The 42,791-nt window shown below is 68.1% G+C and carries 42 protein-coding genes and 2 riboswitches (1 of these 44 only partly in view); of the genes, 28 read left to right on the forward strand and 14 right to left on the reverse strand.

Translation table 11 applies throughout. The annotated features are described in order from the left end of the window. On the forward strand, nt 1–762 hold the 3' portion of the coding sequence (locus ACSYDW_RS16850) for an ROK family protein (RefSeq protein WP_438339889.1). The gene continues 192 nt to the left of window position 1, outside the view; only the last 762 of its 954 coding nucleotides appear in the window; its start codon lies off the left edge, out of view; it ends in the stop codon at nt 760–762. A gap of 130 nt (nt 763–892) precedes the next feature. Here the strand turns inward: ACSYDW_RS16850 and ACSYDW_RS16855 are convergent, their stop codons facing one another. Together ACSYDW_RS16855 and ACSYDW_RS16860 are read right to left on the reverse strand one after the other, a co-directional pair. Further along, nucleotides 893–1,996: a VIT1/CCC1 transporter family protein gene (locus tag ACSYDW_RS16855; RefSeq protein ID WP_438339890.1), complete on the reverse strand. Its 1,104-nt coding sequence runs from the start codon at nt 1,994–1,996 to the stop codon at nt 893–895. Nucleotides 1,997–2,517: 521 nt separating this feature from the next. After that, a riboswitch (SAM riboswitch) is annotated at nt 2,518–2,627 on the reverse strand. 12 nt (nt 2,628–2,639) lie between these two features. After that, the gene (locus ACSYDW_RS16860) at nt 2,640–3,218 is read right to left on the reverse strand and encodes a DinB family protein (protein WP_438339891.1); all 579 of its coding nucleotides are present in this window, start codon (nt 3,216–3,218) and stop codon (nt 2,640–2,642) included. Nucleotides 3,219–3,649: 431 nt separating this feature from the next. Between ACSYDW_RS16860 and ACSYDW_RS16865 the strand changes: the two genes are divergently transcribed. The 7 genes from ACSYDW_RS16865 to ACSYDW_RS16895 all read left to right on the forward strand — a co-directional run bounded on the left by ACSYDW_RS16865 (nt 3,650) and on the right by ACSYDW_RS16895 (nt 10,860). Then, nucleotides 3,650–5,176, forward strand: coding sequence for an ABC transporter substrate-binding protein (locus ACSYDW_RS16865; protein WP_438339892.1), 1,527 nt, complete (start codon nt 3,650–3,652; stop codon nt 5,174–5,176). A 3-nt stretch (nt 5,177–5,179) separates the two neighbouring features. Then, nucleotides 5,180–6,124, forward strand: a complete 945-nt coding sequence (locus tag ACSYDW_RS16870) for an ABC transporter permease (protein ID WP_438339893.1) — start codon at nt 5,180–5,182, stop codon at nt 6,122–6,124. After that, nucleotides 6,121–6,984 carry an ABC transporter permease gene (locus ACSYDW_RS16875; RefSeq protein WP_438339894.1) on the forward strand — a complete coding sequence of 288 codons (864 nt, stop codon included), beginning with the start codon at nt 6,121–6,123 and terminating at the stop codon, nt 6,982–6,984. Before ACSYDW_RS16870 ends, ACSYDW_RS16875 begins: the two co-directional genes overlap by 4 nt. Next, nucleotides 6,969–7,955, forward strand: coding sequence for an ABC transporter ATP-binding protein (locus ACSYDW_RS16880; RefSeq protein ID WP_438339895.1), 987 nt, complete (start codon nt 6,969–6,971; stop codon nt 7,953–7,955). Before ACSYDW_RS16875 ends, ACSYDW_RS16880 begins: the two co-directional genes overlap by 16 nt. Beyond that, the gene (locus ACSYDW_RS16885) at nt 7,952–8,998 is read left to right on the forward strand and encodes an oligopeptide/dipeptide ABC transporter ATP-binding protein (RefSeq protein WP_438339896.1); all 1,047 of its coding nucleotides are present in this window, start codon (nt 7,952–7,954) and stop codon (nt 8,996–8,998) included. Before ACSYDW_RS16880 ends, ACSYDW_RS16885 begins: the two co-directional genes overlap by 4 nt. Further along, nucleotides 8,995–9,615, forward strand: coding sequence for a TetR/AcrR family transcriptional regulator (locus ACSYDW_RS16890; RefSeq protein ID WP_438339897.1), 621 nt, complete (start codon nt 8,995–8,997; stop codon nt 9,613–9,615). Before ACSYDW_RS16885 ends, ACSYDW_RS16890 begins: the two co-directional genes overlap by 4 nt. Nucleotides 9,616–9,831: 216 nt before the next feature. After that, nucleotides 9,832–10,860 (forward strand): agmatine deiminase family protein, encoded by a 1,029-nt coding sequence (locus ACSYDW_RS16895; protein ID WP_438339898.1) that lies wholly within the window; start codon nt 9,832–9,834, stop codon nt 10,858–10,860. 111 nt (nt 10,861–10,971) lie between these two features. Here ACSYDW_RS16895 and ACSYDW_RS16900 read toward each other — a convergent pair whose 3' ends face one another. Beyond that, nucleotides 10,972–12,495 (reverse strand): sodium:solute symporter family protein, encoded by a 1,524-nt coding sequence (locus tag ACSYDW_RS16900; protein WP_438339899.1) that lies wholly within the window; start codon nt 12,493–12,495, stop codon nt 10,972–10,974. Between the two features lie 162 nt (nt 12,496–12,657). On the opposite strand from ACSYDW_RS16900, the gene ACSYDW_RS16905 reads away from it, so the two are divergent. Then, nucleotides 12,658–13,233 carry a cupin domain-containing protein gene (locus ACSYDW_RS16905; RefSeq protein WP_438339900.1) on the forward strand — a complete coding sequence of 192 codons (576 nt, stop codon included), beginning with the start codon at nt 12,658–12,660 and terminating at the stop codon, nt 13,231–13,233. A gap of 43 nt (nt 13,234–13,276) precedes the next feature. Here ACSYDW_RS16905 and ACSYDW_RS16910 read toward each other — a convergent pair whose 3' ends face one another. Then, on the reverse strand, nt 13,277–15,088 hold the full coding sequence (locus tag ACSYDW_RS16910) for an APC family permease (protein WP_438339931.1): 1,812 nt from the start codon (nt 15,086–15,088) through the stop codon (nt 13,277–13,279). Nucleotides 15,089–15,417: 329 nt separating this feature from the next. Here ACSYDW_RS16910 and ACSYDW_RS16915 point away from each other — a divergent pair, with 329 nt between their 5' ends. The 5 genes from ACSYDW_RS16915 (at nt 15,418) to ACSYDW_RS16935 (ending at nt 19,448) form a co-directional block, all read left to right on the forward strand. Beyond that, nucleotides 15,418–15,843: a hypothetical protein gene (locus ACSYDW_RS16915; RefSeq protein ID WP_438339901.1), complete on the forward strand. Its 426-nt coding sequence runs from the start codon at nt 15,418–15,420 to the stop codon at nt 15,841–15,843. A 58-nt stretch (nt 15,844–15,901) separates the two neighbouring features. After that, nucleotides 15,902–16,360 carry a hypothetical protein gene (locus ACSYDW_RS16920; RefSeq protein WP_438339902.1) on the forward strand — a complete coding sequence of 153 codons (459 nt, stop codon included), beginning with the start codon at nt 15,902–15,904 and terminating at the stop codon, nt 16,358–16,360. Continuing rightward, complete coding sequence (locus tag ACSYDW_RS16925; protein ID WP_438339903.1) at nt 16,344–16,649, forward strand: transcriptional regulator; 306 nt, start codon at nt 16,344–16,346, stop codon at nt 16,647–16,649. The genes ACSYDW_RS16920 and ACSYDW_RS16925 overlap by 17 nt, the downstream gene beginning before the upstream one ends. Before the next feature lie 130 nt (nt 16,650–16,779). Then, a complete protein-coding gene (speB, locus tag ACSYDW_RS16930; RefSeq protein WP_438339904.1) occupies nt 16,780–17,769 on the forward strand; it encodes an agmatinase in 990 nt (329 codons plus the stop codon). Then, nucleotides 17,766–19,448: a thiamine pyrophosphate-binding protein gene (locus tag ACSYDW_RS16935; RefSeq protein WP_438339905.1), complete on the forward strand. Its 1,683-nt coding sequence runs from the start codon at nt 17,766–17,768 to the stop codon at nt 19,446–19,448. Before speB ends, ACSYDW_RS16935 begins: the two co-directional genes overlap by 4 nt. Nucleotides 19,449–19,557: 109 nt before the next feature. On the opposite strand, the gene ACSYDW_RS16940 is transcribed toward ACSYDW_RS16935, so the two are convergent. The 3 genes from ACSYDW_RS16940 to ACSYDW_RS16950 form a co-directional block, all read right to left on the reverse strand. Next, nucleotides 19,558–20,391: a formate/nitrite transporter family protein gene (locus ACSYDW_RS16940; RefSeq protein ID WP_438339906.1), complete on the reverse strand. Its 834-nt coding sequence runs from the start codon at nt 20,389–20,391 to the stop codon at nt 19,558–19,560. A gap of 138 nt (nt 20,392–20,529) precedes the next feature. Continuing rightward, the gene (locus ACSYDW_RS16945) at nt 20,530–21,819 is read right to left on the reverse strand and encodes an ion channel protein (RefSeq protein ID WP_438339907.1); all 1,290 of its coding nucleotides are present in this window, start codon (nt 21,817–21,819) and stop codon (nt 20,530–20,532) included. A 109-nt stretch (nt 21,820–21,928) separates the two neighbouring features. Next, a complete protein-coding gene (locus ACSYDW_RS16950; RefSeq protein WP_438339908.1) occupies nt 21,929–22,117 on the reverse strand; it encodes a hypothetical protein in 189 nt (62 codons plus the stop codon). 199 nt (nt 22,118–22,316) lie between these two features. Between ACSYDW_RS16950 and ACSYDW_RS16955 the strand changes: the two genes are divergently transcribed. Then, nucleotides 22,317–22,901 (forward strand): ion channel, encoded by a 585-nt coding sequence (locus tag ACSYDW_RS16955; RefSeq protein WP_438339909.1) that lies wholly within the window; start codon nt 22,317–22,319, stop codon nt 22,899–22,901. A gap of 52 nt (nt 22,902–22,953) precedes the next feature. Here the strand turns inward: ACSYDW_RS16955 and purU are convergent, their stop codons facing one another. Beyond that, a complete protein-coding gene (gene purU, locus ACSYDW_RS16960) occupies nt 22,954–23,820 on the reverse strand; it encodes a formyltetrahydrofolate deformylase (protein ID WP_438339910.1) in 867 nt (288 codons plus the stop codon). A gap of 183 nt (nt 23,821–24,003) precedes the next feature. Here purU and ACSYDW_RS16965 point away from each other — a divergent pair, with 183 nt between their 5' ends. Further along, a complete protein-coding gene (locus ACSYDW_RS16965; protein ID WP_438339911.1) occupies nt 24,004–25,695 on the forward strand; it encodes an FAD-binding dehydrogenase in 1,692 nt (563 codons plus the stop codon). A 52-nt stretch (nt 25,696–25,747) separates the two neighbouring features. On the opposite strand, the gene ACSYDW_RS16970 is transcribed toward ACSYDW_RS16965, so the two are convergent. Beyond that, nucleotides 25,748–25,960: a hypothetical protein gene (locus tag ACSYDW_RS16970; protein ID WP_438339912.1), complete on the reverse strand. Its 213-nt coding sequence runs from the start codon at nt 25,958–25,960 to the stop codon at nt 25,748–25,750. A gap of 57 nt (nt 25,961–26,017) precedes the next feature. Between ACSYDW_RS16970 and ACSYDW_RS16975 the strand changes: the two genes are divergently transcribed. Then, the gene (locus ACSYDW_RS16975) at nt 26,018–26,509 is read left to right on the forward strand and encodes a DUF2087 domain-containing protein (RefSeq protein ID WP_438339913.1); all 492 of its coding nucleotides are present in this window, start codon (nt 26,018–26,020) and stop codon (nt 26,507–26,509) included. A gap of 90 nt (nt 26,510–26,599) precedes the next feature. Continuing rightward, on the forward strand, nt 26,600–27,469 hold the full coding sequence (locus ACSYDW_RS16980; RefSeq protein ID WP_438339914.1) for a hypothetical protein: 870 nt from the start codon (nt 26,600–26,602) through the stop codon (nt 27,467–27,469). Here the strand turns inward: ACSYDW_RS16980 and ACSYDW_RS16985 are convergent. Further along, the gene (locus ACSYDW_RS16985; protein WP_438339915.1) at nt 27,466–28,326 is read right to left on the reverse strand and encodes an inositol monophosphatase family protein; all 861 of its coding nucleotides are present in this window, start codon (nt 28,324–28,326) and stop codon (nt 27,466–27,468) included. The genes ACSYDW_RS16980 and ACSYDW_RS16985 overlap by 4 nt on opposite strands. Nucleotides 28,327–28,450: 124 nt before the next feature. Between ACSYDW_RS16985 and ACSYDW_RS16990 the strand changes: the two genes are divergently transcribed. After that, complete coding sequence (locus ACSYDW_RS16990; protein ID WP_438339916.1) at nt 28,451–28,948, forward strand: MarR family winged helix-turn-helix transcriptional regulator; 498 nt, start codon at nt 28,451–28,453, stop codon at nt 28,946–28,948. Then, nucleotides 28,945–30,504 carry an MFS transporter gene (locus ACSYDW_RS16995; protein WP_438339917.1) on the forward strand — a complete coding sequence of 520 codons (1,560 nt, stop codon included), beginning with the start codon at nt 28,945–28,947 and terminating at the stop codon, nt 30,502–30,504. Before ACSYDW_RS16990 ends, ACSYDW_RS16995 begins: the two co-directional genes overlap by 4 nt. Before the next feature lie 146 nt (nt 30,505–30,650). Here ACSYDW_RS16995 and ACSYDW_RS17000 read toward each other — a convergent pair whose 3' ends face one another. Next, nucleotides 30,651–31,196, reverse strand: coding sequence for a DUF1801 domain-containing protein (locus ACSYDW_RS17000; protein ID WP_438339918.1), 546 nt, complete (start codon nt 31,194–31,196; stop codon nt 30,651–30,653). 227 nt (nt 31,197–31,423) lie between these two features. Here ACSYDW_RS17000 and ACSYDW_RS17005 point away from each other — a divergent pair, with 227 nt between their 5' ends. After that, nucleotides 31,424–32,614, forward strand: a complete 1,191-nt coding sequence (locus ACSYDW_RS17005) for a CaiB/BaiF CoA transferase family protein (RefSeq protein WP_438339919.1) — start codon at nt 31,424–31,426, stop codon at nt 32,612–32,614. On the opposite strand, the gene ACSYDW_RS17010 is transcribed toward ACSYDW_RS17005, so the two are convergent. Beyond that, complete coding sequence (locus ACSYDW_RS17010) at nt 32,600–34,153, reverse strand: PucR family transcriptional regulator (RefSeq protein ID WP_438339920.1); 1,554 nt, start codon at nt 34,151–34,153, stop codon at nt 32,600–32,602. The genes ACSYDW_RS17005 and ACSYDW_RS17010 overlap by 15 nt on opposite strands. Before the next feature lie 82 nt (nt 34,154–34,235). Here ACSYDW_RS17010 and ACSYDW_RS17015 point away from each other — a divergent pair, with 82 nt between their 5' ends. The 4 genes from ACSYDW_RS17015 (at nt 34,236) to ACSYDW_RS17030 (ending at nt 39,392) form a co-directional block, all read left to right on the forward strand. Next, a complete protein-coding gene (locus ACSYDW_RS17015) occupies nt 34,236–35,597 on the forward strand; it encodes an aminotransferase class III-fold pyridoxal phosphate-dependent enzyme (protein WP_438339921.1) in 1,362 nt (453 codons plus the stop codon). 85 nt (nt 35,598–35,682) lie between these two features. Continuing rightward, nucleotides 35,683–36,870 (forward strand): acyl-CoA dehydrogenase family protein, encoded by a 1,188-nt coding sequence (locus tag ACSYDW_RS17020; RefSeq protein ID WP_438339922.1) that lies wholly within the window; start codon nt 35,683–35,685, stop codon nt 36,868–36,870. Nucleotides 36,871–36,900: 30 nt separating this feature from the next. Beyond that, nucleotides 36,901–38,364: an aldehyde dehydrogenase family protein gene (locus tag ACSYDW_RS17025; RefSeq protein ID WP_438339923.1), complete on the forward strand. Its 1,464-nt coding sequence runs from the start codon at nt 36,901–36,903 to the stop codon at nt 38,362–38,364. Nucleotides 38,365–38,513: 149 nt separating this feature from the next. Further along, nucleotides 38,514–39,392, forward strand: a complete 879-nt coding sequence (locus ACSYDW_RS17030; RefSeq protein ID WP_438339924.1) for a 3-hydroxyacyl-CoA dehydrogenase family protein — start codon at nt 38,514–38,516, stop codon at nt 39,390–39,392. Between the two features lies 1 nt (nt 39,393). On the opposite strand, the gene ACSYDW_RS17035 is transcribed toward ACSYDW_RS17030, so the two are convergent. Then, complete coding sequence (locus ACSYDW_RS17035) at nt 39,394–39,834, reverse strand: pyridoxamine 5'-phosphate oxidase family protein (RefSeq protein ID WP_438339925.1); 441 nt, start codon at nt 39,832–39,834, stop codon at nt 39,394–39,396. Between the two features lie 117 nt (nt 39,835–39,951). Here ACSYDW_RS17035 and ACSYDW_RS17040 point away from each other — a divergent pair, with 117 nt between their 5' ends. Then, on the forward strand, nt 39,952–41,034 hold the full coding sequence (locus ACSYDW_RS17040) for an App1 family protein phosphatidate phosphatase (protein WP_438339926.1): 1,083 nt from the start codon (nt 39,952–39,954) through the stop codon (nt 41,032–41,034). Next, nucleotides 41,031–41,495, forward strand: coding sequence for an acyl-CoA thioesterase (locus ACSYDW_RS17045; RefSeq protein WP_438339927.1), 465 nt, complete (start codon nt 41,031–41,033; stop codon nt 41,493–41,495). Before ACSYDW_RS17040 ends, ACSYDW_RS17045 begins: the two co-directional genes overlap by 4 nt. Here the strand turns inward: ACSYDW_RS17045 and ACSYDW_RS17050 are convergent. After that, complete coding sequence (locus ACSYDW_RS17050; RefSeq protein ID WP_438339928.1) at nt 41,468–41,914, reverse strand: hypothetical protein; 447 nt, start codon at nt 41,912–41,914, stop codon at nt 41,468–41,470. The genes ACSYDW_RS17045 and ACSYDW_RS17050 overlap by 28 nt on opposite strands. A gap of 15 nt (nt 41,915–41,929) precedes the next feature. Continuing rightward, nucleotides 41,930–42,053, reverse strand: a riboswitch (SAM riboswitch). Between the two features lie 47 nt (nt 42,054–42,100). On the opposite strand from ACSYDW_RS17050, the gene ACSYDW_RS17055 reads away from it, so the two are divergent. Beyond that, nucleotides 42,101–42,703 (forward strand): histidine phosphatase family protein, encoded by a 603-nt coding sequence (locus ACSYDW_RS17055; protein WP_438339929.1) that lies wholly within the window; start codon nt 42,101–42,103, stop codon nt 42,701–42,703. The last annotated feature ends 88 nt before the right edge of the window (nt 42,704–42,791 follow it).

Raw genomic sequence — 42,791 nt, forward strand, 5'->3', positions numbered from 1 at the left:
GGTGCTGCCGGGTGGATGGACCCCACCGGCAGCACCGTGGCGTTCTCCCCGCACCTGTCCTGGCGCGACGAACCCCTGCGCCGGAACCTCGAGGCGGCGCTGGGCCGGGACGTGCTGCTGAGCAACGACGCGGACGCGGCGGGGTGGGCCGAGTACCGCTTTGGCGCGGCGCGCGGCGAGGACAACGCGGTGTGCCTGACCCTGGGCACCGGGATCGGCGGTTCGCTGGTGCTGGACGGGAAGCTGCGGCGCGGCCGCTTTGGCATGGCGGGGGAGTTCGGGCACCAAGTCCTGGTGCCGGGTGGCCACCGTTGCGCCTGCGGCAACCGCGGCTGCTGGGAGCAGTATGCCTCCGGCAACGCCCTGGCGCGGGAGGGCCGCAGCCTGCTGGCCGTGCACGGGGCGGTGGCCGACGCATTGCGAGAGGCAGCGGGAAACGACCCGCGCGCCGTCACCGGCGAGCTGGTGAATTCCCTGGCCGTTGCCGGGGATGCGGCGTGCATCGAGCTGGTGGTCGAGGCCGGGCAGTGGCTGGGCCTGGGGCTTGCCAACATGGCGGCGGTGCTGGACCCGGGCACCATGGTGATCGGCGGGGGACTGGGTTCCGCCTCCCCGCTGCTGCTGGAGACCGCCGAGGCTACCTACCGCGCCTCGCTCAGCGGCCGCGGGCACCGGCCCTTCGCCGCGGTCCGCCGCGCCGCATTGGGTGCGGACGCGGGGCTCGTGGGCGCCGCCGATCTGGCCCGGATCGCGCTGGGCTGACGGAGGGCGGCCCGAGGCCCTTGCCGCCGGAGAGCCGGAAGAGGCCGGTGACGGAAAAGGCCGGCGGCCCCGTGGGAAACGGGGCCGCCGGCCAGCTCACGGTGTTGGCGAACCGTTGTTCGCCGCGGCGTCAGGCCACTGTGCCGCCGAAGACCAGGCCCAGCGCGTAGGTGACACCCGCGGCGCCCAGTCCGATGGCCAGCTGGCGCAGGCCGCGCTTGGTCGGCGAGGCGCCGGAGAGCAGCCCGACGACGCCGCCGGTGGCGAGCAGCGCAATGCCGACCAGTACGGCGGAGAGCAGGATCGCGGGGGTGCCGGCCATGCCGAAGATGAAGGGCAGGATCGGGATGACGGCGCCGGAGGCGAAGAAGCAGAAGGAGGCCGACGCGGCACCCACGGCCGAGCCGATTTCCTCGTGCTCGACTTCCTGTTCCTCGACCTCGCGCTCGGGCCAGAGGGAGAGCGTGGGGTTGCAGTCGCAGGAGTACAGGCCCATGCGCTCGGCAGCGCGGTGTGCCGCATCCTCGTCGCTCATGCCGCGGGCCTTGTAGACAAGCACCAGCTCGTTGGCATCAAGGTCCAGGTCAGGTGCCGCGGACAGGGTGATCTGCGTGGGCTTGGAGGCGGAAAGCAGCTCGCGCTGCGAGCGCACGGAGACGAACTCGCCGGCGGCCATCGACAGGGCACCGGCGAGCAGGCCCGCGATGCCTGAGAAGAGCACCATGGAGCTGGCGACGCCTGTGGCGCCGATGCCCATGACCAGCGCCAGGTTGGAGACCAGTCCGTCGTTGGCGCCGAACACCGCGGCGCGGAAGTTGCCGGAGAGCCGGTTGCGCCCGCGGGTGGCCAGGCCGCGCACGACCTCCTCGTGGACCAGCTCGTCGGCGGCCATTTGCCGGGTGGCGTCGGTGTCTGCGGCGTAGGGGGAGTCGCCCTCGGCGCGCTGGGCCAGGGCCAGCACGAAGACGGAGCCGAAGTGCCTGGCCAGGAAGCGCAACACGGTGCGGCGCAGCGAGGGGCGGGCTGTCTTGGTTGCGTGTTCGCCCAGCAGGGTGCGCCAGTGTTCCTCATGGCGGGTTTCGGCCTCGGCCAGGCCCAGCAGGATGGCGCGTTCCTCGCCGGTGCGGTTGTTCGCCAGTTCGCGGTAGACCGCGCCCTCGGCGATTTCGTCGGCGAGGTACTTGCGCCAGCGTTTGATTTGGGCGGGAGTGGGGGTTGGCGCTTGTGGCGTCATCTCTTGTCCTCTGCTTGGGTCCACGGCCGCGGGGCCGTGCGATGGGGAGGAACAAGCAATGTTTTTGGGTGCGTTGAACCTCGGTCCACCGTGGGTGGGCCGAAGGTCTCGTTCGCCGCGGGCGGTCCTGGGTGGACTGCCGGAGGTGGTTTGCCGGGCTACATCCGTGTAGCCAGTATGTCGACGCACCGCTGTCATCGTTGCCGATGAGCTCGGAACTACTCCCCTTCAGCCCCCAACCTTAGCCGTCGGTCGGACCGAAGAAAATTTGACGAGGCTAAAAGCCCTGGTGTCCCCGGCCGCATGTCCGTTGCGCGGCGTGGTCACCCACAATGTCGAGCTGGGGGCATGCCAGAGGGGCCGGGACACGGCGTTGGCCAGTGCGCGATCCAGCGCCGGGGCGTCGGTGACGTGGAAGCTGTGCCAGTGCCCGTCCACACGGACCTCTACGACGGCGCGGTGGAGGTCAAACAAGGGCAGAATGGGGATACGGGGTTCCATGGCGGGCGCGGCCGGCCTTTCGGTAGCTCTTGCCGCCGCCTTGTGGCGTCGGCCGCTTCTTCATCCGAGCCACCCATGAACCTGGGGTTGGCGTGCAGCAAGTCGGAGCTTGGCGCTGCATCTCGTGAAGCTGGTCACCACACTACCGCGACTCGGCCGCCGACTGTATCTTTTGGTTAAGAATGCGCCATGCCTCCGCGTCATAGTCGGGCAGGTTGGGCGAGATCCGCCGGTCCCCGGTGCTTCCGTCAATGAGCTCCCGCACGATGTCGAGGTGCCCGGCGTGGCGGGCCGTCTCGATGTTCATGTGGATGAGAAGCCGCCCCAGGGTGGTGTTCCGCTTTTCCGGCGACCACCACGGGACCGTCGCAGGGGCATCGAGTGGCAACCGGGCGATGTTCCGGTTGGCGGTCTCAACGGCACTGCGGTAGAAATCGAGGATCTCGGCGACGGAGACGTCCGCCGGTACCCACATGTCGTAGTCCGGGTCATCGCTTTGGGCCAACGCGAGGAACCGCGGGTGTTCGACGGTGAGCCCGAGGCACTCCACGAAGTACCCGAGTTCCACACTGGCCAGGTGCTGGACCAGGCCCAGGATGTTGGTGCCGCTGGGCACCAAGGGACGGGCCAGGTCGTAGTCACCAAGACCCTCGGCCTTCCACAGCACCGCCTCCCGGGAAGCGTCGAGGTATGTGAGCAGGTGGTTTTTCAGGTCATCCATGGGCTACAGCCTAGGGCCGATGCGGGCCGCCTGCGGCACAATTCCCGCATCAATTCCGGCACCGCCAACCCGGCGCCCGCGCTCGCCGGGTCAATCCCCGTTCGGGATCGGGGCGGCTGGCTCGCCTTTCCTGCAGGTGTCGGAACGCGATCTGCCCCGTGTTCCAGGGGTTTCGCGGACCCGCCCGCCGGTTCGCGCGTTCCCGATGCGGAACGTCTTGCGCCCCTCGACGGGGCCCGGAGGTGCATTCCCCAAACTTTTTTGGATTTCGTCAAAATTGGCTGTGACCTGATGCGATGCAGTGAAGTGACGGTGCTGGCAGGACTTTTGCCAAAAAGGGTCTATTGACACTTTCTTTGATGGCATCCAAGATATTTGGATATCATCCAATTTTGTTTCGGGGCGACGATGCCCCGGGGACAGGAGTCCTCATGGCTCGCTCCATCACCAAGGCGTTATCGGCCCTCGGCGCCGCGCTCCTGGTTGCCGGCCTTGCCGCATGCAGCCCCGCGACCGGCCAGTCGAACCCGCTGGAATCCGCAGGCACGCTCCATGTGGCCCGCTCCGAGTCGTTCGACGGGTGGGACCCGGACAAGGCTGCGGCCTACTCCAGCTACCAAACCCTCCAGGCCGTGCTCGAACCGCTGCTGCGCGTGACCCCCGACGGGAGCGGCGTGGAAGCGGGCCTGGCCAAGAGCTGGACCTACGACGCGAAGAAGCTGACCTGGACCTTCACACTGCAGGACGGGACGCAATTCAGCGACGGAACCGCCCTCGGTTCGGCCGACGTTGCGTTCTCCGTCGAGGCCTGGAAGGAAGGCCCGAACTACGGATCGCTCTACGGAAACATCAGGGGCGTCGCCACGCCGGATGACCGCACCGTCGTGTTCTCCCTCAAGACACCGGACACCACGCTCCCGGTCCTGATGACATGGTCCTCCTCGGCGATCTTCCCCGCCGACTTCGGGGGCCGCACCAGGGACGAGTACTTCGCCAAGCCCGTGGCCGCGGGCGCGTTCGTCCTCACCGACTGGTCTCCGGGCGGGAGGATCGTCCTGGAAAAGAACCCCCACTACTACGCCGAAGGCCGCCCGTACCTGGAGAAGGTGCTCATCGAGGTTGTTCCCGATGCCACCGAACGCGGCGCGCAGTTCCAGGCGGGCCAGATCGACATCTCGGAGTACGTCGGGGCCCTGGACGCCAAGCAATACGGGGACTCGCTGGTCGCGCTTCCGGCCAGCCAGGTCGAACACCTGAGCTTCAACACCACCAAGGGTCCGCTGGGCAACGCCGCGTTGCGCCAGGGCATCGCTCACGCCATCGACTACGAGGCGATCACCGCGGGGGCCTTCCGCGGCTACGGTTCCGCGCCGCACGGCATCCTCCCTCCGAACCTCCCGAACTGGGCGGCGCCGACCGGTGCCCCGCCGGCCAAGGACCTTGCGCGGGCCAAGGAGATGCTCGCCCAGGCACCGGCCATTCCGGAGAAGGGGCTTGAAATTGTCTACGACGCGGCGAACTCCACCGACCACCTGATCGCGCAGGTGCTCAAGGACAACCTCACCGAGGTCGGGGTGAACCTCACCCTCACGGCGCTGGAGACCGGGGCCTTCCTGAGCCGTGCGTACGGGTTGGATGCGGACATGGTCCTCTGGTCCTACGGGCCAGTTTCCCCGGACATGATCGACCCACTGGGATGGATCGGCGGAACGTCGTGGCTGTTCACGGGCTTCGAAACCGACACGGTCCGCAGCCAGTTCGCCGCCTATGCCGCCACCGAATCGGATGCGGCGAAGAAGCGGATCATCGCCGAGGTGCAGGACCAGGCCCTCAAGAACGCCCAGGCCGTTCCGCTGGCCGAGTTCCAGGTGCTGCACGCCATCGGCAAGCAGGTGTCCGGGTTCTCCTCGGCGCCCTGGGGCATGTACTACTGGGACACCATCAAGGTCGGTGGGTAGCCGGTGGGCAGGTACCTCTTTATCGCCAAGCGCGTGGTGCTGGCGGTTCCCCTGATGCTGGGCATCGTGCTGCTGGTCTTCCTCATCCTCCAGCTCACCCCCGGGGATCCCGCACGGCTCATCGTGGGGCTGCGTGCCTCGGAGGCCGAACTCCAGCTGGTGCGCGAGCGGCTGGGGCTCGACGACCCGGCCATGGTGCAGTACTTCCGCTACGTGGGCGAGGTGTTCAGCGGCAACCTCGGATACTCCTTCAAGTCCAACGAGGCGGTGGCCGGGCTCATCGCCGAGCGCCTGCCCATCACCCTGTGGCTCCTGGGGTTCGGGGCACTGTTCTCCCTGCTGATCTCCGTCCCGCTGGCCATTGCCTCGGCCCAGCGGCCCGACGGCTGGTTCGACCATGCAACCCGCGGCTTCGGGCTGGTGGCGCTCTCCATGCCCTCGTTCTGGGTCGGCATCATCCTGATCCTCACGGTGGCCCTGCCCACCGGCTGGTTCCCGGTCGGCGGATTCGGCCACACCCCGGCGGAGCACCTGCGCTCCATCGTGCTTCCGGCCTTCACCCTGGCCCTGTCGATCGCGCCGCTGCAGGTGCGCAGCCTGCGTGCAAGCATCATCACGGTGCTGCGGGCCGAGCACGTGAACACCGCCAGGTCGCTGGGCCTTGGCAGCTCACGCATCATGTCCAAGTTCATCCTGCGCAACGCGGCGCCCCCCACCATCTCCATCCTGGCCCTGAACATCGGCTACCTGCTCTTCGGCGCCGTGGTCATCGAGACGACGTTTGCGCTCCCCGGCATCGGGCAGGGAATCGTCATGGCGGCCCGGCAGCGGGACATCCCCTCCATCCAGGGGTACACCCTGCTCTTCGCCGCCGCGGTGGTCCTGGTCTTCCTGATCGCCGACATCGTCACCACCATCGCCGACCCACGTCTGGAGGTTGAATCATGAGCATCGAGGCCGAGGTTCCGGCGGCAGTGTCCGCCACTCAGAAACCCGTCGGCGCCGAACGCGTGCGCATGCCCCGGCGGGTCTGGGTGGGCGGCTCGATCGTCGCGCTCTACGTGGCGGTGGCGGCCCTGGCGCCGTGGATTGCGCCCCATGATCCGTTCGAGGTCGACGTCGTCAACGCGCTGGCCCACCCCGGTGCCGCGCACTGGCTCGGCACCGACGAACTGGGCCGCGACGTGCTTTCGCGGTTGGTCCATGCCTCGCGCGTGGACCTGCTGGTCGGATTCCTGGGTGCGGCGCTGCCCGCGGTGCTGGGCACCGCGCTGGGTGCGGTCTCCGGGTTCCGCGGCGGCTGGGTCGACGGGGCGATCATGCGGCTCTCCGACCTGGTGCAGGCCTTCCCCACCTACATCCTGATCATCGCACTGGTGTTCGTGCTCGGCCCCGGTGTGGCTTCGATCCTGGTGGCCTTCACGCTGATCGCCTGGGTGTCCTATGCCCGGCTGATCCGCACCGAGGTGCTCCGCGTGCGGAACCTCGACTACGTCGCCGCGGCGCGGGCCTCCGGCCTCCCGCCGCGCCGGGTGCTTTGGCGCCACGTGTTCCCCAACTCCGTGGGGCAGTCCCTGGTCTACCTGCCCTCCGACATCGTGGGGGCCACGCTCGGCCTGGCTGCGCTCTCCTTCCTGGGCCTGGGCATCCAGGCACCGGCCCCCGAATGGGGTGCGATGATCGCCGCCGGCCAACCCTACATCCGCGACCAGTGGTGGCTCTCCACGGTGCCAGGCCTCGTGGTGGTCGGCTTCGGGCTCGGGCTGAGCCTTGTCGGGGAAGGAATCGAAGAATGGATGAGGAAATGACCCGCACCGTGCTCAGCGTCGACTCGCTGCACGTCCGCCTTGACCTGGGCAGCCACAGCCTGACGCCCGTCGACGGGGTCGGCTTCCAGGTGGCTGCCGGGGAGGCCCTGGGCATTGTGGGGGAGTCCGGCTCCGGCAAGAGCCTGTCCCTGCGCGCAGTCCTGGGGCTGCTGCCCCCGGGCGGCAGCTCGCAGGGCACCACCGAGTTCTCCTTCGAGCGCGGTGCCTCCGGCCGGCGCGCCGAATCGGTGCGCGGGCGCGGGGTGGCCATGGTCTTCCAGGAACCGATGACGGCCCTGAACCCCACCATGCGGGTGGGGAACCTGATCGGCGAGGCGCTGCGGGTGCGCTCGGGCCTCACGGGCCGTGCGGCACGGGCCCGGGTCATCGAACTGATGGCAAGCGTCGGCATCCCGGATCCGGCGCGCCGGGCCGGGATGTGGCCGCACGAGCTTTCCGGCGGCCTGCGGCAGCGCGTGGTGATTGCCGCGGCGCTGGCCAGCGAACCGGAACTCCTGCTGTGCGACGAACCGACAACCGCGCTCGATGTGACGATCCAGGACCAGATCCTGACGCTGCTGCGCACGCTGCGCGAGGAACGTGGCATGGCCATGGTCTTCGTCTCCCACGACCTGGCGGTCGTCGCGGAGGTGTGCGACCGCGTCGCGGTGATGTACGCCGGGCGCATCGTGGAGACGGGACCCGTTGAGGAGGTGCTGCGCGCGCCGCGGCACCCCTACACCGCGGCGCTGCTGGCCTCCGCACCGGCCTTCGGTTCCCGCGGCGGGGAGCTTGCCACGATCCCGGGCTCGCCCCCGGACCCGCGGGCGTTCCCGCCCGGGTGCCGGTTCGCCCCGCGCTGCGCCTTTGCCCGGCCGGACTGCCTCGAGGCACCGTACGAGCTCCGCGCCACGGCCTCGCGCGCCACGGCGTGCATCCATCCCGAGGTGCTGCAGGAGGCACAAGCATGAGTGAATTCCTTGAGGCCCGCTCCCTGCGGGTGAGCTACGGCGTGGGATCGGCGTTCCTGGCGCGGCTGCGCGGGCGGCCGGCCCCCGTGGTCCATGCCATCGACGGCATCGACCTGGCCGTGGCGCGCGGCAGCTCGGTGGGCATCGTCGGCGAATCCGGCTGCGGCAAGTCCACCCTGGCCAAGGCGCTGGTGGGCCTGGTCCCGCTCTCCGCCGGTTCCCTGGAAATGGAGGGAACGCCGCTGGGCGGAACGCGCAGCATGGCGCAAACACGCCGGATCCAGATGGTGTTCCAGGACCCCAGCGCCTCGCTGAACCCCTCGATGACCATCGGGCAGACCCTCTGCGAGCTGCTGCGGGTCCACTCGATGGTTCCCGCCGCGCGGATCCAGGCCCGCGCTGCCGAACTGATGGAACTCGTCGAACTGCCGGCCTCGCTGCTCAACGCCTATCCGCGCCGGCTTTCCGGCGGGCAGCGCCAACGCGTGGGCATTGCCCGTGCGCTGGCACTGGAACCGGCGATCCTGGTGGCCGACGAATCGGTGGCGGCCCTGGATGTCTCGGTGCAGGCGGCCATCCTGAACCTGCTCCAGAGGCTGCGTGAGGAGCTGGGGCTCACCCTGCTGTTCATCTCCCACGACCTGGCTGTGGTGCGCCACATCAGCGACAGGGTGGTTGTCATGTACCTGGGGCAGGTCGTCGAGGACCGCCCCACCGAGGATCTGTTCACCGATCCGCGGCACCCGTACACGGAGGCCCTGCTCGCTGCGGCGCCGGCGCTCGGGCGGGCCAAGCGTTCCGGGGCGAGGGCGCTGCGCGGGGAACCGGGCAGCCTGCACCAGGTGCCCTCCGGGTGCAGGTTCCACCCCCGGTGCCCCGTGGCGCGCGACGAGTGCTCGGAAGCGGAGCCGGTGCCCGGGCCGCCGTCCGACACGCACCGTGTCGCCTGCCATTTTGCGTGGGAGGCCCCGGGGCAGCAGAATTCAAGTGGCGGTGGGGTAGCACCGACCCGGGATCGAGACGGCAAGGTGGTGACCCGATGAGCGAGCTGGTGCCGGATCGGCGTGCAAAGGGCAAGGCGCGCGAGGACCTGGTGGTCGAGGCCGCATCGCTGGCGATCGCCGAGCTCGGCCTGGCCAACGTCCGGGTCGCGGACATCGCCCAGCGCGCGGGAATGCGCCCGGGGCACATCACCTACTACTTCCCGTCGAAGACCGAGCTGCTCATGCTGGCCATTCGGCAGAGCGAAGAGGGGCTCGTGCTGCAGGCGGAGCAGGAGCTTGCGGGAATCGAGAACCCGTGGGACCGGCTGAAGCGGCTGATCGACCTCTCGGCCTCGAAGGGCCGCGGGGACGCCGGCTGGATCCTCTGGTTCCAGGTCTGGTCCGACGCCGCCACCGATGACAGCGTCGCCGAGGTCCACAACGAGCTCGACGAGCGCTGGCGCCAGATCCTGGCGGACGTGCTGAGCTACGGGCTCGAGCGCGGTTCCTTCGCCTTCGAGGACCTCGACGCCGCGGCGCAGCTGATTTCGGCAACCATCGACGGGTTGTCGATCCAGCTCACCGTCGGGGCACCGAGGGTCGACCGCGAACGCATCCTGAAGCTGTGCCTGCAGGCGAGCACCGCGTTCATCGCTTCGCCCTCCCACACCCGCTAACCCCCCCCGCCCGCCGGGCGCACCCGGCATTCCGTTCCGCATCCCACCCCGGGTGGGCCATGCGCCTTCTCGCGCCCTGAAACGGCGCACATTCCCGCACCCCCGAGCGCCCGGAAACGCCGCGACAGCGCTACTCCCAACCCAAAAACACCCACATCAAAACACCCACATCAAAACAATCCACCCCAAGAAACACCCAACCCATGGAGGTCCCTCGTGACTAATCTGATCCCCACCCCGGCTGACTCGGGCTTCTCGATGCCAGCGGAATGGGCTCCGCACTCCGCCTGCATCATGATCTGGCCGGCGAGGCGCGAACTCTGGCAGGACAGGTTCGACGAAGCCAAGCGCGACTACGCCGCCGTGGCGCGCGCCATCGCCGCATTCGAGCCGGTGGTCATGCTGTGCAACCCGGGCCTGGCTGCGGAGGTCGTCGCCCACTGCGGCGCCGGTGTCGAGCCGCTGGAGGTCCAGGTGGACGACTCTTGGGCCCGCGACAGCGGTCCGGCGTTCGTCACCAACGACCAGGGCGATGTCGCCCTGGTGAAGTTCGGCTTCAACGCCTGGGGGAACCGCTGGCACCCGCACGACCAGGACGCCCTGGTCCCGGACCGCGTGGCCAAACACTTCGGCGTCCCCATGTTCAATGCGCCGTTCGTGCTGGAGGGCGGGGCCTTCCTCGTCGACGGCGAGGGCTCGCTGCTGACCACCGAGCAGTGCCTGCTCAACCCGAACCGCAACCCCGGCCTCTCGAAGGAGGAGATCGAGCAGGGGCTGAAGGACTACCTGGGCGTCAAGACCGTTACCTGGCTGCCCTACGGGCACAGCCTCGACGTGGGGCCCGCGGGCACCGACGGGCACATCGACGGCGTCGCCCAGTACGCCGGACCAGGACATGTGCTGCTTGAGGTGCCCTCCGACCCGGCATCCACCGAGTACGAGCGCGCCCGCGCCAACCTCGCCGTGCTGCAGGGCTCGACCGACGCTGCGGGCCGGGAGCTGCAGGTCAGCATCCTCGACCCGCACCCGGACACCGAGGTCGCCTACGCCAACCACTACCTGGCCAACGACGCAGTCATCGTCCCGGTCGGCGGGGACGGGCGTGACGAGGAGATCCTGGAGTTCCTCGGCGGGGTCTACCCGGACCGGACCGTCGTGGGAGTGCCGGGGGAGACCATCGCGTTCGGCGGCGGCGGCCCGCACTGCATCACCCAGCAGGTCCCGGCGGCGGTTGCCGCACGCTAGCCGGCGGCGGGGAAACTGCCCGGCCCGGCGCAAAGGCCCGCCAACGAGGAAGGCCCCCCGGATTCGCATCGTGGATGCGCATCCGGGGGACCTTCCTGCAGTGCAGCGGTGCTACTTGGCCAGGGGCTCGGCTTCGACGCCTTCGACGTCGACTTCGCCTGCCACGCGGGCGTTCCAGCCCTCGATGACTGCCTTCTCCGTCGGCTTGGTGGCGAGGGAGACTGCCACGTAGACGATGGCCGAGGCAATCAGGCCGTAGTAGATCGGCTCGTTGGCCAGGATGCCGCCGAACTTCTCCTCGGCCTGGATTTCCAGCACGATCATGGTTCCCAGGGTGACGACGGTACCCGCCGCCATGGACGCTGCGGCGCCGAGGCCGTTGCCGCGCTTCCACAGCAGGCCGCCGATGATGGCCACCAGCAGGCCGCCGACGAGGATGTCGTAGGCCACGGTCAGTGCGGCGACAACGTCGTCCACGGCGATGGCCAGGACGATGGCCACGATGCCCAGCAGCAGCACCCAGATGCGGTTGGCGCGCACGTCGTGCTCGGGGTTCTCGTTCGAGTTGACGTTGATCTGCTTGCCGAACCAGCCGGCGACGAACGGGGTGACGTCGGTGCGGGCCACGGTGGCCGCGGCGATCAGTGCGCCCGAGGCGGTGGACATCATGGCGGCAACTGCGGCGGCCAGGACCAGGCCGCCGACGGCGACGGGCAGGAGCTGGGTGGCGACCTCCGCGTAGACGGCGTCCTTGCCCAGCTTCACTACGTCGATGTCCGGCAGTGCGACGCGTGCCGCAAGGCCGATGATGGCGCCCGCGGCGCCGTAGAGCACGCAGTAGATGCCGGCGGTGGTGCCGCCCCAGCGAGCGACCTTCGGGGTCTTTGCGGTGAAGACGCGCTGCCAGATGTCCTGGCCGATCAGCAGGCCCAGGGTGTAGACCACGAAGAAGGTGATGATGGTCTGGACGCCGATGCCGTCCCAGGCGAAGAACTCGGCACCGACGCGCTCGCGGATGCCGTCCATGCCGCCGGCGGCATTCAGCGCGAACGGGAGCATCAGGAAGAAGATGCCGATGGTCTTGATGACGAACTGCACCTGGTCGGCCAGGGTGATCGACCACATGCCGCCGATGGTGGAGTAGATGACCACGATGATGCCGCCGATGGCGATGGCCATCCACTTTTCCCAGCCGAAGAGCACGACGAAGATCGTTGCGTAGGCGCTGGTCGAGGTGGCGCAAAGCATCAGCGTGTAGGCGAGCATGACAATGCCCGAGGTGTTCGTGGCGGCCTTGCTGCCGTAGCGCAGGGTCAACATCTGGGAGACGGTGAAGACCTTCAGGCGCTGCAGGGTCGGGGCGAAGGCCAGCGAGAGTAGGATGACGCCCGCGCCGATCGCGACAACGAGCCACATGCCGGAAATGCCGAACTTGTAGCCGAGGCCTACGCCGCCGACGGTGGAGGCGCCGCCCAGGACGACTGCGGCCATGGTTCCGGTGTAGAGGAAGGGGCCGAGACGGCGGCCCGCGACCAGGTAGTCACTGCTGTTCTTGGTGCGGGACTTGCCCCACCAGCCGAAGGCGAGCATTGCCGCCAAGTAGATGGCAACGATAGCGCCATTGATGAATTCCATGAGGGGAGACCTTAGGTGAGGCTGCGGGAGACAGGCAAGGCGATCGATGCCTGTTAGTAAACATTTGTTGCCTCCTAGGATAATGTGAGCTGACTTACACGTCAATTGCCCTAAGCTAGATGAACCCGATCCTTTTCTGAGAAACCCTGGAGTACCGCGCCAATGAAAGCCCTGCCCATTGAGCCCAGCAATGCGGCGTTGGCCATCGGTTCGCGCATCCGCAGCGTCCGCCAGGCACAGCGATTGACCATCGACCAGGTTGCCGAATCCACCGGGCTGACCAAGGGTTTCCTCTCCCGGGTGGAACGCGACCTGACCAGCCCGTCGGTCGCGTCGCTGGTGACCCTGTGCCAGGTCCTCTCCCTCGACGTGGGGGACCTCTTCACGCAGCCCGACACGCACGTGGTGCGTCTTTCCGAGGCCCCGCGCATTTCGCTCGGCGGCGAGGGCATCGTCGAACAGCTCGTCACGGCACGCTCCGAACGGCGACTTCAGATGATCAGGGCGGTCATCGAACCGCGCGGCGAGGGCGAGACGGAGCTCTACTCGGTCGACTGCGAGGTCGAGGTCCTGAACGTCATTTCCGGGAAGTTCATCCTGATCTTCGCCAACGAGCGCTTCGAGCTGGACGCGGGGGACACCGTGACGTTCCCGGGCCGCGAGCCGCACAGCTGGATCAATCCCACCGATGAGCAAGCGGTGGTGACCTGGACGCTGGTTCCCGCAGCCTCGCGGTAGCCCCCTGGAGTTTCCCCGGGAGCCACCGCAACGGCGGGTTCGCTTAGCCCACGTGGACCCAGGGGCGCCTGGCGATGGCGGGCTCCGCCTCGCGCAGGACCTCCCGGGTCAGTGGCGCGATTTCGCCCTGGCCCAGGAAGAAGAAGCGCAGCAGGTTGCGCACGGGATCGCCTTCCGTCCAGCGGAAGTAGATGTGCGGCATGATCCCTGTCTGGTCCCTGATGGCGATGCACGTTGCGGCAATGGCCGTGGGGACGGACGGGGCCGAAGCCTGAAGGATCTTGTATCCGTGGCGGGTGACGCCCCGCACCGTGAGGTCCTGCGAGAAGTCGGAGAAGTCCGAGACCTTGATCTCGATGAAGATCACCGGGGAGCCTTCGGGCAGGTGGCTTGCCATCTGCGCGTGGGCCAGTTTGTGCCGGTAACGCGCCGCGGACAACCGCGCCGGTTCGTGCGCGATGATGCGCACCATCTCGTCCTCCGCGGCCGACTTCACGATCGCGAGCGCCGCCTCGTCCAGGGTGACGGAAGTGGCGCGCAACTCCGTGGATCGGCGGAAGCGCGAGAAGAAGGAGACCGCAATGATGCCGAGGATGAAGAGCGCTGCAATGCGGATGCCGTCCGGGCGCTCAACCACGTTGGCGCCGGTGGTGTAGAGGAACACCACGGAAATGACGCCGAAGCCGAAGGTGCGCCAGCGCTGTCCCTTGCGCTTTGCGGAGATGGTCACCGCGACGGCGGCCGAGGCCATGAGCACCAGCACGCCGGTGGCGTAGGCGGCGCCCTGCGCATCGACGCTTGCCTCGAACACCAGCGTGATGAGCACTGCGACGCCGATCAACACCAGCACGAGCGGGCGGATGGCGCGGGCCCATTCCGGGGCCATGCCGAACCGGGGCAGGTAGCGCGGGATCAGGTTGAGCATGCCTGCGAGGGCGGAAGCACCGGCGAACCACAGGATCAGGATCGTGGAGAGGTCGTAGATGCTGCCGAACCCGTCGCCGAGCATGCCGTGGGCCAGGAAGGAGAGGGCTCGGCCGTTGGCCGCGCCGCCCGGCTGGAATTCCGGTGCCGGGATCAGCAGCGTGGTCACGATCGAGGAGCAGACAAGGAAGACGCTCATGGTGAGGGCGGCGGTGAGTAGCAGCTTCTTGGCGCCGGCAATCCGCCCGGCAGGGTTCGCCGTGGTGTCACCCGGGTTTGAACGGATCTGCGGCATGACGGCCACGCCGGTTTCGAAGCCGGAAAGGCCGAGTGCCAGCTTCGGGAAGACAATCAGGGCGATGGCGATCATCATCCAGGGGTTCGTGTGTTCAGCGGTGAGGTTCAGCCACCAGTTGTCGACCGGAGCGGGGTTTTGCACCAGGGAAACGAACGCGGTGGCGATCACGACGACGTTCAGTGCCAGGTACGTTGCAACTAGCGCCACTGCCATCCAGATCACTTCGTGGAAGCCGCGCAGGAACAGGCCCCCCAGCAGGAGGATCAGCACCAGCGTGATGGCAACCTGTTGCCCGTGGAACCACTCGGGGGTCAAGGGGTTTTCGATGATGTGGGCCGTCGCGTCGGCCGAGGACAGGGTAATGGTGATCATGAAGTCCGTTGCCGCGAACCCGAGCAGCACCAGCACGAAGAGCTTGCCCTTCCAATGCGGTAGCAACTTCTCGAGCATGGAGATGGAGCCCTGGCCGTGCGGGGATTCCTTGGCGACCCTGCGGTACACGGGAAGCGCTGCACACAGTGTCACGGCAACCAGCATCAAGGTGGCAAGTGGGGCAAGGGCGCCCGCGGCAAGAGCGGCGATCGCCGGCTGGTAGCCAAGGGTCGAGAAGTAGTCCAAGCCCGAAAGGCACATGACCTGCCACCACCGGTGGCCGGACGGCTTTGCCTCGGTGGACTGGCCTTCCTCGTGCCCGACCTCGGTGTCCCTGAGCCACCGGGAAATTCCGGCGGTCCGGGCCTGGAGGGGGCGGGTCCTCACTAAGTCGGAGGAACTCACGTATTTATTCACGAGTGAGAACCCTACTCCTCATCGAAACAAATTGAACCAGCGATGACGAAACAATTTGGGTGATTTGCATGACACTGCCCACTTTGACATTCCCTGCCGGAAAAGCAACCATTTTTGTAGCGGATTGACGGAGAATTCAATCTCCTGACCGCCACCCGTGAAGGACATTGCTTGTGAGCTCCCTGCCCGAAGACCCCGCCGCGGCTATTGGCGAACCCAAAAGGCTATGGGCGCCCTGGTGGCTGGCCTTGGTTCTGGGTGTCGTCAGCGGCACCGCGTTGACATTCCTCCGCGCCCACAAGTCCTTCGTCATCCCCGGCGCCATCGCGCTGGCCGGATTGATCCTCATCGTCGGCATCGCCACGATTATCCGCAAGCAGCGCCACGAAGAAGCCTTGGCCCCGCCGGTTTCGTCCGGGTATGTGGCCTGGATGGCTGTCCTCATCTTCCTCGCCGGCCCGGTGCAGGTCTTCTTCCTTCCCTCGAACCCGCAGGAGATCCTGCTGAAGGCCTTGGTGCTGTCGGTCGGACTCTCGGTTGCCGTCTACGGGGCCGATCGCTCGCTCTTTGCGAAGTTTGCCAAGCCAAAGGTGGTTTGATCTTTGACTTTCCGTTGCGGAAAGGCAAGACTTTCCGCGACGGAAAGCGAGGTTTGACGTGTCGGACAAAGCATCTTGGGGCCCGGATCCGGCCCTTGCCCTGGTCGAAGCGGAGCAGGCGGCCGACCGCATGGTCGACTCCATTCGCCCACCCAGGGCCTTCCTGGTTGCCATGGCGGCACTGGTGGCCACACTCTTTTCGATCTTCCATGTAGTTCCTGTGTCTGTCTCACTGTGGTTGTTGCTGCTGACGCTTCCGCTGGGCCTCTGGTACTTCCTGTTGATGCGTGCGCGCCCCAAGCAGCGGACCATGACGCGGCATTCCGGTTCCTACATCGGCTATGTGTTGCTGCTTTCCCTGGCGTTCCAGGCGAGCCGATTCTGGGAGGCGCTCCTCTGGTGGGAAGTTGCGGCCAAATGGGTTGTGACGTTCGCCTTCTCCTTGTTCGTCGTTTCCCGATTGCTGCGCGCCGAGGCGCGCAGCCGCCTGGAGGATGCAAGTGAACGCCCCGTCTAGTCCAGGCCGATTCGATGAGTTGATCCATGCCCCGCTCCGGCTGCGCATCTGCGCGAGCCTTGCGCCTGTCCAATGGGCCGAGTTCTCGCAGCTTCGCGATGTGCTTGCCGTGGCGGATTCGGTCTTGAGCAAGCACCTCAAGCAGCTCGCCGATGCGGGCTATGTTTCCATCGACAAATTCACAAAGCTCGGTCGAAGCCACACCCGGGTGTCGCTGACACGCGAGGGGCGCTTCGCCTATGTCGGGCATGTTGCAGCCCTGCGGGAGATGCTCGGCAGGGAAATCTGACGCTACCGGCGCCTCCACCCTTGACTGTTAGCCGCACCACAAATAGCATGGAAGGCAACTGTTGTTTCATATTGGACAACTTATGGTGGTTGGCGTACCCGTCGAGGACGCGATGTCGTGGAGGTAAATCATGCAAGAAATCCGCATTGAAGAAAACGGTAACGTAGGGCCCATCGATGCCTCGAGGATCCCGCGTTTCGCCGGGCTCGGCACGTACGCGCGCCTGCCCCGCATCGACCAGGTCCCGAGCGCCGACATCAAGGTCATTGGCGTTCCCTTCGACGCCGGCGTTTCCTACCGCCCCGGAGCGCGTTTCGGCTCCACCCACATCCGCGAGGCCTCGCGCCTGCTGCGCCCGTACAACCCGGCCCTGAACGTTTCCCCCTTCGCCCTGAACCAGGTGGCCGACGCCGGCGACCTCGCGGTGAACCCGTTCAACATCAACGAGGCCATCGAAACCATCCAGCAGAACGCCTTGGACCTCACCGCCGACGGCTCCTCGCTGGTGACCCTCGGTGGCGACCACACCATCGCCCTGCCGCTGCTGCGCGCGGCATCTGAGCGTGCTGGCGCCCCGGTGGCCATGCTCCACTTCGACGCCCACCTTGACACCTGGGACACCTACTTCGGCGCCGAATACACCCACGGCACCCCGTTCCGCCGCGCTGTCGAGGAAGGCATCCTCGACACCGAGGCCATCTCCCACGTGGGCACCCGCGGCCCGCTGTACGGCAAGAAGGACCTCGAGGACGACAAGCGCTTCGGCTTCGGCATTGTCACAAGCTCCGACGTCTACTACCAGGGCGTGCGCGAAGTCGTGGACAAGCTCCGCGACCGCATCGGCAACCGCCCGCTGTACATCTCGGTGGACATCGACGTGCTTGACCCGGCGCACGCACCGGGCACCGGAACCCCCGAGGCCGGCGGCATCACCAGCCGCGAACTGCTCGAGATCATCCGCGGCCTGCGCGGCATGAACATCGTCGGCGCGGACATCGTCGAGGTCGCACCGGCCTACGACCACGCCGAAATGACCGGCGTCGCCGCCTCCCACGTCGCCTACGACCTGATCTCGCTGATCTCCGACAAGCGCGCCAACGACAAGAAGGACAGCGAATGACCTCCGAGGTTTCGGGCACCGCCGCCCAGCGCAACGGCGGCGACCTTGTCATCGAGACGCTGGAGGCGCTCGGCGCCAAGACCGTCTTCGGCATCCCGGGCCAGCACGCGCTGGGTCTCTTCGACGCGCTGTCCCGCTCCGACCTGCACTTCGTGTCCTCCCGCGTGGAGAACAACTCGGCCTTCGCGGCCGACGGCTACTCGCGGGCAACCGGCGAGGTCGGCGTGCTCTTCCTGTCCACCGGCCCCGGTGCGCTGACCTCGCTCGCCGGCCTGCAGGAGGCCTACGCGACAGGCGTCCCGATCGTCGTTGTGGCAAGCCAGATTCCGCTCGACGGACTCGGCGCCCGGCGCAAGGGCATGCTACACCAGCTTGACGACCAGAAGGCCTCCGCCGCCAACGTCACCAAGTCCCAGCGCACCGTGCACCACGCCTCCGGCATCCCCTCGGCCATCCAGGATGCCTGGGCCGACGCCATCACCGTGCCCCAGGGCCCGGTCTGGGTCGAGGTTCCGCAGGACGTGCTGCTGGCACCGGTGCTGGTTCCGCCGGTCGTCGACGCGCTGGCCGAGGCCTACGAGCACCCGCCGCGCGTCGAGCTGGTCAACGAGGCAGTGCGCTGGCTTTCCGATGCGCGCCGCCCGGTCATCGTTGCCGGCGGCGGCGTCCGCCGCGCCCGCGCCGAGGAAGAGCTGCTGGCGGTCGCCGAGCTCCTGGGCGCCCCCGTCATCTGTTCCCCCGGCGGCAACGGCGCCTTCCCCTGGACCCACGAGCTCTCGCTCCAGTCCTGGGTCGAGGACCGCCACGCCACCGAGGTCCTGGAGGACGCCGACGTCCTGATCGTCGTCGGCTCCGCACTGGGCGAGGTCACGAGCAACTACTTCACCCTCGAGCCGCGCGGGCACCTGATCCAGATCGACGCCGAACCGCGCGTGCTTGAATCCAACCGCCCCGCGCTGGGCATCCGGGCCGACGCCAAGGCCGCACTGGCCTACCTTCGCGACGCCCTGGTCACGGTCGGCGGCGGCGTGAACGCCGACTGGCACGGAAACACCCCGCAGCAGGTTGTTGCCGAAACCCTGGCCAAGGTCACCGCGCGACTCGACTCGCAGGACCTGGCCAAGGAACGCAAGTTCATGGCCGACATCCGTGCGGCGGTGCCTTCCGCCATGCAGACGTTCTGGGACATGACCATCTCCGCCTACTGGGGCTGGAGCTGCTGGGATTCGAAGGACGGCGAGTTCCACTCGGCGCAGGGCGCCGGCGGCCTCGGCTACGGCTACCCCTCGGCCATCGGCGGCGCGCTCGGCCTGCAGGTTGCGGGTGCCTCGGCGTCCGAGGCACGGGTGCTCGCGGTGTCCGGTGACGGCTCCTCGATGTACTCGATCGCCGAACTGGCCACGGCCAAGCAGCACAACGCGCCGGTGACCTGGCTGATCGTCGACGACGGCGGCTACGGCATCCTGCGCGAGTACATGGAAGGCGCCTTCGGGAAAGCCACAGCCACCGAACTGGCCCGCCCGGACTTCGTGGCGCTTGCCGAGTCCTTCGGCGTGCCGGCCCGCCTGGTGGAACCGGAGAACATCCGCGAGGCACTCGAGGAGTCCTTCGCCGCGGACGGCCCCAACGTGGTCGTGGTGCAGACCCTGCTGAAGATGTTCGCACCCACGCACCTCTAAACGGCTGCGTTCGGCCCAAAAGGCCAGTCACGGGGGCCCGGTTCACGCGAACCGGGCCCCCGTGCTGTATCCGCGGGATGCCGCATCCGGGCGCCGCAACCGTGCCGCGTCAGCGTGCTGCGTCAGGATCCTCAGGCGCCTGTTCCCGGCGCTCGCGGATCAGCTCTTTGTTGCGCACCAGCCGCAGGGCCGTGACAAGCAGCAGGCCGCCGACCATGTTGAAGAACACCGTGTAGCCGAACCAGCCCAGCCAGTCCCCGTAGTCGATGGGGACCCCGGCATGGATTGCGCCGAAGATGAGCAGTGAATCAAGGACCGAATGGAACAGCTGCAATCCGACGAGGATGAACCCGTCTGCCACGGCCACCGCCATCTTCGCCACATCCGAGTCGGTGCCCAGCTGCATGCGCGTCATCAGCGTGATGGTGCTGCCGGCAAGGATTGCCAGGCAGACCGACTGCAGCGTGAACCCGGCATCCACGAAGTAGCGTGCCGCGTCCTCCAATTCGGGCTTCCATTGCGGGAAGGCCTGCACCACGATCCACATGAAGATCCAGCCGCCCACCAGGTTCATCGCTAGGGTGGTGCCCCACAGCTTGAACAGCTGGCGCACGCTCGCCTCCTTGGCGGCGACAGCGGCGATCGGCACCAGGAACCCCTCGGTGAACAGTTCGCTCTTGGCCAGGAGCAGGGCCACCATGCCGATGCCAAACGCCAGCCCCGCCAGCAGGTGGTTGTGCGTTTCGTGCAGCACCGCCAGATAGGCCAGCACGCCGACGCCGATTTCCAGCCCCCCGAAGGTCCCCGTGACAAGCATCGTGCTCCAGGAACGTGCGAGGCGTTGGGCGCCCTCGTCGACGATCCTGTCGAAGTGCTCCTCGATGTCCTCTTCCACGGGCGCATCGTTCTCGCCCAGCTGCCGCCGGCGTTCATCACCAGTCATTGCCTCAAACCTCCCGCGGGGCCCAGCTCTCGGAATGTCGTTCAAGCAGCTTGACGCTGAAAGGCCGTGTTCACAGGATGGCACCCCGGCGCCGTTGCTGCCATACAAGCGCTCCGCCGTGGTGCGCCTGCCGGCGACTCAATGGGCGGGGGTTGCCCCGGTTTCCCGGTGTGCCGGGACGTGGGCGATCATTTCGGGGGCCCGGGCCACCATCAGCCAGAGTGGAAGGACCACGAAGCACAACAGCGGCAGCAGGCCGATGTCGCCGGCCACCACCACGGCGATGAACAACGCGATCCAGCCGTCGCGGGACACGGCCAGGACGGTGCCCAGGGCGCCGCAGGCGATAGCCAACTGGAGGGGGACCTGCGGAACCACCGCATGGCACAGCAACCCGACGGCCACGCCGATGAACACGGCGGGGAAGATCCGCCCGCCGCGGAACCCGGCAGTCCCGGCGACAAGCAGTGCCGCGAGTTTGATGGCGACGATGGCGGCAAGCTGCCAGGCGGTGAACTCCCCGGCCCGGTCCACGAGCTCCACCATCTGGGTGCTTCCCTTGAACAGCGTCAACGGGCCGCCGAGGGCACCCAGCAAGCCCAGCAGCACCCCGCCTAGCGTGGTGTAGAGCAGCGGCCGCTTCAACCGGCGGAACAGTCCGTGCAGCGGCTGGAACAGCACCGACCCGAGGAGCCCGACAAGGCCGGCAACGACAGCGACGATGACCGCCGCGGGCAGCATCGCCAGCAGGGGGCCGTCCAGCGGCGGGACCGCCGGCGCCCGAAGCTGCGGTCCGGCGAGGGCCCCGAACACCACCGAGGCCGTGCTGGCCGCCAGCAGCGGGAGGAAGAGCCTGTCCCACAGCACCCCTCCTGTCTTGGCCGCCGCGACAACACCTGTCAGGACAAGGATTGCGGCCACCGGGCTGCCGAAGAGCGCGCCGATGGTGCCCGCGATGGAAAGCATCATCACCAGCTCCGTGCCGACGTGCGGCCAGAAGCGCTTGACAAGTGCCACGAGGACGGCGGTGTTGATGGCGATGATCGCGGACTCCGGGCCGAGGCTGACGCCGCCGCCCAGGCCCAGTGCCGCCACGACGACCAACCCGGGGACAGCTGAAAGCTGCATCGGAGGCGAAATAAGTTCGACCGTCGCGGAGTCGGTGCCGCCGTGCCCCTTCGCAAACGTGACGACCAGGCCGATGGCGAACCCCGTGAAACTCAGGACGGCAAAAATCCACCATCCCGACTCCGGTGCGATGTGCAGCAGGCCGGGGAGCCACACCCAGAGGACTTCCTCCACGAGGAATGCTGCCTCGTCCACGAGGAACAAGCCCAGGGCCGAAACGGCACCCACCACGATCGCCGGGATCGACAATTGCAGCAGCGTCTTGACGGACGGGACCTCTGGGGAGCTGGCGGTGTTCATGCTCGAAATGCTACCGGAGGGCAAAACACTTGGTCAGTGCCCGCGCCGCCCGTGTTCGAGGACACTGTGGCGCGGATGCCCGGGGCGCCAAGACGCACCGCCTAGGGTGTCAGGGACCGTACCGTCCCTTGCCCCGGTCAATGTCCCTGCGTGCCGTGCGCAGGGCGTTCGCGGTTTCCGGGTCGTGCCCCTCCAGCTCGTTGGCCCGCCCGTCGAAACTCCGGAACGCGCCGAACGCCAGCGGCAAGAGGCATAGCAGGCAAACACCGACGATGACCAGTACGGAAACAAGGTCCATGCCTGCCAGCCTCCTTGGAAACGGCCGTGGAACAACGGGGTGGACCTTCGAGGCTACCGGCTATTCCCGGCCGGCATGCGGATTTCCCCCGGGGCCAGGGCGAAATCGCCCGTTTCGAACGCCCGCTTGCGGCTATCGTTGATGAACGGCGCGTCTCCACCGCGCGCGAGTCCTTGATATTGAACGGTTGGAACGCATCATGGCCACAGGAATCAACCCGGACGACTTCGCGGACCCGCTCGAGGTTGAAGAGGTCGACCTCGCCCTGCGTCTCGCGGTGCGTGCCGCCGCACGGATCATCCTCGTGGTGGTTGCCATGTTCGTGCTCTATTTTGTGATTCCCGTGGACGGGTTCCACAAGAGCACCTCCCTTTCGGCGTGGCTCAGGCTCTCCGTGGTGATCCTGGCGTTTGTTGCAGTGCTGGCCCTCCAGGTGCGGATCGTGGTCTCGGCCCGGGTCCCGTTGGTCCGGGCCGTGGAGGCCGTGGTGGAGAGCGTCGTGGCGTTCCTGCTGCTCTTCGCCCTGCTCTACCTGTCCCTTTCGACCACCGACCCGTCATACTTCAGCGAACCGCTGGACAGGGTCGACGCGCTCTACTTCACCACCACCGTTTTCTCCACCGTCGGGTTCGGGGACATCGTTGCCACGAACTCGCTGAGCCGGGGGCTTGTCACGATCCAGATGATCACGGGACTGGGTGTCCTGGCGCTGGTCGGCAAGGTCGCCTTCGGTGCCGCCCGGCGCGGGCGCAACCGAAGGGCCGCGGCCGGCCTCGACGAGTGAGGGCGGCGGTCCGGCACCCGTACCGGCGCCGGACCGCCGCCGTCGGCCCGCTCTAGCGCAGGACCACCGTGCGGTTGCCGTAGAGGAAGACTCGGCCCTCGCAGTGCCACTTGACGGCGTCGGAGAGCGCCTTGCATTCGGTGTCGCGGCCGGCCGCCACCAGGTCCTCGGGGGAGTAGGTGTGGTCGACGGCCTGGACCTGCTGGGAGATGATCGGCCCCTCGTCGAGCTCCGCGTTGACGTAGTGCGCCGTGGCGCCCACGGTCTTGACCCCGCGGTCCCAGGCTTGGTGGTAGGGCTTGGCCCCCTTGAAGCTGGGCAGGAACGAGTGGTGGATGTTGATGGTCTTGCCGGTGAGCTTGCGGCTGAGTTCGTCGCTGAGCACCTGCATGTAGCGGGCCAGCACCACGAGCTCCACGTCGTACTCGTCGATCAGTTCCAGCAGGCGGGCCTCGGCCGCCGGCTTCGTGTCCGGGGTGACGGGCACGTGGTAGAACGGGATGTCGTGCCAGGCGACAAGCGCTTCGTGGTCGCGGTGGTTGGAGACCACTGCGACGACCTCGACGGGCAGCTCTCCAAGACGTGCCCGGTGCAGGAGGTCGTTGAGGCAGTGGCCGAACTTGGAAACCATGATCAGCACGCGGCGCTTGGTGCCCTTGGGGTCCAGCGTCCACTGGGCGTCCAGCTCCTCGGCGAGCGGCGCGAAGGCCTTCTGCATGGATTCGGTGAGGCCCGGGGCGTCGGTGCCGGCAACGTCGATGCGCATGAAGAACTGCCCGGCCCGGCGGTCGCCGAAGTGCTTGAGTTCGGCAATGTCCCGGCCCTGTTCCATGAGGAAGCCCGTCACCGCATGCACGATGCCCGGGCGTTCCGGGCAGGCGACTGTCAGGACATGTTCAACTTCGGCCTTCGTATCCATCTCAACACTCCGTTACGGGCACGGCCGACTGGCCGTGCGGGTTTTCTTGTACTTTCGGTTCATGCGGGCCGCCCGGAATCGCCGATTCGGCGGCCGCATGCAGTGACACCTTATGCGTGCCGCTGCCGCGCGGCCAAAGGCGCGCCGGATGTGATCCGGGTTACCATTCGGTAGGGTGGTTTCATGGGGAACACACCACACTCGAAAAACTTTGATGTCATAGTTGTCGGCGCGGGTCTCTCCGGGCTGGTCGCCGCCACCGAAGCCGTCGACGCGGGCCGCAGGGTGCTGCTGATCGACCAGGAATCCGAGGCGAACCTTGGGGCGCAGGCCTATTGGAGCTTCGGCGGGATCTTCCTCGTCGACTCGCCCGAACAGCGTCGGCTGGGAGTCAAGGACTCGGAAGAGCTGGCGCTGGGGGACTGGTTCGCGACGGCGGGCTTCGACCGCGAAGAGGACCACTGGCCCCGGGAATGGGCCAAGGCCTACGTCCGCTGGGCGGCCCGCGGGAAGCGCGAATGGCTGCGCCAGCGGGGCATCAAGTTCTTCCCCGTCGTCGGCTGGGCCGAGCGTGGCGGGGGAGGTGCGCAGGGACCGGGAAACTCCGTCCCGCGCTTCCACATCACCTGGGGAACCGGGCCCGGAATCGTCGAGCCGTTCGCCAAGGCCGCAAAAACGGCCGTAGCGAAGGGGCAGCTGACCATGCTGTGGCGGCACCAGCTCGACGAGTTGGTCCTCGTCGACGGGGCGGTGCACGGCGTGCGCGGAACCCTGCTCGAAGCCGACGGTGCCGCGCGGGGCACGGCCAGCAGCCGCACGGTGATCGGCGAGTTCGAGTATTTCGCCCCGGCGGTTGTGGTCGCCACCGGCGGAATCGGCGGCAACATCGACAAGGTCAGGGCCGCCTGGCCCGAGCGCCTGGGCCAGGCTCCGGAGCAGATGGTTGCGGGAGTTCCGGCGCACGTGGACGGGCGCGGACTGGACATCGCCGGGCGAGCCGGCGGCCGGCTGGTCAACGGCGACCGGATGTGGCACTACACCGAGGGCATCTCCAACTGGAACCCCGTGTGGCACAACCACGGGATCCGCATCCTGCCCGGGCCCAGCTCGTTGTGGCTCGATGCCACGGGCAAGCGCCTGCCCGATCCGCTGTGGCCGGGCTTCGACACCCTGGGCACCCTCGGGCACTTGCGCGGCACGGGCCACGACCACAGCTGGTTCATCCTCAACCGGCGCATCATCGGCAAGGAATTCGCACTTTCGGGAAGCGAGCAGAACCCGGACCTGACGGGAAAGGACGTGCGCGCCGTCCTGGCCAGGGCCAAGGAGGAAGTGCCGGACCCGGTGCAGGCGTTCCTCGACCGGGGCGCGGACTTCGTGCAGGCCCCGACCCTCGAGGAACTCGTGAAGAAGATGAACGAGCTGACCGGAGAAGACCTGCTCGACCCCGGGGAAGTCGCCGCAGTTGTCGATGCGCGGGATTCTGCCGTCCGGAACCCCTTCGGCAAGGACGGGCAAATGACGGCCGTCAACAGCGCCCGGAACTACGTGGGGGACAGGCTCATCCGCAGCGTCAAGCCTCACGCTTTGACCGAGCCCGAGGCCGGGCCGCTGATTGCCGTCCGGTTGAACATCCTGACCCGCAAGTCGCTGGGCGGACTCAACACGGATTTGGATTCCCGCGTGCTGAACGCCGAGGGGCAACCGGTGCCGGGCCTGTACGCGGCAGGGGAGGCCGCCGGGTTCGGTGGCGGCGGATGCCACGGATACCGTGCGCTGGAGGGGACGTTCTTGGGTGGCTGCCTGTTCAGCGGGCGGTCGGCCGGCAGGGCCGCTGCGGCGCAGGAACCGTCCGCAACGGTCGGGCGGGCATAGGAAAACCACGCCGGCTGGAGGTTGTCCCGGTCGGCGTGGTTGCAGGGTCGGTTCAGTGCGTGAAGTGGTAGACGGTCCCGAAAAGGGCCGCCGAGATGCCGAAGGAAATTCCGATCAGCATGGGCGTCCAGGTGCCGTTGGTGCCGGCCAGGAAAACTGCGAAGATCCCGAACAGCAGGGCAGCCAGGATGCCGCCGAGGATGAGTGATCCGCCACCGTGGTGGTGCACGGCGGCCTGCGCATTTCGATGAAATAGAGTAGCCATGCCCTCAGGGTATGCCCGGGTGGACGGAAAAACGAGGGAAGAACAATGAAGGAACCGATGAGCGAATCGACGGCCGACTGGCGCCGGGTTTTCGGTGCACTGGCGAACGAGGAAACACGCAGGGCGTACGCCCAGGCGTTGTTGGGGATCCCTGCAGACCTGCCGCCGGCGCGGCGGGACAAGGCCGAGAAGAACCTCCGGGCGGCGGGTTTGCTTGCTGCCGACGGGCAGCCCGACGCGGGTGTCTTTGCACGCACCTTGGCGGTTGCTGCCTCAAGCACGCCCAAGGAGGGGATCGACCGCTTCCTGGATGCCGATGGCCGTATCGATCGGTACCCCAAGAACCACGCGGAACGCCTGTCGCTGTTGCGTTCCGTCGGGGCACGGGTGATGAAGCACGGCGAGGAACTCAGCGAACCCGACCTGACCTTGAGGCTCGAGGACATTGCCGATGACGCGGTGATGCTGCGCCGCTACCTTGTGGATTACGGGGTGCTTCTGCGACGCCCGGATGGTTCCGTCTACCGCCTGGGTGACGGCTCGGACTAGCCCGATTGTGCCAAGCCCGCGGAAGCGGGTAATTTCGTTCTAGAGCCGCAGCGTGTCCCGCACGCCGATCCCTTTCGTTCAAGGAGTCTCATGTCCGACCCGAATACCCCGCCAGTCGGCGGCTCAAGCAACGAGCCGTGGAACCAGCAGGGTTACGGCAATGGCCAGTACACGGGTCAAGTGGGTGGCCCGTACGCCAACCAGTACGGCGGCCAGTACGCCGGGCAACAACTGGGCGGACCCTCCGGACCTGGCGTGCCTCCGGGGTACAACGCCGGACAGTACCAGGGCCAGTATGCGGGGCAATACCCGGGCCAGTACCCGGCCTACGGAACCTACGGATACGGCCCGGGTGGCTGGAACGCCCCGCAACCCACCCACGGGATGACGACCTTCGCGATGGTCACAGGCATCATCGCGGCGGCGGTTTCGCTCATCCCGTTCTTCGGCTTCGTGGCCTTCGTCCTGGGTCCGCTGGCCATGGTGCTGGGCATCGTCGGCATCGCCAAGCGCCTGAACCGCCGCGGCTTCTCGGTGACAGCCCTGGTGACGGGCGCGTTCGGGTTGCTCGTGTCGATCCTATACGCGCTGCTGTTCACGACCCTGATGTCGTTCATGGACCGCAGCGACACCTACGAATTCGTGGCCTCGTCCACCGGCGAATACGAAATCTCCCTCACCACCACCGAACCCACCGCGGAAGTGTCAAGCAACCAGCGGGGCACCTTTACCGAAAGCCATATGGCATCGACCCTCTTCGGCGGCGTCATCGCCACGAATGTCGGAGAGAATGACGGCAAGGTAAGCTGCGCGGTCTACGACTCCGAGGGCTACCTGGTCACCGAAGACGAGGCGGAGGGCCTCGGCGCCCAAGCCCAATGCATGATCGGAGCCTCCTGGATCGAGAACACCGGGGACTACTCGATCAGTGACGAACTCGACGCCATGGCGGGACACTAGGCGCCGAATCCCGACGCTCTCCGCGCAGCAATGATCCGCTCGACCGATGCCGTGGCGGCGGGATAGTCCGCGCCGGGGCCCAGCGCGATGAAGCACGGAGCGGCGTGGTCCGGCAGTTGCCTGTCGTCATAGCGGTAGGCCAGGTAGCGTCCGCCCGATCGCCGAACCAGCAAGGCGCCGGCGGCGATGTCCCAGGGCTTGGTGTCCAGCCCCAATGTGGCGTCGCACCAGCCGGCCGCCACATGCGCCAGCGCCAGTGCCGCAGAGACCTTGCGACGCACCGTGGCGAATGTCGTGACCCACGACCCGAATTCGGCAAGCCCCAGGGAACCGTCGACCACCAGGGCCTCCGCCGAGGGGTAGTCGGTCATGAGGTTCGCGTGTGCTTGGTCGGGGCGGGGCGCCGGCGCCAGGACCTCCCCGTTGAGGTAGGCATGTTCCGCATCGGCCGTGAACTCGTGGCCAGTCATGGGATCCAGCACCACGCCGGCGAGCAGCTCGCCGTCGCGTGCGGCGGCGATCGAAATGCAGAAGAACGCGACGCCGTGCGTGAAGTTGCTGGTCCCGTCGATCGGGTCCACGATCCACTGGATGCTGCCCGCACCGCTGGTGCCTCCTTCTTCACCCAAAACCCACGAATCTGGTTCCGACGCGAGCAGGTGCGTGCGGATGATCTCCTCGCTGCGCCGGTCGAAGGCCGTGACCAGGTCGTGGGCGTTCGTCTTGTTCTCGCGCCGGACGTCGCTGCGGAAGGCCTGGCGCAGCACCGGCGCGGCAAGCCGGGCGGCCTCCAGCGCCGTCGAGCGCAGTCGGGAGGCCAGGGAAATGTCGGCGGGACTGAAGTTTTCGGTGCTCACGGAATCAAGCCTAGCCGCAACGAACCGGTCAATTTAGTTTGACGAAGCAACTAAATTGGCCATATGGTTGCCCAAGGCAACATTTGCCATGGTCAACTAATTTTGGAATGAGGAGCGTAGGCCCATGCCCCAGGGGGATTCGCAAGCACTCGAACTCGTGGAGAGCGTCAGCTCTCTGAACCGCACCCTGCGACAGCTCGCCCATGTGGGTGAGGGAGGGCAAAAGGTCGGGTTCGCCGCCATGGGGGTCCTCATCTACGTCTACCGGAACCAGCCCACGCGGGCCACGGACGTAGCCCAGTGGATCGGGATCGGGCCGGCCGCGCTGAGCCGCCAGGTCGCGGACCTCGAATCCCTGGGGCTGCTGACGCGCACCCAGTGCAGCAAGGACGCCAGGGTGCAGCTCATCTCGCTGACACCGGAGGGCACCGACGAGGTGGACCGCGCCTACAAGCGCCGGACCGACCTGCTGTCCGAGCTGCTCAGCGACTGGGGACCGACGGAGATCGCCGAGGCCGCGGCCACGGTCAACCGGATCCAGCAGGCCCTTCGCGCCGGCATCGACTTGATGCAGGGCAAGACGCCGTCGTCTGCCGAATCCGCACCGGAAGGGCGCTCATGAGCGAGCAGTCGACAGAGGTTGCTCGTGAGCGGCCGGGCGACCAGCCGCAGATGGACCAGAAGGAAGTGCTGCGCTCCATCGTCGGTGTCCTTGCGGCATTCTTCGCCGCGATGCTGGCCACCACCATCGTCTCCATCGCACTGCCGACCATCATGGACGCCCTCAACGGCACGCAAACCGACTTCAACTGGGTGCTTACCGCGGCGTTGCTGGCCAATGCCGCGACCACCCCGATCTGGGGCAAGCTGGCCGACCTTTTCGACAAGAAGAAGCTCCTCCAGCTCGGCATCCTGACCTTTGTGGCGGGCTCCCTGCTGGCCGGGTTCGCAATCAACATCCCCATGCTCATGAGCGCCCGCGTCCTGCAGGGCATCGGCATGGGCGGGCTGACGGCCATGGGCATGGCCGTGATCGGCACCGTGATCCCGCCGCGCGAACGCGGGCGCTACTCCGGCTACTTCGGCGGCGTGATGGCGCTGGCCACGGCCGGCGGGCCGCTGCTGGGCGGAGTGATCGTTGATTCGCCGCTGGGCTGGCGCTGGACCTTCTTCATCGGCGTCCCGATTGCGCTGATTTCCATGTGGGCGATCCACAAGACGCTTCACATCAAGCACGTGGCTCGCAAGGTCTACATCGACTGGGCCGGCGCCGTGCTGGTGACCCTTTCCGTCTCGGTGCTGCTGATCTGGGTGTCCTACGTCGGCAAGGCCGGCTACTTCGAGTTCAACTCCTGGCAGACGTACTCCATGGTGGGCGGTTCGCTCGCACTGGTCGCGCTGTTGCTCTGGGTCGAGGGTCGCGTCCCGGACCCGGTCATCCCGCTGCGCATCATCGCCATGCGCACCACCGCGCTCTCGATCGTTGCATCGGTCTCGATCGGCGTGGCGATGTTCGGGTCCGGCGCCTTCCTGGGCCAGTACTTCCAGGTGGCCCGGGAGGCAAGCCCCACCCTGGCCGGTGTCATGACCTTGCCGATGATCCTGGGCAACCTCTTCGGCTCGGTGTTCTCCGGGCAGATGATTTCCCGCCACGGCCGGTGGAAGATCTTCCTGGTCATCGGGGCGAGCGTCAACATCGGTGCGCTGGCATTGCTGGGCACCATGTCCCACGACACCAACTACTGGATCCTCGCCACCGGCATGTTCTTCAACGGCGTCGGCATGGGGTTCATGGTCCAGAACCTGGTGCTCGCCGTGCAGAACAACGTCAAGGTCACCGACATCGGCACCGCCAGTTCGTCCGTGGCGTTCTTCCGCTCGGTGGGCGGGGCAGCGGGCGTCGCGGTGCTCGGTGCGATGCTCTCCGACAAGGTCAGCGCGCTGGTCATCGACGCGCTCACCGCCGCGCACCTGATCTCCCCGGACGGTTCCGGCGGGGTTGCCTCGGGCAGTGCATCGCTGGATCTCTCCACCATGCCGCCGGCCGTGCGGGTGATGTACGAGACGGCGTTCGGCGACGCCACGGGCGTCATCTTCATGGCTTCGGCCGCCGTGGCAGTGGTTTCCCTGGTCTGCATCCTGTTCATCAAGGAAGCACCGCTGCGCCGGACTGTCTAGCGACGTGGAGGCCGGCCTCCAAGCACCTTCTGCCGGTGGCAGCTGCGTCGTGCCGCCACCCGAAAGGGGCTCCGCCGCCATGCAGAGTTGGGGCAACCCGCGTGCCCCGGGGGAGCTGGGGCAACCCCGCGGGGCAGGTCCCGCTGTCACGCCCGGGGGACAGGACCATCGGCGAGGCGGTGGGGGCGTACGTGGCGCGCACCCCGCAGCGTGTCGGCGAGTGAGCATTCCAGGAGCTCACGCAACGCGCTGCGATCCACCCCAGTCAGCCTCGTGAGGTAGAGGCAGGCCTTGCTTGCGCGGTGCTTGCCGAGCCGGGCCATGAGATCGGGCCAGCGCTCCGAGAAGTCGTTGACGAGGTAGATCGTGTGCTTCGCCGGCCCGGTCGCGAAGGCAAGCAGGGGAGCGCGGCCCCCGTGCCCACTCTCGTAGCGGTACTCGTACTCCCCGAAGCCGATGATGCGGCCCGCCCACACCACCGGTTGCTCACCGCTGATCCCACCGAGGATCTCGAGCAACTCGTCGGCCTCGGAGCGCCGCGGGCCTGTGGCGCGGCCCAGGACCTCCGGAACAGGCAGGTCGGACGGGGACATTGCGGGCGGTTTCGGGGCCATGGCTCTCCTGGCGATAGTGCTGTGTATTCCACGGTACAACTGCGGGGTTGATTCCCCGGCGCCGCTGTCCACCTTCATCCGCGCCGCTTCAGCGGCATGTCTTCAGGATGAAATGGCCACGGCCTTGGATGAATTGTCCGAGACTGCTGTCACGTTTGTTCGTAGTGTGTTCCATGTAGCTCGTGGCAGGAACAACGCTGGCCGGCGTTCCTCCACACCGCGCACCGATGCCGGGATCCGTGATCCGGCCGGGACGCTGTTCGCCGACGGTGCGGAGCTGGAACGGCCACGGAAGGAATCCCCGTATGAGCACGATCCGCCCGCTGGAAGGCGTAGTGGTCGCCGATTTTTCACGGGTGCTGGCAGGCCCGCTGTGCACCATGACCCTTGCCGATCTCGGCGCCACGGTGATCAAGGTCGAGCGCCCCGGCGCCGGGGACGACACCCGCAGCTGGGGACCGCCGTTCTCCGCCACGGGCTCCACCTACTTCGAATCGGTGAACCGCAATAAGCAGTCCGTGGCACTTGACCTGGGGGAACCGGGGGACCTGGCGCTGGCCCGCGAGCTGGCGCTGCGCGCCGACGTGCTGGTGGAGAACTTCAAGCCCGGCGGCATGGCCAAGCTGGGGCTCGGCTACGAGGAACTCGCCGCCGAAAACCCGGGCCTCGTCTACGCCTCGATCTCCGGCTTCGGCTCCGCCGGCGGGGCCCACCTGCCGGGCTACGACTTCATTGTCCAGGCCCTGGGCGGGCTCATGTCGATCACCGGGGAGGCCGACGCCGACCCGATGAAGGCCGGCGTCGCCCTTGTCGACGTGCTCACCGCCAAGGATGCGACGATCGGCGTGCTGGCCGCGCTGACCGCGCGAAACACCTCAGGCGCCGGCGCCCACGTTGAGGTCAACCTGCTCTCCAGCCTGCAGGGGGCGCTGGCCAACCAGGCCCAGGCGTACCTGGGGGCCGGGAAGGTCGCCTCCCGCATGGGCAACGCGCACCCCTCGATCGTGCCCTACCAGCTGCTGGACTGCGCCGACGGGTCCGTTGCCGTGGCCTGCGGCAACGACGGGCAGTTCGCCCGCCTCTGCGCCGAGGTCGGCGAACCGCAGCTTGCGGACGATCCCCGCTTCGCCACCAACTCGGCCCGTGTGGCCAACCGGGAGGTGCTCATCCCGCTGCTCGAAACCGCCCTGCAGGCAGACACCGGGGCGCGGTGGCAGGCGCGCTTCACCGGAGTCGGCGTCCCGGCCGGAAAGGTCGCGGGCATCGACGAGGGCCTGGACTATGCCCGGTCGCTCGGGCTCGACCCGGTGATCGAGGTCCAGAACGCCGAGGGCGTGACGGTGGGCAAACAGGTCCGCCACCCGATCAGCTGGACGCCGCGGCTCGATGCCCCGACCACGGCGCCGCCGCAACTGGGCGAGCACACCGAGGCGATCCGCGCCTGGCTCGGCACGCCCGCGGCACCCGGCCCGGCCCCGGAGCTAGCGCGCTCCTAGCCCGTTTTCGTCGCGGCGAAGCGCCAGCCAGAGATGCGCCGCGACGTCCGGATCGTCAAGGTCCACCCCCAGCAGGCCGCCGGCCACCGAGATCCGGTGGCGCAGCGAGTTGCGGTGGATGCCCAGGGCGCGTGCCGCATCCTCCCAGGTGCCGCGCGCCCTCAGGTACGCCCTGACGGTTTCCAGCAGGTCGGCCCGCGGGTAGTCGGCCAGGGCCCGCACCCAGCCGGTGGCCCGGGCATCCTCGCTCGCGCTCACCGCGACAAGGTGCCCCGGCGGGGCCTGCAGCACGGCCTGGCGCAGCACCGCCAGGTTGCCGGGGATTTCCCCGAGGCTCACCGGGTCGCCCAGGGCCGCGGCCAGCGAGCCGGAGACCTCCGGCTCGTCGAGCGCCGGGACTCCCAGCAGTGCGTTCTGCTCCAGCGAGTCCGGTTCGTCGTGCGCCGGGGTGCTGGCCAGGCCGGCGGCGGGAAGCACCAGGTAGAGGACCGAGTCCTGGACATGCCGCAGGACGCACCTGTCCACGGCCGCGGCGAGGTCCGGAACCCCGGCGTCCGCCTCCAGCCGGACCGCGGCGCGGGCTGCCAGCCCCGGGTCGTCGCCCGGGGAGAGCCTGACGCCCAACAGCCGAACCCGGCTGGGCAGGTCGCCCAGCCCCACGTCCTCGGCCACCATGTGTGCGGCCTCGCCCTGCCCGTGCAGCAGCAGCTTGGTCGTCGCGGCACCCAGCGCGTTGGTGGTCCCGACGATGACCTCGCGCTGGCGCGCCCGCAGCGCCAACAAGGTGGAGACCGTCATGATGACCTGCCGGTCGGCCTTGGTCAGCGTGCGGCCCGACCCGATGCACAGGAATCCGTGGATGCGGGTGCCGACCAGGATCGGGTAGAGCACCACGGGCTGCCCGTGGACCTCGAAGGTTGCGGCGGAGGGCACCCCGGCCTTGTTGAAGCGGATGGACTCGGAGCGCAGGTCCGGCACCAGGGCGCCGGCGGAGGCGGGCCACACGGTTTCCGCCCCGGCGTCGGCCGGCAGGTAGGCGGCCCACCCGCCGAGCGCCTGGGCCAGCCCGCGCACCACCGCGCTCGTCGCATCCGGGCGCATCGCCGCGCGGGCCAGGGCGGTCTGGGTGCCGAGCGAATCCATGAGGTTCGTGGTGTCGTCGCGGGTGGCGAGGCGCCAGTAGGCGCGCGTGACGTTCTGGAACGGGACGCCGTCGGGCACTATCGCCAGTTCGATGCCCTCGGCCACGCTGGCCTCCACCACGTGGGCGGGGACGGACCTGAGCCACGGGCCCAGGCCCAGGCCCACGGCATGCACGTTCTTGGCCCCGAGTCGGCCCATGTAGGCGCGGGAAAGCGCGGCCGAGGCGGCGAACGGCATGCCGGTGGTCAGTAGCAGCTCGCCGCCCTCAAGGTACGGGGTCGGGTCCTCGAGCTCGGAGACATGGACGCCGGTGACGGGCTTGGCGCTGAATTCGGCACCCGCGCAGGGCGAGAGTTCGCCGCCCAGCTCCGCACCCAACTGCAAAAGGGAAATCATGGGCTAAATTATCCAACATGGATCGACCGGTTGGATGGAATGACCAATGACGCGTGTCACTCGGTCACCTAACGTGGAACCCATGACCGAAACTCTCCAGGCCACCGAGGCCGCCACGCTTCCGCAGACCCGCCACCTTGCCACAGCCGTTCCCGGCCCGCGTTCCACCGCTCTGCATGCCGAGCGCACCGCGCAGGTGACCAACGGATTCGGCATCACGCTGCCGGTCTTCGTGACCCGCGCCGAGGGCGGCATCATCGAGGACGTCGACGGCAACCGCCTGGTGGACTTCGCCTCCGGCATCGCCGTGACCTCGTTGGGCGCCAGCAACAAGCTCGTCGCCGAACGCGTCGCGGCCCAGCTCGCGGCCTTCACCCACACCTGCTTCATGGTCACCGAATACGAGTCCTTCACCAAGGTCTGCCAGTGGCTCAACGAGAACACCCCGGGCGACTTCGAGAAGCGCACGGGCCTGTTCTCCACCGGCGCCGAGGCCGTGGAAAACGCCATCAAGATCGCCCGCGCCGCCACCGGCCGCGCCAACGTGCTGGTCTTCGACGAGGCCTACCACGGCCGCTCGCTGCTGACCATGGCGATGACCGCCAAGGTCAACCCGTACAAGCTGAACTTCGGCCCGATGCCCGCGGAGGTCGTTCGCGCAGCCTCCGCCAACCCGCTGCGCCCGGCCGAGGGCCTTGCCGCGGGTGCCGAGGCGGCCCTGGAATCCGTCGAGGCAACCATCCTCGAACACGGCGCCGACACCTTCGCCGCGATGGTCATCGAGCCGATCCAGGGCGAGGGAGGCTTCATCGTCCCGGCCGCCGGGTTCATCCCGGGCCTGCGCAAGCTCGCCGACAAGTACGGCATCCTGCTGGTCATCGACGAGATCCAGGCCGGCATGGGCCGCACCGGAACCCTCTTCGCCTCCGAGCACGAGGGCGTCGCCGGGGACCTGATCCTCACCGCCAAGGCCCTGGCCAACGGCGTCCCGCTCTCCGCCGTCACAGGTCGCGCCGAGGTCATGAACGCACCGCACGCCGGCGGCCTGGGCGGCACCTACGCCGGCAACCCGCTGGCCTGCGAGGCCGCACTGGCTGTCTTCGAGCAGTTCGAGGACGGCACGCTGCTGGAGAACGCCCGCCGCATCGAGGCCGTGGCCCGCGAGATCCTCGAGCCGCTGCTCGCCTCCACCACCGTGGTTGCCGAGGTCCGCGGCCGCGGCGCCATGCTTGCCATCGAGCTCGCCGACGCCGGAACCCTGGCGCCGCGTGCGGACCTGGCCAAGGAAATCTCCGCCGCCTGCCACGCCGCCGGCGTGCTGACGCTGACCTGCGGCACCCACGGCAACGTCGTGCGACTGCTTCCGCCGCTCGTCATCGGCGAGGAGCTGCTGCGCGACGGCCTCGCGGTGCTGGCCGGCGCCATCGCCGACGCCGCCAAGTAACACGCTTCCCTGCGGTGTGCCGTGCACCTGCCCGGCACACCGGCCCCACCCACAGACACAGACCCGCTTTTCCAAGGAGCACCCCATGACCATCACCACGCACGAGACGCACCTGCTGGACCCCGCCGACCTGATCAACTTCGACTCGCTGCTCAGCGCCGGGGAACTCGAGCTGCGCGCCAAGGTCCGCGGCTTCGTCGACGAGGCCATCCGCCCGAACATCGCTTCCTGGTACGCGGACGCCGTCTTCCCGCTGGAGATCGTCCCGGAAATGGGCCGCCTCGGCCTGCTGGGCATGCACCTGAAGGGCTACGGCTGCGCCGGCGCCACCGCCGTCGAGTACGGCATCGCCGGCTCCGAGCTGGAGGCCGGCGACTCCGGCCTGCGGACCTTCGTCTCGGTCCAGGGTTCCCTGGCCATGAGCGCCATCTACAAACACGGCTCCGAGGAACAGAAGCAGGAATGGCTGCCGAAGATGGCCAAGGGCGAGGCCATCGGCTGCTTCGGCCTGACCGAACCGACCGCCGGCTCGGACCCCTCCGCCATGAAGACCTTCGCCCGCCGCGACGGCGATGACTGGGTCATCAACGGCACCAAGCGCTGGATCGGCCTGGCCAACGTCGCACAGGTCGCCGTCATCTGGGCACAGACCGACGAGGGCATCCGCGGCTTCGTGGTCCCCACCGAAACCGCCGGCTACAAGGCCACCCCGATCGAGCCGAAGCTCTCGATGCGCGCCTCGATCCAGTGCGAGATCGAACTGACCGACGTCCGCCTGCCGGCCACCGCGGTGCTGCCGAACGTCGTGGGCCTCAAGGGCCCCTTCTCCTGCCTGAACGAGGCACGCTACGGCATCATCTGGGGTTCGATGGGCGCCGCCCGCGACGCCTTCGAGGACGCCCTGGCCTACTCGAAGACGCGCCTGCAGTTCGACAAGCCGCTGGCCGGCTACCAGATGACCCAGCAGAAGCTGGTGGACATGGCCCTGGAAATCAACAAGGGCTACCTACTGGCCCTGCACATCGGCCGCCAGAAGGACGCGGGCACCCTTGACCTGCACCAGATCTCGGTCGGCAAGCTGAACAACTGCCGCGAGGCCATCAAGATCGCCCGCGAGGCCCGCACCATCCTGGGCGGCAACGGCATCACCCTTGACTACTCGCCGCTGCGCCACGCCAACAACCTGGAATCGGTGCGCACCTACGAGGGCACCGACGAGGTCCATACCCTGATCCTGGGCAACAAGCTCACCGGCGTCCCGGCCTTCCGCTAAACACGGCCCGCCATCCATCTCGAGGGAACCATGACTGAAACCACCACACTGACCGACACTGTCGCGCTGCACCTGCTGATCGACGGGGCGTGGGTCGAGGGAACCGGGCGCCGGCTCGAATCCACCTCCCCGACCCACCCGGGACAGGTGCTCGCCGCCGGCGGCACCGCCACCGCGGGCGACGTGCAGGCCGCCATGGCAGCGGCACGTTCCGCCGCTGCCGGCTGGGCGGCCACTCCGATGGCCGAGCGCGGGGGATACCTCTCCCGCGCCGCGGCGATCATCACCGCGAACGCGGATGCCTGGGGCGCCGAACTGGCCCGCGAGGAAGGCAAGACCTTCGCCGAGGGCCGCGGCGAGGTGCTGCGCGCCGCGCAGATCCTCACCTACTACTCGGCCGAGTCGGACCGCCTGGCCGGGGAGGTCTTCTCCTCCCCGCGCCGAGGCGAGCAGATCCTCGTCACCCGCAAGCCGTTGGGCGTTGTCGCTGTCATCACCCCGTTCAACTTCCCCATCGCCATCCCGGCGTGGAAGATCGCCCCGGCGCTGGTCTTCGGAAACACCGTCGTGTGGAAGCCGGCGTCCACCGTGCCGCTGCTGGCGCTGCGCCTGGCGCAGGCGCTCGTGGAGGCCGGCCTGCCCGCAGGCGTGCTGAACCTCGTCATCGGCTCGGGCTCGCTGGGCAACGAGATCGTCAACCACCCGGAGCTCGACGGACTCACCTTCACCGGCTCCACCGGCGTCGGCCGCATGCTCGCCGCCGCGGCGGCAGGAAACGGCGTCCCGATCCAGGCGGAAATGGGCGGCAAGAACGCCTCGGTAGTGCTCGATGACGCGGACCTGGAACTGGCCACCGAGCAGGTGCTCTTCGGTGCCTTCCGCTCCACCGGCCAGAAGTGCACTGCCACCTCGCGCCTGGTGCTGCAGGAGGGCATCGCCGATGCGTTCCTCGCCCGCCTGGCCGAGCGGCTTGAGGCGTGGAAGACCGGCGACCCCACCGATTCCTCGGTCCACATGGGCCCGGTCGTCTCGGCATCGGCGGCGGCGGAGATCCGTGCCGGCATCGAGGCGTCGGTGGCCCAGGGTGCTGTTGCGCGCTTCTCTGGCGACGTGTCGGGGCTCGGGGACGCCTTCGTGGCGCCGACAGTGCTGGAGATCCCCGCCGGCGAGGCGAACATCGCCTGGCGCGACGAGTTCTTCGGCCCGGTGCTGGCGGTCCGCCGCGCCGCAACGACAGCCGAGGCCTTCGCGCTGGCCAACGATTCCGAGTACGGGCTTAGCTGTGCGGTCTTCACGCAGGACCTGACCAAGGCCCTGGCGGCCATGGAAACCATCGATGTGGGCATCCTCCACGTGAACTCCGAATCGGCGGGCGCGGATCCGCACGTGCCGTTCGGCGGGGCGAAGAAGAGCGGCTACGGGCCCAAGGAACAGGGCGCGGCAGCGAAGGAATTCTTCACGCACACCACCACGGTGTACCTGCGCGGCGCGTAGGCACACCCCGCCCGGATGGCCCCAGGGGCGCCGGCCGGCATCCGCCACGGATGCGGCCGGCGCCCCGCGGGCTGCCGGAGCCAACACCAGAACCGGGCCGGGCAGCAGCCGGCGCACACCACCCACCCCAGAAAGAACCGGACCCAACGATGAGCACACCACTTGGCATCGAGAACATTTCCACCATCCTGGTCATCGGGGCCGGGACCATGGGACGGCAGATCGCCATGACGGCGGCACTGGCCGGCTACCGGACAACACTCCAGGACATCTCCGCGGACGGGCTGGCCGGCGCGCGGGCCGAGCTGGAGGCATGGGCCGCCGGACGCGTGGCCAAGGGCAAGCTGGAGGAAGCCGCGGCTGCCGCGGCCCTGGGCTCGCTGACCTACAGTACCGACCTCGACGCGGCAGCGGCGGACGCCGACTTCGTCATCGAGGCCGCCACCGAGCGCCTGGATATCAAGACGCAGATCTTCGAGCGCCTGGGCAAGGCCGCCCCGGCGCACGCCATCCTTGCCACAAACTCCTCGACCCTCGGTTCCTCAAAGGTCGCCGAGGCGACGGGGCGGGCGGAACAGGTCTGCAACATGCACTTCTTCAACCCGGCCCTGGTCATGAAGTGCGTCGAGGTGGTGCGCCACGAAACCACCAGCGACGCAACCGTGGAAACCACCCTGGAGCTGGCCCGCCGGCTGGGCAAGGAGCCGGTGCTGATCAACCGCGAGATCCCCGGCTTCATCGCCAACCGGTTGATGGGCGCCATCCAGCGCGAGGCCCTGTTCCTGGCCGAATCGGGCATCGCCAGCCTCGAGGACATCGACACGACCGCACGCACCGCGCTGGGCCACCCGATGGGACCGTTCGCGCTCATGGACATGGTGGGGCTCGACGTCATCGACTTCATCGCCCAGGCGACGCACGCGGAAACCGGTGCTCCGGAGGATGCCCCCAACGAACGCGTCGCGGCCCTGGTGGCCGAGGGCAGGCTCGGGCGCAAGAGCGGCGCCGGTTTCTACGACTACAGCTGAGTCAGGCCGCGTCGTCCGCCTCGGGCTGTGCCCCGAGACGGAAGTGGCGCCCGCTGATGCTGCTGGCGACGATCTTTACCCAGGATTCCTTCGGCGTGGGGATCCACGGGGTGACGCCGGAGGCGCGGGCCTCGGCGATCGCATCCGGCGTCTCGACCTGGTGGGCGACGCCGTGGACCACCACGGACCAGGCCTCGTCGGAGAGGATGCCGTCGGCCTCGAACGCGACGTGGTCGTTGACCGTCAGGGCCGCGAGCTTCTCGCCTGGGGCTGTCCTGAGGTAGATGACGCGGTCCTTCGCGGCGTAGTTCAGGGGGAAAATGTCGACGGCGCCGCCCACCGCGGTGGCGAGCCGGCCGTGGTTGGTGTGTTCGAGCAAACGCCATGACTGGTCGTCGTCGAGAACGAGTACTGGTTGGTCGCTGTCATGTTCAAACATCATGCCCACAGTATTCTACAAGCTGTAGAAAAAGGCTAGGGTTTGCACGTTCCCGGCGGGGCGCCGAAGAATCATCCTTCCGATCGATCGGGTGGCACGGGCACGTGAAAGACTAGGGGCATGGTCAAGGATTTGAGTGTGGAGCATGCCCGGCACATCGCCGCGCGCTTCGAGGATCGCGTGTACGAATTGCGCGCACGGCGTGCCCGCGAGCGCGGACTGGTGCCCACCGTCCTTTCCTACACCGGATACGGGCTCGCGGACCCGGAGAACGGCTGGGTGCGCGTCTTTGCCCGCGCGGTACTGGCCAAGCCCGGCGCCTTCGAGGACGGGCGCCACGTCGCCAAGGTCGTCGCCGACGGGGTGCGTGGCTGGCGCAACTTCGTCTCGCCGATCGTCCCGAACGGGCGGATCCGCATCAGCATCAACGGCGAGGACTTCGACGTCCAGGCCGACCGCGGGGGAGTCCTCGACGTGAAGGTCGCCGCCGTGCTGGAGCCGGGCTGGCACGAGATCTCGATGACCATCGAGGACAGTGCCCCGGTGCTGGCTCCGGTGCTGGTGGTCGACGCCGCCCAGGAGTTCGGCGTGCTCTCCGACGTCGACGACACCGTGGTGGTCACCGCGCTGCCGCGGCCGCTGCTGGCGGCCTGGAACTCCTTCGTCCTTTCCGAGCACGCGCGGCTCGCGACCCCGGGCATGGCCGTGATGATGGAGCGGCTGCTGCGCAACAAGCCCGGCGCCCCGACCTTCTACCTCTCCACCGGTGCCTGGAACGTCGCCCAGACGCTCACGCGCTTCCTCTCTCGCAACCTCTACCCGCAGGGGCCGCTGCTGCTGACCGACTGGGGACCCACCGAGCGGCGCTGGTTCCGCTCCGGCATGCAGCACAAGGCGGACCAGCTGCGCCGGATCGCCGCCGAATTCCCGCACGTCAAGTGGCTGCTGATCGGCGACGACGGGCAACACGACCCGTACCTCTACGCCGAGTTCGCGCGCCGCTACCCGGGGCACGTCGCGGCCATCGTCATCCGCCAGCTCACCCCCTCCGAGGCGGTGCTCGCCGGCGGGCGCAGCCAGGGGATCCTGAACTCCACCCCGGGCGTGCCCTGGGTGTACGAGCCGGACGGCGCCCGCATCGCCGCCCAGCTGACCGAGCTCGGCTTCCTCGAGGCCGACCCGTTCCCCGGGGGCGAGAAGTGAGCGGCCACAAGATCCGCGTCGAGGTGCCCATGCGCTGGGGCGACATGGACGCCTACGGGCACATCAACAACGTGAACCTCGTGCGCATGATGGAGGAGGCGCGCATCGCCGGGTTCGGGGTTCCCGGGGGCACCGGCAAGCCAGGCATCCTGCCGCAGGTGGACCTGTTCTCCACGGTGCCGGAAAACACGCAGATCCTGGTGGTAGAGCACCGCGTGCGCTACGTGAAGCCGCTTGACTACCGCAACGTGCCGGCGCACGTGGACCTGTGGATCAGCAACATCAAGGCCGCAAGCTTCGACATCTGCTACGAGTTCCACGACCCGGTGGACGGCGGGCAGTGTGTCCGCGCCACCACCACCCTGGCGTTCTTCGCCGTGGAGTCCCAGCGGCTGCTGCGCCTGGGTGCCGAGCACCGGGCCGCGTTGGGCGCCTACGAGGCCGAGCCGCTGTTCCGCTGAGGATCCCAGCTGGCTGTCACCGCGGCGAACTCCCGGGCCAGGGACTCGTCGCGGGGCATGCTGCACGGTCCCAGCGGTTGGACCGCCAGCGAAAAGCAGGCCATGCCGCCGTCCGCGGAGGTGATGGCGACGACCCGGTGCTCCGTGTTGAACAGGGCCCCGGGCCGCTCCGGATCCAGGGAGTTGTCCTGGACGATGAGGCGCCGGATCGCGAACATGCCGTGGGAATAGTGCAGGATGCCGGTGCCGTGGACCCGCACGTGGAGGGCCAGGCCCGCCCGGTAGTGCATGACCGCCTTCAGCCGGGCGGGCACCCAGTCCTTGCCCTCGACAGGGTGTCCGGCACCCGACTGCCCGTCGTGGCAGTGTCCGGGGTCGAAGGACATGCAAGGCACGTACGTGGATGGGAGATTGCGCATGGGAATGGCGCCTTTCGCTTGCTCTTGTCCCGGTCCGGCGTCTGCCGGCGGGCCGCTTCGTCATCCGAACCACCCGTGAGGCATGGGGTTGGTGTGTGCACTGGGTCGGAGCCCGGTAACTGGTGCACATCTCGTGAAGCCGTGGTTGAGCCTACCTGCGGCCCTCCCACACTTTAGAGTTGGAATGTGAGACTTCTACTGATCCGCCACGGCGAAACCGCCTCCAACGTGGCGCAGGCCCTGGACACAGCGGCACCCGGTGCCCCGCTGAACGAGGTGGGCCTCGCCCAGGCCGAGTCCCTGGCACTGCAGCTGGCCGAGGACAGGCTCGACGCCGTGTACTCCTCGCCGCTGATCCGTGCGAGGATGACGGCAACCCCGCTGGCCGCGGCGCGCGGACTGATGCTTGCCGAACACGCGGGCCTGAGCGAGATCTCCGCCGGCGACCTGGAAATGCGCACCGACGCCGAGGCGCAGCTGGCCTACCGGGACGTGTTCTTCCGGTGGCTCCAGGGCGACCTCACGGCGAAGATCCCCGGGGGCGAGGACGGCCGCACCGCCCTTGACCGGTTCAGCGCCGTGATCGAGCAAGCCGGTGCCGAAGGCACCGAATCGCTGGCCGTGGTGAGCCACGCGGCAATGCTGATGACGTGGATGGCCAGCCGGAACTCGAACTTCGACCTCTCCCTGCTGCGCCAAGCACCGTTGCGAAATACCGGTGTCGCTGTCCTCGAATCGGGGCCGGGCGGTCGCTGGACCGTCCACAGCTGGCAGGGCCGGACGCTGTAGCCAGTCACCCGAAAAACGCCCCGGGCCGGGGGGCCCCCCCCCCGGGGGGGGGCCCCCGCCCCCGGGGGGGGGGGGGGGGGCCCCCGCC

It is taken from the genome of Paeniglutamicibacter selenitireducens (genome assembly GCF_051550675.1).
GTDB lineage: Bacteria > Actinomycetota > Actinomycetes > Actinomycetales > Micrococcaceae > Paeniglutamicibacter.

Bases quoted from the DNA above. Each gene is read 5' to 3' on its own strand.
- ACSYDW_RS16855 (WP_438339890.1), bottom strand. From the start codon at position 1,996: ATGACGCCACAAGCGCCAACCCCCACTCCCGCCCAAATCAAACGCTGG.
- ACSYDW_RS16860 (WP_438339891.1), bottom strand. From the start codon at position 3,218: ATGGATGACCTGAAAAACCACCTGCTCACATACCTCGACGCTTCCCGG.
- ACSYDW_RS16865 (WP_438339892.1), top strand. From the start codon at position 3,650: ATGGCTCGCTCCATCACCAAGGCGTTATCGGCCCTCGGCGCCGCGCTC.
- ACSYDW_RS16875 (WP_438339894.1), top strand. From the start codon at position 6,121: ATGAGCATCGAGGCCGAGGTTCCGGCGGCAGTGTCCGCCACTCAGAAA.
- ACSYDW_RS16880 (WP_438339895.1), top strand. From the start codon at position 6,969: ATGGATGAGGAAATGACCCGCACCGTGCTCAGCGTCGACTCGCTGCAC.
- ACSYDW_RS16885 (WP_438339896.1), top strand. From the start codon at position 7,952: ATGAGTGAATTCCTTGAGGCCCGCTCCCTGCGGGTGAGCTACGGCGTG.
- ACSYDW_RS16890 (WP_438339897.1), top strand. From the start codon at position 8,995: ATGAGCGAGCTGGTGCCGGATCGGCGTGCAAAGGGCAAGGCGCGCGAG.
- ACSYDW_RS16900 (WP_438339899.1), bottom strand. From the start codon at position 12,495: ATGGAATTCATCAATGGCGCTATCGTTGCCATCTACTTGGCGGCAATG.
- ACSYDW_RS16905 (WP_438339900.1), top strand. From the start codon at position 12,658: ATGAAAGCCCTGCCCATTGAGCCCAGCAATGCGGCGTTGGCCATCGGT.
- ACSYDW_RS16910 (WP_438339931.1), bottom strand. From the start codon at position 15,088: ATGTGCCTTTCGGGCTTGGACTACTTCTCGACCCTTGGCTACCAGCCG.
- speB (WP_438339904.1), top strand. From the start codon at position 16,780: ATGCAAGAAATCCGCATTGAAGAAAACGGTAACGTAGGGCCCATCGAT.
- ACSYDW_RS16935 (WP_438339905.1), top strand. From the start codon at position 17,766: ATGACCTCCGAGGTTTCGGGCACCGCCGCCCAGCGCAACGGCGGCGAC.
- ACSYDW_RS16940 (WP_438339906.1), bottom strand. From the start codon at position 20,391: ATGACTGGTGATGAACGCCGGCGGCAGCTGGGCGAGAACGATGCGCCC.
- ACSYDW_RS16945 (WP_438339907.1), bottom strand. From the start codon at position 21,819: ATGAACACCGCCAGCTCCCCAGAGGTCCCGTCCGTCAAGACGCTGCTG.
- ACSYDW_RS16950 (WP_438339908.1), bottom strand. From the start codon at position 22,117: ATGGACCTTGTTTCCGTACTGGTCATCGTCGGTGTTTGCCTGCTATGC.
- ACSYDW_RS16955 (WP_438339909.1), top strand. From the start codon at position 22,317: ATGGCCACAGGAATCAACCCGGACGACTTCGCGGACCCGCTCGAGGTT.
- purU (WP_438339910.1), bottom strand. From the start codon at position 23,820: ATGGATACGAAGGCCGAAGTTGAACATGTCCTGACAGTCGCCTGCCCG.
- ACSYDW_RS16965 (WP_438339911.1), top strand. From the start codon at position 24,004: ATGGGGAACACACCACACTCGAAAAACTTTGATGTCATAGTTGTCGGC.
- ACSYDW_RS16970 (WP_438339912.1), bottom strand. From the start codon at position 25,960: ATGGCTACTCTATTTCATCGAAATGCGCAGGCCGCCGTGCACCACCAC.
- ACSYDW_RS16975 (WP_438339913.1), top strand. From the start codon at position 26,018: ATGAGCGAATCGACGGCCGACTGGCGCCGGGTTTTCGGTGCACTGGCG.
- ACSYDW_RS16980 (WP_438339914.1), top strand. From the start codon at position 26,600: ATGTCCGACCCGAATACCCCGCCAGTCGGCGGCTCAAGCAACGAGCCG.
- ACSYDW_RS16990 (WP_438339916.1), top strand. From the start codon at position 28,451: ATGCCCCAGGGGGATTCGCAAGCACTCGAACTCGTGGAGAGCGTCAGC.
- ACSYDW_RS16995 (WP_438339917.1), top strand. From the start codon at position 28,945: ATGAGCGAGCAGTCGACAGAGGTTGCTCGTGAGCGGCCGGGCGACCAG.
- ACSYDW_RS17000 (WP_438339918.1), bottom strand. From the start codon at position 31,196: ATGAAGGTGGACAGCGGCGCCGGGGAATCAACCCCGCAGTTGTACCGT.
- ACSYDW_RS17005 (WP_438339919.1), top strand. From the start codon at position 31,424: ATGAGCACGATCCGCCCGCTGGAAGGCGTAGTGGTCGCCGATTTTTCA.
- ACSYDW_RS17010 (WP_438339920.1), bottom strand. From the start codon at position 34,153: ATGATTTCCCTTTTGCAGTTGGGTGCGGAGCTGGGCGGCGAACTCTCG.
- ACSYDW_RS17015 (WP_438339921.1), top strand. From the start codon at position 34,236: ATGACCGAAACTCTCCAGGCCACCGAGGCCGCCACGCTTCCGCAGACC.
- ACSYDW_RS17020 (WP_438339922.1), top strand. From the start codon at position 35,683: ATGACCATCACCACGCACGAGACGCACCTGCTGGACCCCGCCGACCTG.
- ACSYDW_RS17025 (WP_438339923.1), top strand. From the start codon at position 36,901: ATGACTGAAACCACCACACTGACCGACACTGTCGCGCTGCACCTGCTG.
- ACSYDW_RS17030 (WP_438339924.1), top strand. From the start codon at position 38,514: ATGAGCACACCACTTGGCATCGAGAACATTTCCACCATCCTGGTCATC.
- ACSYDW_RS17035 (WP_438339925.1), bottom strand. From the start codon at position 39,834: ATGATGTTTGAACATGACAGCGACCAACCAGTACTCGTTCTCGACGAC.
- ACSYDW_RS17040 (WP_438339926.1), top strand. From the start codon at position 39,952: ATGGTCAAGGATTTGAGTGTGGAGCATGCCCGGCACATCGCCGCGCGC.
- ACSYDW_RS17050 (WP_438339928.1), bottom strand. From the start codon at position 41,914: ATGCGCAATCTCCCATCCACGTACGTGCCTTGCATGTCCTTCGACCCC.